Annotated in this window: 62 protein-coding genes (2 of these 62 cut by a window edge); 33 read left to right on the forward strand and 29 right to left on the reverse strand. The window is 59.6% G+C overall.

The genetic code is table 11. The annotated features are described in order from the left end of the window. Positions 1 to 95, reverse strand: partial view of an AzlD domain-containing protein gene (locus ACR0K4_RS09510; protein ID WP_480853774.1) — the 5' portion only. It extends 238 nt beyond the left edge of the window; the window shows 95 of its 333 coding nt (coding positions 1-95); the start codon lies at positions 93 to 95; the stop codon falls past the left edge of the window. Next, positions 92 to 802, reverse strand: a complete 711-nt coding sequence (locus tag ACR0K4_RS09515; protein WP_480518204.1) for an AzlC family ABC transporter permease — start codon at positions 800 to 802, stop codon at positions 92 to 94. The genes ACR0K4_RS09510 and ACR0K4_RS09515 overlap by 4 nt, the downstream gene beginning before the upstream one ends. Between ACR0K4_RS09515 and fdhD the strand changes: the two genes are divergently transcribed. Genes fdhD through ACR0K4_RS09540 form a run of 5 tightly spaced genes read left to right on the forward strand, consistent with a single transcriptional unit; the run spans position 801 to position 5,388 of the window. Next, complete coding sequence (gene fdhD / locus ACR0K4_RS09520; protein WP_480518206.1) at positions 801 to 1,742, forward strand: formate dehydrogenase accessory sulfurtransferase FdhD; 942 nt, start codon at positions 801 to 803, stop codon at positions 1,740 to 1,742. The two genes, ACR0K4_RS09515 and fdhD, sit on opposite strands and share 2 nt — an antisense overlap. Further along, the gene (locus ACR0K4_RS09525) at positions 1,739 to 2,176 is read left to right on the forward strand and encodes a hypothetical protein (protein ID WP_480518208.1); all 438 of its coding nucleotides are present in this window, start codon (positions 1,739 to 1,741) and stop codon (positions 2,174 to 2,176) included. Before fdhD ends, ACR0K4_RS09525 begins: the two co-directional genes overlap by 4 nt. A 1-nt stretch (position 2,177) precedes the next feature. Next, entirely contained in the window at positions 2,178 to 2,828 is a 651-nt protein-coding gene (gene mobA, locus ACR0K4_RS09530) for a molybdenum cofactor guanylyltransferase MobA (RefSeq protein WP_480853775.1), read from the forward strand. Then, complete coding sequence (gene mobB, locus ACR0K4_RS09535; protein WP_480518212.1) at positions 2,825 to 3,316, forward strand: molybdopterin-guanine dinucleotide biosynthesis protein B; 492 nt, start codon at positions 2,825 to 2,827, stop codon at positions 3,314 to 3,316. The genes mobA and mobB overlap by 4 nt, the downstream gene beginning before the upstream one ends. 2 nt (positions 3,317 to 3,318) lie before the next feature. Beyond that, positions 3,319 to 5,388, forward strand: coding sequence for a molybdopterin-binding protein (locus ACR0K4_RS09540; protein ID WP_480853776.1), 2,070 nt, complete (start codon positions 3,319 to 3,321; stop codon positions 5,386 to 5,388). Here the strand turns inward: ACR0K4_RS09540 and ACR0K4_RS09545 are convergent. From ACR0K4_RS09545 to ACR0K4_RS09555, 3 genes are all read right to left on the reverse strand, one after another. Next, the gene (locus ACR0K4_RS09545; RefSeq protein WP_480518216.1) at positions 5,385 to 6,377 is read right to left on the reverse strand and encodes a hypothetical protein; all 993 of its coding nucleotides are present in this window, start codon (positions 6,375 to 6,377) and stop codon (positions 5,385 to 5,387) included. The two genes, ACR0K4_RS09540 and ACR0K4_RS09545, sit on opposite strands and share 4 nt — an antisense overlap. A gap of 14 nt (positions 6,378 to 6,391) precedes the next feature. Then, on the reverse strand, positions 6,392 to 6,862 hold the full coding sequence (greA, locus tag ACR0K4_RS09550; protein WP_480853777.1) for a transcription elongation factor GreA: 471 nt from the start codon (positions 6,860 to 6,862) through the stop codon (positions 6,392 to 6,394). A gap of 237 nt (positions 6,863 to 7,099) precedes the next feature. Continuing rightward, positions 7,100 to 7,480 carry a VOC family protein gene (locus tag ACR0K4_RS09555; protein ID WP_480518220.1) on the reverse strand — a complete coding sequence of 127 codons (381 nt, stop codon included), beginning with the start codon at positions 7,478 to 7,480 and terminating at the stop codon, positions 7,100 to 7,102. Positions 7,481 to 7,567: 87 nt separating this feature from the next. On the opposite strand from ACR0K4_RS09555, the gene soxR reads away from it, so the two are divergent. The 4 genes from soxR (at position 7,568) to ACR0K4_RS09575 (ending at position 12,434) form a co-directional block, all read left to right on the forward strand. After that, positions 7,568 to 8,023 carry a redox-sensitive transcriptional activator SoxR gene (gene soxR / locus ACR0K4_RS09560; RefSeq protein WP_170712595.1) on the forward strand — a complete coding sequence of 152 codons (456 nt, stop codon included), beginning with the start codon at positions 7,568 to 7,570 and terminating at the stop codon, positions 8,021 to 8,023. 136 nt (positions 8,024 to 8,159) lie between these two features. Continuing rightward, entirely contained in the window at positions 8,160 to 9,806 is a 1,647-nt protein-coding gene (locus ACR0K4_RS09565; protein ID WP_480853778.1) for an electron transfer flavoprotein-ubiquinone oxidoreductase, read from the forward strand. 104 nt (positions 9,807 to 9,910) lie between these two features. Beyond that, positions 9,911 to 11,623, forward strand: a complete 1,713-nt coding sequence (locus ACR0K4_RS09570; protein WP_480853779.1) for a tetratricopeptide repeat protein — start codon at positions 9,911 to 9,913, stop codon at positions 11,621 to 11,623. Further along, positions 11,613 to 12,434, forward strand: a complete 822-nt coding sequence (locus tag ACR0K4_RS09575) for a 4-(cytidine 5'-diphospho)-2-C-methyl-D-erythritol kinase (RefSeq protein ID WP_480853780.1) — start codon at positions 11,613 to 11,615, stop codon at positions 12,432 to 12,434. Before ACR0K4_RS09570 ends, ACR0K4_RS09575 begins: the two co-directional genes overlap by 11 nt. Here the strand turns inward: ACR0K4_RS09575 and ACR0K4_RS09580 are convergent. Continuing rightward, positions 12,427 to 13,425 carry a polyprenyl synthetase family protein gene (locus tag ACR0K4_RS09580; protein ID WP_480853781.1) on the reverse strand — a complete coding sequence of 333 codons (999 nt, stop codon included), beginning with the start codon at positions 13,423 to 13,425 and terminating at the stop codon, positions 12,427 to 12,429. The two genes, ACR0K4_RS09575 and ACR0K4_RS09580, sit on opposite strands and share 8 nt — an antisense overlap. Positions 13,426 to 13,482: 57 nt before the next feature. Here ACR0K4_RS09580 and ACR0K4_RS09585 point away from each other — a divergent pair, with 57 nt between their 5' ends. The 3 genes from ACR0K4_RS09585 (at position 13,483) to ACR0K4_RS09595 (ending at position 14,753) form a co-directional block, all read left to right on the forward strand. Beyond that, the gene (locus tag ACR0K4_RS09585) at positions 13,483 to 13,698 is read left to right on the forward strand and encodes a putative signal transducing protein (protein WP_037316655.1); all 216 of its coding nucleotides are present in this window, start codon (positions 13,483 to 13,485) and stop codon (positions 13,696 to 13,698) included. Beyond that, complete coding sequence (locus ACR0K4_RS09590; protein WP_480853783.1) at positions 13,695 to 14,468, forward strand: tRNA1(Val) (adenine(37)-N6)-methyltransferase; 774 nt, start codon at positions 13,695 to 13,697, stop codon at positions 14,466 to 14,468. The genes ACR0K4_RS09585 and ACR0K4_RS09590 overlap by 4 nt, the downstream gene beginning before the upstream one ends. 120 nt (positions 14,469 to 14,588) lie before the next feature. Continuing rightward, positions 14,589 to 14,753: a YdcH family protein gene (locus ACR0K4_RS09595; RefSeq protein WP_480518234.1), complete on the forward strand. Its 165-nt coding sequence runs from the start codon at positions 14,589 to 14,591 to the stop codon at positions 14,751 to 14,753. On the opposite strand, the gene yddG is transcribed toward ACR0K4_RS09595, so the two are convergent. The 10 genes from yddG to ACR0K4_RS09645 all read right to left on the reverse strand — a co-directional run bounded on the left by yddG (position 14,750) and on the right by ACR0K4_RS09645 (position 22,808). Next, a complete protein-coding gene (gene yddG / locus ACR0K4_RS09600; protein ID WP_480853784.1) occupies positions 14,750 to 15,616 on the reverse strand; it encodes an aromatic amino acid exporter YddG in 867 nt (288 codons plus the stop codon). The genes ACR0K4_RS09595 and yddG overlap by 4 nt on opposite strands. Further along, the gene (locus tag ACR0K4_RS09605) at positions 15,613 to 16,560 is read right to left on the reverse strand and encodes a transcriptional regulator GcvA (protein ID WP_480518238.1); all 948 of its coding nucleotides are present in this window, start codon (positions 16,558 to 16,560) and stop codon (positions 15,613 to 15,615) included. The genes yddG and ACR0K4_RS09605 overlap by 4 nt, the downstream gene beginning before the upstream one ends. Before the next feature lie 307 nt (positions 16,561 to 16,867). After that, positions 16,868 to 17,590 carry an acetoacetyl-CoA reductase gene (phbB, locus tag ACR0K4_RS09610; protein ID WP_480518240.1) on the reverse strand — a complete coding sequence of 241 codons (723 nt, stop codon included), beginning with the start codon at positions 17,588 to 17,590 and terminating at the stop codon, positions 16,868 to 16,870. Positions 17,591 to 17,778: 188 nt separating this feature from the next. Next, positions 17,779 to 18,954: an acetyl-CoA C-acetyltransferase gene (locus tag ACR0K4_RS09615; protein WP_480518242.1), complete on the reverse strand. Its 1,176-nt coding sequence runs from the start codon at positions 18,952 to 18,954 to the stop codon at positions 17,779 to 17,781. Between the two features lie 182 nt (positions 18,955 to 19,136). After that, the gene (locus tag ACR0K4_RS09620; RefSeq protein WP_480853785.1) at positions 19,137 to 19,970 is read right to left on the reverse strand and encodes an EAL domain-containing protein; all 834 of its coding nucleotides are present in this window, start codon (positions 19,968 to 19,970) and stop codon (positions 19,137 to 19,139) included. A 93-nt stretch (positions 19,971 to 20,063) separates the two neighbouring features. Next, complete coding sequence (locus tag ACR0K4_RS09625; RefSeq protein ID WP_480518246.1) at positions 20,064 to 20,255, reverse strand: hypothetical protein; 192 nt, start codon at positions 20,253 to 20,255, stop codon at positions 20,064 to 20,066. 87 nt (positions 20,256 to 20,342) lie between these two features. Beyond that, positions 20,343 to 21,314, reverse strand: coding sequence for a sterol desaturase family protein (locus ACR0K4_RS09630; RefSeq protein ID WP_480853786.1), 972 nt, complete (start codon positions 21,312 to 21,314; stop codon positions 20,343 to 20,345). Further along, on the reverse strand, positions 21,311 to 21,697 hold the full coding sequence (locus ACR0K4_RS09635) for a hypothetical protein (protein ID WP_480853787.1): 387 nt from the start codon (positions 21,695 to 21,697) through the stop codon (positions 21,311 to 21,313). The genes ACR0K4_RS09630 and ACR0K4_RS09635 overlap by 4 nt, the downstream gene beginning before the upstream one ends. Before the next feature lie 118 nt (positions 21,698 to 21,815). Beyond that, positions 21,816 to 22,178, reverse strand: coding sequence for a hypothetical protein (locus ACR0K4_RS09640; protein WP_480853789.1), 363 nt, complete (start codon positions 22,176 to 22,178; stop codon positions 21,816 to 21,818). Between the two features lie 63 nt (positions 22,179 to 22,241). Continuing rightward, the gene (locus ACR0K4_RS09645; RefSeq protein WP_480518254.1) at positions 22,242 to 22,808 is read right to left on the reverse strand and encodes a TlpA disulfide reductase family protein; all 567 of its coding nucleotides are present in this window, start codon (positions 22,806 to 22,808) and stop codon (positions 22,242 to 22,244) included. 21 nt (positions 22,809 to 22,829) lie between these two features. Here ACR0K4_RS09645 and argH point away from each other — a divergent pair, with 21 nt between their 5' ends. From argH to ACR0K4_RS09670, 5 genes are read left to right on the forward strand one after another with little or no spacing between them, the layout of a single operon-like run. Further along, entirely contained in the window at positions 22,830 to 24,218 is a 1,389-nt protein-coding gene (gene argH, locus ACR0K4_RS09650) for an argininosuccinate lyase (RefSeq protein ID WP_480853790.1), read from the forward strand. Further along, positions 24,218 to 24,400, forward strand: a complete 183-nt coding sequence (locus ACR0K4_RS09655; RefSeq protein ID WP_480853791.1) for an argininosuccinate lyase — start codon at positions 24,218 to 24,220, stop codon at positions 24,398 to 24,400. Before argH ends, ACR0K4_RS09655 begins: the two co-directional genes overlap by 1 nt. Positions 24,401 to 24,455: 55 nt before the next feature. Next, positions 24,456 to 24,605, forward strand: a complete 150-nt coding sequence (locus ACR0K4_RS09660; RefSeq protein WP_480853792.1) for a hypothetical protein — start codon at positions 24,456 to 24,458, stop codon at positions 24,603 to 24,605. A gap of 58 nt (positions 24,606 to 24,663) precedes the next feature. Further along, positions 24,664 to 25,929, forward strand: coding sequence for a diaminopimelate decarboxylase (gene lysA / locus ACR0K4_RS09665; RefSeq protein ID WP_480853793.1), 1,266 nt, complete (start codon positions 24,664 to 24,666; stop codon positions 25,927 to 25,929). A gap of 37 nt (positions 25,930 to 25,966) precedes the next feature. Beyond that, positions 25,967 to 28,510 carry a TIGR02302 family protein gene (locus ACR0K4_RS09670; RefSeq protein ID WP_480853794.1) on the forward strand — a complete coding sequence of 848 codons (2,544 nt, stop codon included), beginning with the start codon at positions 25,967 to 25,969 and terminating at the stop codon, positions 28,508 to 28,510. A 17-nt stretch (positions 28,511 to 28,527) separates the two neighbouring features. Here the strand turns inward: ACR0K4_RS09670 and ACR0K4_RS09675 are convergent, their stop codons facing one another. Then, positions 28,528 to 29,217 carry a zinc-ribbon domain-containing protein gene (locus ACR0K4_RS09675; RefSeq protein WP_480853795.1) on the reverse strand — a complete coding sequence of 230 codons (690 nt, stop codon included), beginning with the start codon at positions 29,215 to 29,217 and terminating at the stop codon, positions 28,528 to 28,530. A 183-nt stretch (positions 29,218 to 29,400) separates the two neighbouring features. Here ACR0K4_RS09675 and ACR0K4_RS09680 point away from each other — a divergent pair, with 183 nt between their 5' ends. From ACR0K4_RS09680 to ACR0K4_RS09695, 4 genes are read left to right on the forward strand one after another with little or no spacing between them, the layout of a single operon-like run. Continuing rightward, positions 29,401 to 30,078 carry a cell division ATP-binding protein FtsE gene (locus ACR0K4_RS09680; protein ID WP_480518266.1) on the forward strand — a complete coding sequence of 226 codons (678 nt, stop codon included), beginning with the start codon at positions 29,401 to 29,403 and terminating at the stop codon, positions 30,076 to 30,078. Further along, a complete protein-coding gene (locus ACR0K4_RS09685) occupies positions 30,075 to 30,974 on the forward strand; it encodes a cell division protein FtsX (protein ID WP_480853796.1) in 900 nt (299 codons plus the stop codon). The genes ACR0K4_RS09680 and ACR0K4_RS09685 overlap by 4 nt, the downstream gene beginning before the upstream one ends. Then, positions 30,971 to 31,711 carry a lysophospholipid acyltransferase family protein gene (locus tag ACR0K4_RS09690; protein WP_480853797.1) on the forward strand — a complete coding sequence of 247 codons (741 nt, stop codon included), beginning with the start codon at positions 30,971 to 30,973 and terminating at the stop codon, positions 31,709 to 31,711. Before ACR0K4_RS09685 ends, ACR0K4_RS09690 begins: the two co-directional genes overlap by 4 nt. Further along, on the forward strand, positions 31,698 to 32,306 hold the full coding sequence (locus ACR0K4_RS09695; RefSeq protein ID WP_480518270.1) for a pyridoxamine 5'-phosphate oxidase family protein: 609 nt from the start codon (positions 31,698 to 31,700) through the stop codon (positions 32,304 to 32,306). The genes ACR0K4_RS09690 and ACR0K4_RS09695 overlap by 14 nt, the downstream gene beginning before the upstream one ends. A 151-nt stretch (positions 32,307 to 32,457) precedes the next feature. Here ACR0K4_RS09695 and lpdA read toward each other — a convergent pair whose 3' ends face one another. The 10 genes from lpdA to mdh all read right to left on the reverse strand — a co-directional run bounded on the left by lpdA (position 32,458) and on the right by mdh (position 44,313). Beyond that, a complete protein-coding gene (gene lpdA, locus ACR0K4_RS09700) occupies positions 32,458 to 33,846 on the reverse strand; it encodes a dihydrolipoyl dehydrogenase (protein ID WP_480853798.1) in 1,389 nt (462 codons plus the stop codon). Positions 33,847 to 33,895: 49 nt separating this feature from the next. After that, positions 33,896 to 34,288 carry an MAPEG family protein gene (locus tag ACR0K4_RS09705; RefSeq protein ID WP_480853800.1) on the reverse strand — a complete coding sequence of 131 codons (393 nt, stop codon included), beginning with the start codon at positions 34,286 to 34,288 and terminating at the stop codon, positions 33,896 to 33,898. Positions 34,289 to 34,419: 131 nt separating this feature from the next. After that, a complete protein-coding gene (locus ACR0K4_RS09710; RefSeq protein WP_480518274.1) occupies positions 34,420 to 34,689 on the reverse strand; it encodes a hypothetical protein in 270 nt (89 codons plus the stop codon). A 2-nt stretch (positions 34,690 to 34,691) separates the two neighbouring features. Then, positions 34,692 to 36,206 (reverse strand): 2-oxoglutarate dehydrogenase complex dihydrolipoyllysine-residue succinyltransferase, encoded by a 1,515-nt coding sequence (odhB, locus tag ACR0K4_RS09715; protein WP_480853801.1) that lies wholly within the window; start codon positions 36,204 to 36,206, stop codon positions 34,692 to 34,694. A gap of 3 nt (positions 36,207 to 36,209) precedes the next feature. Continuing rightward, positions 36,210 to 39,167, reverse strand: coding sequence for a 2-oxoglutarate dehydrogenase E1 component (locus tag ACR0K4_RS09720; protein ID WP_480853802.1), 2,958 nt, complete (start codon positions 39,165 to 39,167; stop codon positions 36,210 to 36,212). Then, positions 39,164 to 39,706, reverse strand: coding sequence for a DUF805 domain-containing protein (locus ACR0K4_RS09725; protein ID WP_480853803.1), 543 nt, complete (start codon positions 39,704 to 39,706; stop codon positions 39,164 to 39,166). Before ACR0K4_RS09725 ends, ACR0K4_RS09720 begins: the two co-directional genes overlap by 4 nt. A 491-nt stretch (positions 39,707 to 40,197) precedes the next feature. Next, entirely contained in the window at positions 40,198 to 41,079 is an 882-nt protein-coding gene (gene sucD, locus ACR0K4_RS09730; protein WP_480853804.1) for a succinate--CoA ligase subunit alpha, read from the reverse strand. A gap of 17 nt (positions 41,080 to 41,096) precedes the next feature. After that, positions 41,097 to 41,618, reverse strand: coding sequence for a hypothetical protein (locus ACR0K4_RS09735; RefSeq protein ID WP_480853805.1), 522 nt, complete (start codon positions 41,616 to 41,618; stop codon positions 41,097 to 41,099). After that, positions 41,615 to 42,808: an ADP-forming succinate--CoA ligase subunit beta gene (gene sucC / locus ACR0K4_RS09740; protein WP_170624023.1), complete on the reverse strand. Its 1,194-nt coding sequence runs from the start codon at positions 42,806 to 42,808 to the stop codon at positions 41,615 to 41,617. The genes ACR0K4_RS09735 and sucC overlap by 4 nt, the downstream gene beginning before the upstream one ends. A 542-nt stretch (positions 42,809 to 43,350) precedes the next feature. After that, on the reverse strand, positions 43,351 to 44,313 hold the full coding sequence (gene mdh / locus ACR0K4_RS09745) for a malate dehydrogenase (protein ID WP_480853806.1): 963 nt from the start codon (positions 44,311 to 44,313) through the stop codon (positions 43,351 to 43,353). A 161-nt stretch (positions 44,314 to 44,474) separates the two neighbouring features. Here mdh and ACR0K4_RS09750 point away from each other — a divergent pair, with 161 nt between their 5' ends. Next, positions 44,475 to 45,230: a sulfite exporter TauE/SafE family protein gene (locus ACR0K4_RS09750; protein ID WP_480853807.1), complete on the forward strand. Its 756-nt coding sequence runs from the start codon at positions 44,475 to 44,477 to the stop codon at positions 45,228 to 45,230. Here ACR0K4_RS09750 and ACR0K4_RS09755 read toward each other — a convergent pair. Further along, on the reverse strand, positions 45,227 to 45,526 hold the full coding sequence (locus ACR0K4_RS09755) for a hypothetical protein (RefSeq protein WP_480853809.1): 300 nt from the start codon (positions 45,524 to 45,526) through the stop codon (positions 45,227 to 45,229). The genes ACR0K4_RS09750 and ACR0K4_RS09755 overlap by 4 nt on opposite strands. A 169-nt stretch (positions 45,527 to 45,695) precedes the next feature. Here ACR0K4_RS09755 and ACR0K4_RS09760 point away from each other — a divergent pair, with 169 nt between their 5' ends. From ACR0K4_RS09760 to ACR0K4_RS09810, 11 genes are all read left to right on the forward strand, one after another. Next, positions 45,696 to 46,553, forward strand: coding sequence for an HpcH/HpaI aldolase/citrate lyase family protein (locus ACR0K4_RS09760; RefSeq protein WP_480853810.1), 858 nt, complete (start codon positions 45,696 to 45,698; stop codon positions 46,551 to 46,553). A 6-nt stretch (positions 46,554 to 46,559) separates the two neighbouring features. Next, on the forward strand, positions 46,560 to 47,120 hold the full coding sequence (locus ACR0K4_RS09765; RefSeq protein WP_480853811.1) for an NnrU family protein: 561 nt from the start codon (positions 46,560 to 46,562) through the stop codon (positions 47,118 to 47,120). Positions 47,121 to 47,130: 10 nt separating this feature from the next. Beyond that, positions 47,131 to 47,337, forward strand: a complete 207-nt coding sequence (locus ACR0K4_RS09770; RefSeq protein ID WP_480518295.1) for a DUF1737 domain-containing protein — start codon at positions 47,131 to 47,133, stop codon at positions 47,335 to 47,337. Then, complete coding sequence (locus ACR0K4_RS09775; RefSeq protein WP_480518297.1) at positions 47,337 to 48,365, forward strand: MaoC family dehydratase; 1,029 nt, start codon at positions 47,337 to 47,339, stop codon at positions 48,363 to 48,365. The genes ACR0K4_RS09770 and ACR0K4_RS09775 overlap by 1 nt, the downstream gene beginning before the upstream one ends. A 57-nt stretch (positions 48,366 to 48,422) precedes the next feature. Beyond that, the gene (locus ACR0K4_RS09780) at positions 48,423 to 49,091 is read left to right on the forward strand and encodes a DUF1194 domain-containing protein (protein WP_480853928.1); all 669 of its coding nucleotides are present in this window, start codon (positions 48,423 to 48,425) and stop codon (positions 49,089 to 49,091) included. A 207-nt stretch (positions 49,092 to 49,298) separates the two neighbouring features. Further along, positions 49,299 to 49,685 carry a succinate dehydrogenase, cytochrome b556 subunit gene (gene sdhC / locus ACR0K4_RS09785; protein ID WP_480518299.1) on the forward strand — a complete coding sequence of 129 codons (387 nt, stop codon included), beginning with the start codon at positions 49,299 to 49,301 and terminating at the stop codon, positions 49,683 to 49,685. 11 nt (positions 49,686 to 49,696) lie between these two features. Then, the gene (gene sdhD, locus ACR0K4_RS09790; RefSeq protein ID WP_480518301.1) at positions 49,697 to 50,068 is read left to right on the forward strand and encodes a succinate dehydrogenase, hydrophobic membrane anchor protein; all 372 of its coding nucleotides are present in this window, start codon (positions 49,697 to 49,699) and stop codon (positions 50,066 to 50,068) included. A 19-nt stretch (positions 50,069 to 50,087) separates the two neighbouring features. Next, on the forward strand, positions 50,088 to 51,893 hold the full coding sequence (gene sdhA, locus ACR0K4_RS09795) for a succinate dehydrogenase flavoprotein subunit (protein ID WP_480853812.1): 1,806 nt from the start codon (positions 50,088 to 50,090) through the stop codon (positions 51,891 to 51,893). Between the two features lie 12 nt (positions 51,894 to 51,905). Next, the gene (locus ACR0K4_RS09800; RefSeq protein ID WP_480853813.1) at positions 51,906 to 52,685 is read left to right on the forward strand and encodes a succinate dehydrogenase iron-sulfur subunit; all 780 of its coding nucleotides are present in this window, start codon (positions 51,906 to 51,908) and stop codon (positions 52,683 to 52,685) included. A 132-nt stretch (positions 52,686 to 52,817) separates the two neighbouring features. Further along, entirely contained in the window at positions 52,818 to 52,958 is a 141-nt protein-coding gene (locus ACR0K4_RS09805) for a hypothetical protein (RefSeq protein WP_480853814.1), read from the forward strand. 289 nt (positions 52,959 to 53,247) lie between these two features. Continuing rightward, on the forward strand, positions 53,248 to 54,111 hold the full coding sequence (locus ACR0K4_RS09810) for an urea carboxylase-associated family protein (RefSeq protein ID WP_480853815.1): 864 nt from the start codon (positions 53,248 to 53,250) through the stop codon (positions 54,109 to 54,111). Here the strand turns inward: ACR0K4_RS09810 and deoD are convergent, their stop codons facing one another. Continuing rightward, positions 54,112 to 54,558, reverse strand: partial view of a purine-nucleoside phosphorylase gene (gene deoD, locus ACR0K4_RS09815; protein ID WP_480853816.1) — the 3' portion only. It continues 267 nt past the right edge of the window; 447 of the gene's 714 nt are visible here — the last part of the coding sequence; the start codon falls outside the window, past its right edge; the stop codon is at positions 54,112 to 54,114.

Raw genomic sequence — 54,558 nt, forward strand, 5'->3', positions numbered from 1 at the left:
CCGACCAGACCAATAAAGGTAAAGCGCAGGGCATAGCTGCCGAGCGCAAGCCCCGCGATGACGATCCACAAAGTGATGGGGTCGATCTGCGTCATGGTTTTCTGCGCTCCATCATCAACTCCGCCTGCGCCCCTGCGATCATACCTGCCGCTCCGGCGATCAGCAGGCCGAGATTGAACGGGACGGCCACGGTCAGCAGCGCGACGCTGATGGCGACAAAGGCCGCGACCACATGCGCGAGCGTCCGCATCATCGGGCCGATCATGGCCAGAAATGTGATCGGCAGTGCAAAATCCAGCGCCCAGCTTTCCGGGATCTGCGCACCCAGCACCGCGCCGATATAGGTGGCAAGCATCCATGTCGGCGTAAGCGGGGTGATTGCACCAAAGAAATAGGCCATCCGCTGCGGAACTGTCATCTTCCGTTCTTTTTCGAACTGAACGATCGAGCAGGCGTAAGATTGATCCACGATCAAATACGCGGCACAAGCCCTCTGCCATAGCGGCGCGGCCCCAAGGTAAGGTGTCAGCGAGGCAGAATACATCGCCACGCGCAAATTAACGGCCAACGCCGAAACCAGCACAATGGCGGTCGGCGTGTTATCCTGCAGCAATTGCAACGCGGTAAATTGCGCAGCACCCGCAAAGACCGTGGCAGAAAAGGCGATGGTCTGGGCTACATTCAGCCCGGCCTCGGTGGCGAAGACGCCGAACAGCAGACCAAAAGGAACAGCGACAACGACAAAAGGCGTCCCGTCGCGAAAACCCTTCCAGAAGTATGACTTGGATGTGGTGTCTGCCATGTCTAGATCCTATGGTGTTGCCCGCAGCAGTAGCGGTCTTGGGAAAGGGTTGCAATTGGCCACGGAACTGAACCTTTCGGACTACATCATCGCTCCTGATCCGGGCGCAGTGCGTTTGACCCGCGCAGTTGAGGGCGTCGACCAGAATGGAGAGGTCAGCCAGATCTCGGTGGTCGAAGAGCGTCCGCTGACGATTTTCCTCAATTCTCAGGAGATCGTGACCGCGATGACCATCGGCGATTATCCTGAATATCTGGCGCTGGGGTTCCTGCGCAATCAGGGGATGTTGCTGGCGGATGACCAGATCACGCGTGTCGATTATGACGACGATCTTGAAACCGTTGTCGTGCGTACCGAACGCGAAACCTCCTACGAAGACAAGTTAAAGAAAAAGACCCGCACCAGCGGCTGCGCCGTGGGCACGGTGTTTGGTGACATGATGGAGGGTCTTGAGAATGTGCGCCTGCCGCAGGTGCAGGTACGGACTTCGTGGCTCTATGACCTTGCGGCCAAGATCAACCGGACGCCGTCGCTGTACCTTGAGGCAGGGGCCATCCACGGCACGGTACTGTGCCGCAAAAACCGACCGCTGGTTTATATGGAGGACGTGGGCCGCCACAACGCAGTCGACAAGATCGCAGGCTGGATGCTGTCCGAGGGTGAAAGGGCAGAGGACAAAATCCTTTACACCACCGGGCGGTTGACATCCGAGATGGTGATCAAGACAGCCATGATGGGTATTCCGGTGCTGGCGTCGCGGTCGGGTTTCACCGCCTGGGGCGTCGAGATCGCGCGTGAGGTCGGTCTGACTCTAATTGGCCGAATGCGTGGTCAACGGTTTGTTTGCCTGTCCGGCGAGGACCGTCTGCTGCGCGATATTGACCCGGACAGTGTGGCGGTTGAGGACAAGAAACATCGACGTAAGAGTGCCAAACATTGATTGACCCGTGGTGGATCGTGATTGCTGCTTTTACGTGGATTGGTTCAGGTTTCTTTTGTTTGTTGGTATTTTGGAAGGTTTGGAATGGGCTCAGTCAGTATCTTCAGCTTATGTATGCCAAACACATAATCGAGCTTCGAAATTATGACTTTCCAGCAGAAAACCCCATGCCTGTTCCAATGGGAGTCTCAAAGAGCTGCAGGCGTTCAAGACTATTTTTTCGCCTTCTGATCTGGGGAGCACCTCCAATTCCTGAAACGCCGAAAGACGCTTCTTCGGCAATCAGGTCAGCCCGTCTGTGGTGGTTTCTAAGCATGATCTTTGTTGGGCTGGGTATTGTTGGATTGAGTTTTTTAGCCGTCGAATTTCTTTATCTGTCCATTATCAGCGTCATGCTCTATCTGATAATTTTAAGACCCGTCCCATGGAGATGACATGCCCACGACCAATCCACTAGGAGTGATCCTCGCAGGCGGCTTGGCGACCCGGATGGGCGGCGGCGACAAAGGGCTGCTGCAAATCGGCGGGCAGAGCCTGATGGCACATGTAATCGACCGGCTCGCGCCTCAGGTGGGTGGGCTGGCGCTGAACGCCAATGGCGAACCTGCGCGGTTCTCTGACCTGAACCTGCCGATCCTGCCCGATACGATCGAAGGCTTCGCGGGCCCTTTGGCCGGAGTGCTGGCGGGTTTGGACTGGGCCGCCGAGAAGGGTGCGGACAGCATTGTCACTGCCGCCGCAGACACGCCGTTCTTTCCGCGCGATCTGGTGGTGCGATTGACCGATGCAGCAAAGGGGCAAGCCCATCCGTTGGTGCTGGCCACCACACCGCGCACTGGGGATGAGGCGCTGAAATCAGGGGGTGGCAAGCGGGTCAATCGGCATCCGACCTTTGGCCTCTGGCCCGTTGCGCTGCGCGATGATTTGCGGGCGGCTCTGAATGACGGGTTGCGCAAGGTGGTCCTGTGGACGGACCAACATGACGGGCGCGAGGCGTTGTTTTCGGCCGAGCCGTTTGATCCTTTCTTTAACGTCAACACGCCGGACGATCTGGCGCGCGCCGAAGACCTGTTGGAGCTGGCATGAGGCTTTACGGCGTCACGGGTTGGAAAAATGCGGGCAAAACCGGCCTGATGGAGCGGTTGGTGACCGAGATCGCTGGTCGTGGGCTAACAGTCTCAACCCTCAAACACGCGCATCATGGTGTCGACGTCGATCAGCCGGGCACAGACAGCTATCGCCATCGTATCGCCGGCGCGTCCGAGGTGCTTTTGGCCTCGGGCCAGCGGGTTGCCATCATGCAGGAGTTGCGCGGTGCGCCCGAGCCGTCTTTGGCCGCGCTGCTTGCTCGGTTATCTCCGGTTGATCTGGTGCTGATCGAAGGCTTCAAACGCGAGGCGCATCCAAAGATCGAAGCGTTTCGAGCCGAAACCGGCAATCCGTTGATCGCCACGGACAACGCCACCATCCGGGCGGTGGCCAGTGATACGCCGCTGCAGTTGGACCGCCCGGTGTTCGATCTGGACGACACAGCCGCCATCGCGGATTTCATTCTGCGCGAAACCGGCCTGTAAGGATGTTTGACACCTTTGCGATGGTCGACTGGTCCGGTGGAAATGACACGGGGATACGTCCGCGCAAGGATGCGATCTGGGGATGTGTCATGCGTCCCGGCGTCATGATCGGGCCCGAGTACCTGCGCAACCGGCAGGTCGCGGAACGCTGGCTGCAGGATCTGATTGAGGATGAGCTGGCTGCGGGCCGACGCCTTTGTCTGGGGTTCGACTTTCCGTTCGGTTATCCGAAAGGATTCGCACGTGCGCTGACCGGGTCGGACGATCCCCTGACCCTTTGGGATTGGTTCGAGGCACGGATCGAGGATAGTCCCGCAGCCAATAACCGCTTTGACCTGGCGGGTGAAATCAACCGGATGTTCGGTGGCAAGGGCCCGTTCTGGTTCAATGGTCTGCGCCGTGACATTGACGGTTTGCCTTCGACGAAAGCAGATTACGAAAACCCGTTTCCAGAGCGCCGGGAGGTCGAAACCCTGCCCGCTGCCAGGGGCAGTTTCACTTGCTGGCAGATGGGCGGGGCAGGCGCGGTCGGAGGTCAGGTCATGACCGGCATCGCAGTGCTGGCAAGACTGCGCCGCGCCTTTCCCGGTCAGGTCTCGGTCTGGCCGTTCGAGCCGCTGGAGACGCCGGTCTCCTTTGTCGAGATCTGGCCGTCACTCGATCTGGGTACAGCCCCGAAGGGGCAGATCAAAGATGCGTGGCAGGTTGAACAGGTGGCGGTGTCTCTGGCAAAGATGGCCAAGGCTGACCTGAACGCCTATCTGGATGTCAGCGCGCAGGAAGAAGGGTGGATATTTGGCGTGATGCAGAACAAGTCAGAGATTTCTCCGCCCCCGTTGCGCAATGACTGCTTTGCCCTGCCTGCGGGCGTGGACTGGACGCCCGTAGATGACGCATTGGCGTTGTTGCGGGATCGGTTGACGGCGGTAACTGTGGTTGAAACGGTTCCGGTTGCGCTTGCGGCAGATCGGATCTTGGCGCAGGATATCCATGCCAGGCGGTCCAACCCGCCGCAACCCAACACGGCTGTGGATGGATATGGCTTCGCCGGGCCTGTGCATGACGGGCCGCATCTGATGCCAGTGATGGATGGCCGCGCGGCGGCAGGTATCCCGTTCGAGGGCTTTGTGCCCGCCGGATTCGCGCTTCGCGTGCTTACTGGCGCAGCGCTGCCCGAAGGGGTCGATACGGTCATTCTGCAGGAAGATGTGACCGCTGAGGATGGGCAGATCGCCTTTAACGGCCCCCTAAAGAAAGGGGCCAATACGCGCCGCGCAGGCGAGGATGTGGCCGCTGATGCGCTTGCATTGCCTGCCGGGCGCAGGTTGACACCGCCCGATCTGGCTTTGCTGTCAGCCATTGGTGTTTCCGAGGTTCCGGTGCGCGAAACGTTGCGCGTGGCGGTGTTGTCGACCGGAGACGAACTGATAGAGCCGGGAGACAGTGCCGGGCCCGGTCAGATATACGATGCCAACCGCCCGATGTTGCTGTCACTGATCGGTCGCATGGGCTTTCAGCCGGTCGATCTGGGGCGTGTTCCGGATGATCGCGCCGCCCTGCGCGACCGGTTGGATCAGGCGGCGCAAAAGGCGGATGTGATCCTGACCAGCGGTGGCGCATCTGCAGGGGACGAAGACCATGTCTCAGCCCTGTTGCGCGCGGCGGGCGCGATGCAGGAATGGCGGATCGCCCTGAAACCCGGACGGCCTCTGGCGCTGGGCATGTGGCAAGGTAAGCCTGTGTTCGGTCTGCCGGGCAACCCGGTTGCCGCACTTGTCTGTACGCTCATTTTTGCCCGCCCGGCCTTGGGTCTTTTGGCTGGCGAAGGCTGGCAGGCACCACAAGGGTTTGATCTGCCCGCCGCCTTTGAAAAACGCAAGAAACCGGGGCGGCGCGAATACCTGCGCGCCCGCATGCGTGATGGCCGGGCCGAGGTGTTTGCCTCGGAAGGGTCGGGCCGGATCAGCGGGCTCAGCTGGGCCGAAGGTCTTGTCGAGATCGAAGATGGCGCGCGCCATATAGAACCGGGCGATATGGTCCGATTCATCCCATATGGAAGTTTCGGACTTTAGTCGAACGTACCCGCGACGCGACCGACCAGCATGAAAGCCCGCGCTGTGCGCGTCTCGCCCAATGCGGAAAGGTCGCTGTCGCTGGCCTCGGGTTCGAAATCCACGATCATGTGGTCGAACTGCCGCAAGAAATGATGCGCCGCGTCTTTGAAGATTGGATCCTGTTTCATGCGGGCCGCCGTCAGGGCCAGTGACGACCGGTCGCGAATTCCACCCAGGGCAGCCACAGCCCGGCCACGCTCGCCCTGGGCGAACTGACGCCAGATCTCGGGCCGGGCCATATCTGGACGCAGATCATCCATGTATATCCCCTCCTGGCTGAGCAGGGTCAGAACGTCCTGAGAGGCCTGCACCAGCTTGGCCGCCTTGCGGTCCTTTAGCGCCAGCCGCAGGGCGTCGAACCCTTCCGCATCATCCTGCGTCTCGGGGAAGTTGAGGGCGCGAATGAAGATATCGGTCGGCAGGGGCGGCGCGATATCTTCGGCCGGGGTTCCAAGTTCAAGTGACGGCTGAGCCCCGGTTCCGGTCGGTGCCGACGCGCGCGCGGGCTCGGTCCGGTTCGAGGAAAAGGTCGCCAGTGCGCTTTCGGTCTTTTTGGCCGATTTTGCGATTTCATCCAATTTTTTGCCCACAGCGGGTTCATAAGCACTGGCTGCGCGCTGTTGCTGGGTGACATATGTATGCCGGATCGCGTCGATGGCGGTCTGCAAGCGGGCGCTTTCCTCGCGCATGACCCTGCTGGTTCGCATCGCGATGGCTGCAACCCAGATCATGGCCACGGGCATGAACACGGCCAGAAATGTAACAATCAGCCCGCCGCCCTGCGTCTGGCCGGGAATGACCAGAAAAACCACCGAGACAAGCAGCCAGATCACGCTGAGCACAACGGCCACGATTTCGATCTCGGTCACAGCTTGCTTGTCCGGGCGATCATAGATGCCCAGCGAGGTCGGTTTTTCCGAGTCTGGTTCCGGAGTGGAATCCGACATGCCAAACGCTCCGATCAGGCGTATTCGATACTTAGAATTTCATAGGACCGCACGCCGCCGGGCGTGCGCACCTCGACACTGTCGCCTTCTTCCTTGCCGATGAGGGCGCGGGCGATGGGTGATTTGATGTTCAGAAGGCCCGCTTCGATATTGGCCTCATATTCACCCACAATCTGCCAGGTCTTTTCCTCGTCAGTGTCTTCATCGACCAGCGTGACCTTGGCCCCGAATTTGATCGCACCGGACAGTTTGGCGGGGTCGATCACATCCGCCAGCGACAGGATGCCCTCAAGCTCTTTGATGCGGCCTTCGATAAAGCCCTGCTTTTCGCGGGCCGAGTGATATTCGGCGTTTTCCTTCAGGTCGCCCAGTTCACGGGCCGAGGCGATGGCTTCGATAATCGCCGGGCGTTCGACCGATTTGAGGTTCTTCAGCTCTGCCGCAAGCGCGGCATTGCCCGCAGGCGTCATGGGGATTTTTTCCATAGTCTTGTCGTCCACGCATAAACTGTGTCGCCCCGCCGCCAGAAATCAGCGTCGGGGCGAATGATGGGTCGGCATTTACCTGACCCAAATGAGGCGTGAATTGCAAGGGGGCAGGCGCGTGTTGTGACGCAACCCGCAACTTAGCGCCGTTTCGGTGGTGGAGGTTCTCGCCTGTGGCGCGATCCCAGAAGGTTGCCGCGCCGCCAGCGATGGGCCTCGGACCCCAGCCAGAGCAGTTCAATCATACTGGACCACCTCGAACTCGATGCCATTGTCGTCGCGGAAATAGAACCGGCGGCCCGGCTCGTAATCGGCGTGATTATGCGGCTCGAACCCGGCCTCTTTGACCTTGGCCTCGGTGGCATCTAGATCTTCGACCAACACGCCGACATGATTCAACCCGCCGACAACGTCATAGCTGCTGTTGGTCAGCGGCTTGGGGTCGCCGGGGTTGTACAGCGCCAGATAGGTGTGCGGCCCGCCGACATGCACGGTATAGCCGCCCGCGATGGCCGGGCCTTCCCAGCGGGTTTTCCAGTCAAAGACCTTTTCCATCCACGCGGCCGAGGCTTTGGGGTCGCGGACGGTGAAATTGGTATGTTCAAGCGTCGCCATCATGGGAACTCCTTTGTGAATTGAGGCTTGTCCCGACTCACCGTAATTTCTAAACCTAACTTTAGGTCAAGGAATATTTGCGAGGGTCTCATGGCAGTTTCCGAAGGGCTTGCAATCGGCGCGCTGGCCCGGCGCACTGGGCTGGCGGTGTCGGCCATCCGGTATTACGAGGCGCAGGGTCTGATCGCGCCCTGGCGCAATGCGGGCGGGCAGCGGCGCTATCAGCGGGCGGACATCAGGCGGCTGAGCTTTGTCATGATCGCCCAGCAGTTTGGTCTGACCCTGCCGGAAATCCGCGAGGTTCTGTCCGGCCTGCCGGGCAACCGTACCCCCACGCCGCAGGACTGGAAAGCGATCAGCGTCAATCTGCGCGCGCATCTGGATCAGCGAATCGATACGCTGATGCGGCTGCGCGACAATCTGGATGGCTGCATCGGGTGCGGGTGCCTCAGCCTGCCCAAATGCCGACTTTACAACCCCGATGACCGGGCCAAATCCCATGGTAGCGGTCCCAGATACCTGATGGGTGATGCGCCAGAGGGCTGATGTGTCGAATAGCGGCATTGTTACGCCGTGTTTCGATTGACCAAGCTCTTTCAGACCATGTAATCAGCCGTGAAACAATATTGCGCCGACCACGCAGTGAAAGCGCCAATTCGGAAAGTTAGCTAAGGAGCCCGCGATGGCCGAGATTGAACGCGAAGCGATGGAATATGACGTGGTGATCGTGGGCGCTGGCCCTGCGGGCCTGTCAGCGGCCATCCGTCTGAAACAGCTGGATGCCGACCTGAATGTCGTGGTTCTGGAGAAGGGCTCGGAAGTGGGCGCGCATATCCTGTCGGGTGCGGTGCTGGACCCGTGCGGGCTGGACGCGCTGATCCCGGATTGGAAGGACAAGGGCGCGCCGCTGAACGTGCCGGTGCATGAAGACAATTTCTATATGCTGGGTGAGGCCGGTCAGATCCGCATCCCAAACTTCCCGATGCCGCCGCTAATGAACAACCACGGCAACTATATTGTGTCGATGGGCAATGTCTGCCGCTGGATGGCCGAGCAGGCCGAGGAACTGGGCGTGGAAATCTTCCCCGGCATGGCCTGTTCCGAGATGGTGTATGGCGAGAACGGCGAGGTCAAAGGGGTTGTTGCGGGCGTGTTCGGTCTGGAAGCGGACGGCTCCTACGGCCCCAACACAGAACCGGGCATGGAGTTGCACGGCAAATACGTCTTCCTGTCGGAAGGCGTGCGTGGCTCGCTGTCCAAGGAAGTCATCGCCAAATACGACCTGTCTGCTGGCAAAGAGCCGCAGAAATACGGCATCGGCATGAAAGAGATCTGGGAGATCGACCCGGCCAAGCACAAAGAGGGCTCGGTCACGCACACCATGGGCTGGCCTTTGGGCAGCAACGCAGGTGGCGGGTCGTTTATCTACCACCTTGAAAACAATCAGGTCTATGTCGGCTTCGTGGTTCACCTGAACTACAAGAACCCGCACCTGTATCCCTACATGGAATTCCAGCGCTTCAAGCACCATCCTATGGTGGCCGATCTGCTGAAAGGCGGCAAGCGCGTGGCGTATGGCGCGCGCGCGATTACCGAGGGCGGCTATCAGTCGATGCCCAAGCTGGTCGCGCCGGGCGTGGCTCTGCTGGGCTGCTCGGCGGGCATGGTCAACGTTCCGCGCATCAAGGGCAACCACAACGCCATGCTGTCGGGCAAAGCCGCGGCCGAAGCCGCCTTTGACGCGATCAAGGCCGACCGTTCGGGTGACGAACTGACCGATTATGAAACCGATGTGCGCAACGGCGCGATTGGTGCTGACCTGAAAAAGGTGCGCAACGTGAAACCGATCTGGTCGAAGTGGGGCCTGACAGCCTCGCTGATGCTGGGTGGTCTGGACATGTGGACCAACACGCTGGGCTTTTCTTTCTTTGGCACGGTTGGTCACGGCAAAAACGACGCTGAGTCGACTGAGGATGCCAGTAAGCATCAGCCCATCGACTACCCAAAACCCGATGGCGTACTGTCCTTCGACCGTCTGACCAACGTGTCCTTCGCAGCGACCAATCACGAAGAAAGTCAGCCTTGCCACCTGAAATTGGGCGACCCGGATATACCGGTCAAAGTGAACCTGCCCAAGTTTGACGAACCGGCGCAGCGGTACTGCCCGGCGGGCGTCTACGAGATGGTCGAGGATGAGAACGGGCCGCGATTCGTCATCAACTTCCAGAACTGCGTCCACTGCAAAACCTGCGATATCAAGGATCCCAGCCAGAACATCACCTGGACGACACCGCAGGGTGGTGACGGGCCGAACTATCCCAACATGTAAGCAAAAACCCGGGCAATGGCAGCGTCGTGAAGGCTCTGGCATTGCCTCTGACCCACCAAAGCCCTAGCTTGTCACAAAGATAACGACAGCAAGGCAGGATATCGGTGATTTCCCTGGTTCGTCGCGCGGCGCTGGCCGTGCTCATCAGCTCTTCATTTGCGCTTCCGCTGGCGGCGGATACCGGCGCGGGGTCCTATCTGGCCGGGCGTCAGGCGATTTATTCAAGCGATTACCCGGCGGCCGAGCGGTATTACACTCAGGCGCTAAGGGCGAATCCCGAAAATGCCAAATTGCTTGAAAGCGTCGTCGTGGCCCGCCTGGCGCTTGGCGATGTCGCGCGGGCGCTGCCGGTCGCCGAAGAGATCGAAGACCGCGGTTTGCCAAGCCAGGCTGCGCGCATGGTCATTGCGGCCTCGCTGGTTTCGGATGGTGATCTGGATGCACTTCTGGCCCGTGACCTGGAAACCCAGGGCGTCGGTCCTTTGGTCGATGGCTTGATGACTGCGTGGGCCCATATGGGGCAGGGCGCGGTCTCGAAGGCGATGGAGCAGTTTGACACGGTTTCCACGCAAGACGGGCTTAGGGATTTTGCGCTGTATCACAAGGCGATGGCGCTGGCATCGATTGGTGATTTCGAAGGGGCCGAGGCCATTCTGTCGGCCAACAACAACGCGGTAGGCCGGTTTTCACGCCGCGCGGCTCTGGCGCGGGTGGAAATCCTGTCACAGCTGGATCGCAACGCGGACGCGCAGCAATTCCTGGATGATGTCTTTGTCGCCGGTCGAGACCCGACGATCGAAAGCTATGTCGCACGCCTGTCCGAAGGCGCGACCTTGCCGTTCACACATGTCGGATCCGCGCAGGATGGTATGGCCGAGGTGTTCTTTTCGGTCGGCGAAGCGCTGCAGTCCGAAGCTGCGCAGGACTATGTCTTGCTGTATGCCCGTGCCACAACATTCCTTCGCCCGGATCATGTGGACGCGATCCTCATGAGTGCCGAACTGCTGGACGCGCTGGAACAGTTCGATCTGGCTGTCGAGGTTTACCGGCAGGTTCCCGCGGACAGCACCGATCACCACGCAGCCGAGCTGGGTCGGGCCGAGGTTCTGAACCGGTCTGGCAAGAAAGACGCCGCAGTCGAGGTTCTGCAAACGCTGGCCGCGCAAAGCCCTGATCTGCCGGGCGTTCATGTGGCGCTGGCCGATCTGCGTCGCCAGCAAGAGGATTACGCCGCTGCTGTCGCGTCTTATGACGCGGCGATAAACTTGTCCGAGGACGGGGTCGGCGGAAACTGGTTCCTGCATTATGCGCGCGGCATTTCTCATGAACGCCTGAAAAACTGGGATCAGGCCGAGGCCGATTTCCGGCGCGCGCTGGAACTGAACCCGGATCAGCCTCAGGTACTGAACTATCTTGGCTACTCGCTGGTCGAACGGAAAGAAAAGCTGGACGAGGCGCTTGATATGATCGAACGCGCCGTCGCGGCCCGCCCGGACAGTGGCTATATCGTCGACAGTCTGGGCTGGGTTCTGTTCCGTCTGGGCCGTTATGACGAGGCGGTCGAGCATATGGAGCGTGCGGTCGAGCTGATGCCGGTTGATCCGGTCGTCAACGACCATCTGGGTGATGTGTACTGGGCCGTCGGGCGTTGGCGCGAGGCCGAGTTTCAGTGGAAGCGCGCCCTGTCTTTCATAGACCCCGAAGATACCAATGGAGAGGCTGATCCCGATCGCATCCGCCGTAAGATCGAGGTCGGGCTGGATGCGGTTCTGGCGGAAGAAGGATCGGAACCTTTGAAGGTAGCCAATGAAGGTTAAGGGTTTTGCGCCCGCCAAGATCAACCTGACCCTTCATGTCACAGGCCGCCGGGATGACGGATATCATCTGTTGGATTCTCTGGTGGTGTTCGCGGACATTGGTGACACTCTGACCTTCCAAACAGGGTCTTGCCTGTCTATCTCGATTTCGGGCGAGCACGCCGAAGGTGTTCCGTCAGATCACCGAAATCTGGTTTGGAAAGCCGCCGAATTGGCAGGCTGGACCGGGCATATTGGTCTCGACAAACTGCTGCCGCATGGTGGCGGAATTGGCGGCGGCTCTTCCGACGCCGCCGCCACATTGCGCATGATCTCTGATAAAGGAACAAAGGTTTCGGCTGATGCTGCCCTGTCGCTTGGGGCAGACGTGCCCGTTTGCGTGGCCGCTCGGGCCACACGAATGCGCGGTATCGGAGATCGGTTGGACCCGGTCGCGTTGCCGCGCTTGCCCGCTCTGCTGGTCAATCCGGGTGTCGAAGTGCCGACCGGGGCGGTGTTTTCCGCCCTGCAGAACCGTGAAAACCCGCCCATGCCCGATACCGTCCCCGCCTTTGAGGATGCGCAGGATTGCGCTGCGTGGTTGCTGAACCAGCGCAATGACCTTGAGCCGCCAACGACCGCGCTTGCGCCGACTGTGGCGCGTGTGCTGGATGAGCTGGCAGAGACCAGGGACGTGCTGTTGACGCGCATGTCCGGGTCAGGCTCAACCTGTTTTGCGTTGTATCCGACCCTCAAGGCCGCACATTTTGCCGCGTATGAGATCGGCGCGGCATATCCCGATTGGTGGTGTCGCGCGACGCAGCTTAATTGAGCCGCGAGACGACGTAGTCGGCCAGATCGCGCAGCAGGGTGCGCACTTCGTGGTCGGGAAGGATATCCAGGGATGCTTTGGCCTTGTCGGCCCAGCCGAACGCATCCGCGCGGGTGGCGTCCAACGTTCCGTACTTGCCCATCAGGTTCAACGCATGATCCAGATCACCGTCTTCCTGACGGCCCCGACCAATCGTGCGCTCCCAAAACGCGTGTTCTTCGGGGTTGGCCTGCGCGACGGCCTTGATCACCGGCAAGGTCAGCTTGCGCTCGCGGAAATCATCACCGACGTTCTTACCGGTGGCGGCGCTGTCGCCTTGATAGTCCAGCAGATCGTCAGCGATCTGAAATGCAACGCCCAGCGCATCACCATAATCGAACAAGGCGCGAACCTGAGCATCAGAGGCGCCGGCGATCACACCACCCACTTCGGTTGCTGCTGAAAACAGCGCCGCTGTCTTGCCGCGCACAACCTGCAGATAGATCGCCTCGTTGGTGCCGAGATCTGTGGCAGCCGTCATCTGCAGCACCTCACCTTCGGCAATCGTGGCCGAGGCGTTTGCAAGGATGTCCAGCACACGAAGCGACCCCGTTTCAACCATCAATTGAAAGCTGCGCGAGAACAGATAGTCACCGACCAGAACACTGGATTTGTTGTCCCAAAGCAGATTGGCCGTGGGCCGCCCGCGTCGCTGACCGCTTTCATCGACCACGTCATCATGGAGTAAGGTCGCTGTGTGGATGAATTCAACGGTTGCGGCCAGCCTGACGTGATGATCGCCCGTATAGCCAAACAGTCGTGCCGCTGCCAATGTCAGCATCGGACGCAGGCGTTTGCCGCCTGCTTCAACCAGATGCGCTGTAACCTCGGGAATACGTGGCGCATGGTCCGAGGCCATGCGGGTTCGAATCAGCGCATTGACCGCATCCATCTCTGCGGCCAGCATTTCGGCCAGTCGCTCATGTGGTTTCGAGATCGTGTCGATGTTCATCACACTTCCTGATACAAGGCTCGACTTCTGCCTCACCTTGCCCTTACATCCATCCCCATGAAAGAACTATTGCGCAGCACCGATCCGACAATTCTGGCTTTCGCATCCGCTCTTCTTGAAGGCGAGGATATAGACTGCTTTCAGATGGACGTAAATATGAGCATCCTCGAAGGCGGCATCGGAATCTTCCCGCGCCGTCTGATGGTAAGGGCCGATGATCTGACACGCGCGGAACGCGTGATGCGCGACAATGAGATCCCGCTGGGGCGATGAAGCCGTTTGATGACGAGGACCTGACGTGCAATGCGTTTCTAGGTGGGCGTCTGACCCTGTGGCAGCCCGTTTCGGGCTACCGCGCTGGTGTAGACCCTGTTTTATTGGCCGCATCCGTTCCCGCCCGGCCCGGAGAAACGGTTCTGGAGCTTGGCTGCGGCGCAGGGGCAGCGGTGTTGTGTCTGGGGCGCCGGGTTGCGGAACTGCAGCTTTCCGGTGTCGAGCTGCAACCTGCCTATGCCGAACTGGCGCGCCGAAATGCGGCCGCGAACGACCTGATGCTTGAGGTGATTGTGGCCGATCTGAGCGATTTGCCGCAGGGCGTGCGTCAGCGACAGTTCGATCACGTTATCGCGAACCCGCCCTACTACAAGCCGGGGGCACACAGCGCGGCCAGCGATGATGGCCGCCGTATTGCCCTGGCAGAGGATACGCCCTTGGATAAATGGATTGCCGTCGCCGCAAAACGGCTGTCACATCGCGGATACCTTCATATGATCCAAAAAGCGGATCGTTTGCCCGATATGATCAATGCATGTGCAAACAAGCTTGGTTCGTTGGAAATATTGCCGCTGTCAGCGCGCCCGGGTCGCGCGGCGGAATTGGTGATTCTGCGCGCCCGCAAAGGTGGGCGGGCAGGTTTCCGTCTGCACGCGCCCCTGATCCTGCACAAAGGCGAGTGTCACAAAAAAGACGGCGAAAGCTACACACCAGAAGTGTCAGCAGCTTTGCGTGATGGTGCAGCCTTACCCGGTTTTTCCAGCCTGTAGGCAATGACCAGCCGAAATTGTCGGATTTATGACAGTTTTTGTGCGTCTGCGGCGTGACAGGGTTGAAACGATGTGCTCAAATTCTCAGGTAAAATACTCAACCCAAGAAGGAGGATCGCCATGAGCGTGAGCGCACATCTGACAGAGCTGAAGAAAAAGCATGAAAACCTCGGGATCGAGGTCGAAGAAGCTCAGCGCGCGCCCGGTATCGACGATCTCCATATTGCTCAGCTGAAAAAGCAGAAATTGAAGCTGAAAGAAGAGATCGAACGTCTGTCGACCTAACTCTTCAGGCTGGCGCGGGCCGCGATGACCGCACCGCCGGTGACAAACAAGGCCGCGATCGCCAGACCCCAGGACGGGGCGGCGATCCCGGCCAGCACAAGCACAAGCGTCGACAGCAAGGGGGCCGCGTATGAGGCGGTGCCCAAAATTTGGATATCTCCACGTTTGACCCCGATATCCCAAACATAAAAGGCCAACCCGACTGGCCCCAGCCCCAAAGCAAGGGTTGAGGCCCAACTGGAGGCGCCTTGTGGCCAGACAGTTTCTTCCACGGCGAAATGCAGCGTCCACGAGGCAATGGCCGTCGCTACACAAAACACAGCAACCGAACTTGTCGGTACATCACCTAGTCGCCGCGACAGAACCGAGTAGCCTGACCATGTCAGTGCACACAGCAACGCCAGCCCGTATCCGGGCAGATGCTGCGCTTGAAACCCTGCACTGCCGCCACCGGTGATGATCACAGCCGCCCCGGTAAAGCCAAGACACGCGCCGATCAGATGGCCCAGTTTCAGGCGTTCTCCGGGCAGCAGCCCGGAAAACAGGACGATCAGCAAGGGCCAGAGATAGGCGATCAGCCCGGCCTCGGCTGCAGGGGCCATGCGGAGGGCTGAAAAATACAGCGCATGATATCCAAAAAGGCCAATTGTCCCGAACAGATAGGTCGTCCAGGCGATTTGGCGCAACTGCCCCAGATTTCCCGAAGCAGTCGCCCAGATCAGACCCAACGTACCCCCGATGGTGAAGCAGATCGCATTCAACAGCAGCGGCGGCGTGGGGGCCGAGCCCACCGTGAACAAGGCCAGCAACGACCAGAGCAACACGGCGACAAAGCCGATCGCGGTTGCGCTCATTTTGCTCATTCGGTGGTCACTTCCTCGACGGGGATAATCTCGAACTCATCCGATATATGGGCGGTCTTTTCAATCTCGGTAATGAACCAGTCGCGGAACGCTGCGATCTGGGGCCGTTTTTCGGCCCCCTGCAAGCATAGGAACCGGAACCGCCCAGCGGTTTCCAGCGCTACCTTGTAGGGGGCGACCAGCCGCCCCTCGGTCAGGTCTTTCAAGATCATCGCGCGGCGTCCCAGCACGACGCCCACCCCGGCCACAGCGGCATCAATCGCGTGATCGGCATTGGAAAAATGCGCCCCGTGAGTCGGGGTGAACTCCAGCCCCACTGCGCGGAACCACGCGGGCCAGTCGCAGCGGGGTTTCAGAAAACTGATGGAATCGTCATGAATCAGCGGGGCCTCGCGCAGCGAGTCAGGCGTCGGGAATTGCGCAGCCAGTTCCGGCGTCATCACAGGCGTCAACCACTCCTTGCGGACGGGCACGGAATAGAGCCCTTCATCGGGGCCATAGCCGAACCGGATCGCCACATCCACATCATCGCGTTCAAGGTCCATGTTGCGCAACGTGGCCGAGAATTTCAGGTCGATCCCTGGATTGGCCCGCGCGAACTCATACAGACGCGGCGCCAGCCATTTCGCGGTTAGCGCAGGGCCTGCGGTGACGGTCAGGCTGGTTTCGTCCTGCAGCCGCCGCGTCGCCTGCCACGCGGCCTGCAGCGCGGCAAACCCGTCGGCGGTGCCGGGGGCCAGCGTGCGCCCGGCCTCGGTCAGTTCCACGGCGCGGTTGAGGCGGCGGAACAGGGGGTGGCCCAGATGCTCCTCCAGCGATTTGATCTGAAAGGACAGGGCGGCAGGGGTCACGTTCAGCTCATCCGCGGCACGGGCAAACGACATATGTCGCGCAGCGGCGTCGAAGGCGCGCAAAGCGGTCAAAGGGGGCAGACGGTCCGGCATTTCGATTAAGTTATTCTGAACTGAAGCGGTGAAAACTCTCGTTTGTACGCTTTGAAGATAACGGTCATGTTGAAGCCAAGGCAAGATTAACTTGATAGAAAGAGGTCCCGCCATGATCGAAGTGACGACCAACCCCGCCATCCAAAGCGCCATCCACCGCGCCCATCAGGAACGCGGCAAGGCCGTCGCCCGCATCTGGTCGTGGTTGTTCGGTTCCCGCTGACCGCAGCGCGCGCGGTCTTACGGGATACAAGAAGGGCCGGTCCTGCGCGGACCGGCCCGTTTTCGTTCAAAAAAGGGCGTCAGGTTACGAGAAGAACTGCGCGCCGTTGGCCGAAATGGTCGACCCGTTGATGAACTGAGAATCATCCGAGGCCAGGAAGGTCACGCAGCGCGCGATCTCTTCTGCCTCACCCAGACGGCCCGCAGGGATCTGAGCGATGATGGATTCGCGTACTTTTTCCGGAACGGCCATCACCATCTCGGTTCCGATGTAGCCGGGGCAGACTGCGTTGGCGGTGATGCCGGCGCGTGCGCCTTCCTGCGCCAGCGATTTCACGATGCCCAGATCGCCCGCCTTGGTCGCGGCATAATTGACCTGCGCGAACTGACCTTTCTGACCGTTCACCGAGCTGATGACGATCACACGGCCGAACTTTCGCTCGCGCATACCGGGCCAGATCGGGTGGACGGTGTTGAACACGCCGGTCAGGTTGGTGTCGATCACCTGCTGCCATTGTTCCGGGGTCATCTTGTGGAACGGCGCGTCGCGGGTGATGCCCGCATTGGCGACAACCACGTCGATGGGGCCAACCTCGGCTTCGACCTTTTCGATACCTGCTTTGGATTCACCGTAATCGGCAACGTTCCACTTGTAGGTCTTGATGCCGGTCTCTTCGCTGAATTTCGCCGCGGCTTCATCGTTGCCTGCATAGGTGGCGGCAACATTGTATCCTTCGGCTTTCAGCGCCTTGGAAATTGCTGCGCCGATGCCGCGGGAACCGCCGGTTACGAGTGCTGTACGTGCCATAATATATGTCCTCTGGTTTTCGTCGTCTTGATAACGCTGTTACTCTGAGAAAGAGTGCTGCGCAATATTATTTCGCGAGCAATTCAACCTGTGTTTCTGAAGGTATTGTCGCATCTGCGAGATATATTAGATTCGTAACAAAAAAGGGCGCCGGTGCGGCGCCCTTCGCTATGGTGTTTTCGGGGGCCTTAGTCACGCTCCACGCACAGTGCAACGCCCATGCCGCCGCCGATGCACAGGGTCGCCAGACCCTTCTTGGCGTCGCGGCGTTTCATTTCGAACAGCAGCGTGTTCAGAACCCGGCAGCCGGATGCGCCAATCGGGTGGCCGATGGCAATCGCGCCGCCATTGACGTTCACGATCGACGGATCCCAGCCCATGTCTTTGTTCACCGCGCAGGCTTGTGCGGCAAAGGCTTCGTTGGCCTCAACCAGATCCAGATCGTCAACCGACCAGCCCGCTTTCTCCAGCGCCTTGCGCGAGGCATAGATCGGACCGACGCCCATGATCGACGGATCCAGACCGGCAGTTGCATAAGAGGCGATGCGGGCCAGCGGCTCGATGCCGCGCTTTTCAGCATTCTCTGCCGACATCAGCAGAGTTGCTGCCGCGCCGTCATTCAGGCCCGAGGCGTTGGCAGCGGTGACCGAGCCATCCTTGGTGAAGGCGGGGCGCAGTTTGGCCATCGCCTCCATGGTCGCGCCGTGGCGGATGTACTCGTCCTTGTCCATCACGATGTCGCCCTTGCGGGTCTTGATGGTGAAAGGCACGATTTCGTCGGCGAATTTGCCCGCGTTCTGGGCTGCTTCGGCCTTGTTCTGCGACGCGACGGCAAATTCATCCTGCATGTCGCGGCTGATCTGCCATTTCTCGGCGACGTTTTCAGCGGTCTGACCCATGTGATAGCCGTTGAACGCATCCCACAGACCGTCGCGGATCATCGTGTCGATATACTTCATGTCGCCCATCTTTTGACCGGCGCGCAGGGCGGCGGCGTGGGGCGAGAGGGTCATGTTTTCCTGACCACCGGCCGCAACGATTTCAGCATCGCCCAACTGGATGTGCTGCGCGCCCAGTGCGACGGCCCGCAATCCCGAGCCGCAGACCTGGTTGATACCCCAGGCTGCACTTTCCTGTGGCAGACCGGCGTTGATATGCGCCTGACGCGCCGGGTTTTGTCCTTGGGCGGCAGTCAGGACCTGACCCATAATGGTTTCGCTGACTTCGCCTTTATCGATCCCGGCGCGTTCAACAACGGCCTCCAGTACGGTGGTGCCAAGGTCGTGTGCGGGTGTATTTGCGAATGATCCGCCAAAGCTGCCGACACCTGTGCGTGCTGCGGATGCAATTACTACGTTGGTCATTTAGATAATCCTATACCGTCATGGGCCAAAGGAAAAACAATGCAACGATATTTCAGAGGCTGCCCCCTGTCGAAATAAACGCCACATGATCCCTCGCTAAAGCTGATAATGACATAACGTAATGCTGCACGTGCAGCAACGGTCACCTTGTCTCAGGCAAAACTGCGATTGTGGCTGCGCTGTTAACTACCTGTTTGCTTGGATTTTTCCGCCCGCCACGGAGCTGAGACAGACGGTGCGCCGAAGAGGTAACCTTGCAGGCAATCCACACCGTTGGCGGCAAGGAATTCCGCGTCCGCCTGTGTTTCGACCGATTCGGCTGTGACCAGAATTTCAAACTCACGCGCGACGGCGATGAGCGCACGCACAAGGGCCTGATTGTCGGGATTTGCGCTGATACCTCGGACGAACTGTCCGTCAATTTTAGCGGCATCGAACAAAAACTCGCGGAAATGGCGAAAGCTGAAGTTGCTGGCCCCGAAGTCATCCAGGGCAAAAGCGATGCCGCGCGGTTGTAAGCGATCCATGAAATCGATTACCAGTTCGGGGATGGTCATCGCCGAGCTTTCCGATATCTCAAGAATCAAACGCTCTCCGACATCGGGATCCTTTTTCAAAAACCGCTCCAACACCCGTGACCACCGTGCGTACCCGATCGAACGGGCGGACATATTGATGGACAGTCGGATGTCACGGTTGTGGGCCAGCGTGCGCAGACCCATTTCAAGGGCAACGCAATCCAGTTCCCGGCCAATCGGCGTGTTCTCGACCTGAGGCATGAAATCGCGGGCAGGAATCACGCGCCCGGTTTCGTCCAGGACCCGAATAAACCCTTCGTAAAACGCCACGGAACGCGGAGCCCTGGCCTGAACAATGGGTTGAAAGGCCAATTTACATTGCTTGTGTTTCACCGCCTCGGTCGCCATCAGAACTGTCTCGCTGTCACGCGCGGTGACGGCCGCATTCAACGGACTTTCTGCGCCGTCCGGCAATTCGGCCAGTTTCTTGTTCCCCATGGCTTCGCCAAACCCTTGTTCGTCGCCGTATCCGGCTGAGTATCGGCGGGAAGGTATGAATCTGAAGTTAAGATCGACGGGGATTCAGGTAGATTATGACCGGGCCGTTTCCAACACATGTCCCAATCGTGCGACCGCACCGATCACAGCCCCCAGGAATCCAAAGACCATCGTGGCAAAACCAAAAACCAGCATACCTGGGGCTGCACCGCTCAGCGCGGCGAGGGTCGACAGGCACAGGCCCAAAAGGCCCAAAACAGTGGAAAAAGAAATAACTCGTGACAATTTTGCCTCCGGCGATGGGCTTTCAATGCCATCGGATATGGGCAGCGCCGACCAAGTTTCAACCATTGGCCATAGGGAAGGTCCGTCTCACGCCTGCTTTGCCTGCGATTTGAGCGGTTTGATGTCGAAATGCTCGAAACCGGGCGTTCCTCGATCCTCGGGGTGGCGGGCCAGGTGTTTTGCCTTGATCTGCTCTGAATTGTCCCGGCTGCCATCGTGGCTATAACCCGGCGGTGCGAAGCAATAGGCCAGCCGCTGTCCCAGCGTCAGCCCAGGCTGTGTTGCGTCGCGCCAGATGCCGACCCATTCGTGGAACGCCACACGCAGCGGGTTGAAGGTGCCTATATTATGTACCAGCCCGTAATCGACGCGGTCATCCTCTTGTTCAGGTACAAAGGTGCCGAACATCTTGTCCCAGATGATGAACACGCCCGCATAGTTGCAATCCAGATAGCGGGCATTGCGTCCGTGATGGGCGCGGTGGTGGCTGGGGGTGTTCATCACCGCCTCGAACCAGCGGGGCATTTTGTGGATGGCCTCGGTGTGAATCCAGAACTGATAGATCAGGTTCAGTCCGCCGACAAACAGCACCATTGCTGGGTGGAACCCCAGCAGGATCAGCGGAGCGCGCACCACCATCATGAAGGTGAACGTATAGGTCCATGTCTGCCGCAGCGCGGTGGTCAGGTTGTAGTGTTGCGAGCTGTGGTGGTTCACATGGCTGGCCCAGACCCAGCGGATACGGTGCCCGAACCGATGCACCCAGTAATAGCGCAGGTCGTCCAGCACGAAGCACAGGATAATGATCGGGATCGAGGTCCCCAGATTCAGCGGCGTGATCTGCCACAGCCACATAAAGAACGCATAAGCAATAAACCCCAGCATAAACCCGGATGCGATATTGCCCGCGCCCATGATTAACGAGGTCACCGCATCGCGCGTTTCATATCGCCCGCCCCTGCCCTTGACGGCAATCCACAGGAACTCTGCCAGAATGGCGGCGATGAAAAAGGGCACGGCCCATTGCACCGCGTCGGGAAAGGTAATCTGGTCAGTCATTGCGGGTCCATCAGGTGTTGCCAATGCCGGCGCTCGGTTTCGTCGAGGTGAATGAGGGCCCGCGGGGTGCTGAAATCGTGGAATTGGACCTCAAAGCCTTTGGCGGTTTCAAGCCAGTCAAAATCCAGCAGATGTCGGGCCACGGTGTCGGCGCCAAAGGACCAGAGCAGACCGGCTCCATTTTCGGTCTGTACAATGGCCGCGTGGCCGTCATGGGCAACGGTCACGTCGATCACGGTGTCATCGGGGAAATGGCGCAGCCACTGCATCGGCACCGTGTCACGCGTCAGAACATGCAGCCGGGACTTGCCCGTCAGATGCAGCAACAATGTGATCCCGGCAATACCACCGATCACCAGCATCAAGAGTATTTCCAGCGGCATGTTGCCCTCCCCACCGCACAGTGCAAAGAGTGGAGAGGGCTGTCAAAGGTGGCGTGGCGTAAGTTCCACAACAATTCTGCCGCGCACTTTCGAGTGTAATCTTATGATTTCAGGAAGTTTATTCGGAAATCGTATAGACGATAGCGTCGCCTTTGCCTTTGTTGCGGGCGAACGTGACTTGATTGCCGTCGACTGACACCTTTTGGCAATCTTGTGGGAGTTGGTTGCCGTTGACGACGACGTTTCGGCACCAGAACCTTTTATTCCAAGCCCACGCACCTACAATTTTAGCGTCGTCCCGACCCACGCCGGAAATTTTACCGTCGGACGAAACAATCACCCAAGTGTCCCCCGAGACCAACTTTTTGTCCCCAACAGCTTCGATGAACTGTTTCTCTTTCTTTATATCCTTTGCCTGAGCAATTTCAGCAGAACACAAAACCAAACAAGTCGCTGCAATTACGGTGAAAAACGTTTTCATAGTTACCCTCCAGTTAAACAACGGCCGGAGGGTAACATGATTCTCTGGATTCTTGATGACTTGTTAACTTTCGCCGCCCACCAAAGCGCTTACAATCGATTTCGCGCTGTCCGAGTTCCACTCGGCATCGCCGATCAGGCGGGCGATTTCCTGACCTTCTGTGTCCAGAATTACCGTAATCGGCAGCGCAATGACGCCAAATTCCCGCGCTGCGGCCGAACTGGCATCCTGATGACGCGGCAGGTTCTCGATCCCGTTTTCTTCAAAGAATTTCTTGATCCCGGCCGGGGAGTTGCGACCCGTGGCCAGGGTCAGAACCTGAAACTTGTCGCCACCGAACTCTTCCTGCAGCTCGGCAATCTGCGGCATTTCCTTGCGGCAAGGCGCACACCACGTGGCCCAGAAGTTTACCAGAACGTATTTGCCACGATAATCTTCAAGCGTGCCAACACCGCCTTCGTCTTCGAGCTGGAACTCGATCGTCTTGGCGGCCTTGGGTTCCTTGTGCAGGATCAGACGTTTCAGGGTGCCCTCGCGCAGGGGCTTCAGAGTTTCAACATCCGCGGCCAAAGCCGCGTTTGCACCCAGCGCAAGGGCCATATAAAGGGGGATCAGACGAAATAGGCGCATAGTAACTCCGGGTTTTGCAACATGACCGATCAATCCTCGAACCAGATGTGGGGCGGCCGCTTTGCCGCTGGTCCAGACGCGATCATGGAGGCAATCAACGCCTCGATCGGGTTCGATCAGCGGATGGCAGCCCAGGACATCGCAGGCTCTCGGGCCCATGCCGCCATGTTAGCGGCCACAGGCGTTATTACTGATAGTGATGCTGAGGCCATTCGGGAAGGGCTGCTCACAGTCTTGTCAGAAATCCAGAGCGGAGATTTTCAGTTCTCGACTGCGCTGGAAGACATTCACATGAATGTCGAGGCGCGCCTGAAAGAGGTGATCGGAGAGCCCGCAGGCCGTCTGCACACAGGCCGGTCGCGCAACGATCAGGTGGCGACTGACTTCAAACTGTGGGTCCGCGATCAGTTCGATGCGGCAGAAACCGGCCTGCTGGCCCTGATCCGCGCACTTTTGGCACAGGCCGAGGCCGGGGCGGATTGGGTCATGCCCGGCTTCACCCATCTGCAAACCGCGCAGCCGGTGACTTGGGGCCACCACATGATGGCCTATGTCGAGATGTTTGGCCGCGACCTGAGCCGCGTCCGCGATGCGCGCGCTCGGATGAACGAATCCCCGCTGGGCGCTGCTGCGCTGGCAGGCACGTCCTTCCCCATCGACCGCTCTATGACCGCTGAGGCACTGGGCTTTGACCGCCCCGCCGCCAACTCGCTGGACGCCGTCAGCGACCGCGACTTCGCGCTGGAGTTCCTGTCGACCGCCTCGATCTGCGCCGTCCACCTGTCGCGCTTTGCCGAGGAACTGGTGATCTGGTCCTCGGCCCAGTTCCGCTTTGTGACGCTGTCCGACCGTTTCTCGACCGGCTCGTCGATCATGCCGCAAAAGAAAAACCCCGACGCGGCGGAACTGATCCGGGCCAAGGTGGGCCGCATTTACGGGGCGAATACCGCGCTGATGATGGTGATGAAGGGCCTGCCGCTGGCCTATTCCAAGGACATGCAGGAAGACAAGGAACAGGTCTTTGACGCCGCCGACAACTGGATGTTGGCGCTGGCGGCGATGGAGGGCATGGTCAAGGACATGACCGCCAACCGCGAAAGCCTTGCGGCTGCTGCCGGGTCGGGTTTCTCAACCGCGACCGATCTGGCTGACTGGCTGGTGCGGGTGCTGGGCCTGCCATTCCGTGATGCGCACCATGTCACCGGATCGCTGGTGGCGATGGCCGAATCCAAGGGCTGTGACCTGCCCGATCTGACGCTGGAGGATATGCAATCCGTCCATGCCGACATCACGAATGATGTCTATTCTGTCCTAACGGTCGAAAACTCGGTAAACTCGCGCCAGTCCTACGGCGGCACAGCACCGGATCAGGTGCGGGCCCAAGTCAAGCGATGGAAGGCGCTGGTGTGATGCAGTTACTGCGCGTGGCGTTATTGATCTTATCCGGGGCGGTTTTGGCCGGATGTGGCGCGGATGGCGAACCCATTCAGCCCACGATGAGCGCCAGCGTCGGCGTCGGCAACAGCGGCACCTATGTTGGTGGCGGTGTGGGGCTGCGTCGGGGTGGTCTGGGCGTGTATCTGGGCATCTGACCCCGCTCCCTGTCACCGTTTGCCTTTGGCCACCTTGTGGAAATCGACCCCCCGCATGCGAACCTTCGCCTCGATCCTGTTCATCGCCTGCCTTGCCGCCTGCGACCCGTCCTATGAGCCGCCTTCCGAGCCTTCGACGTCAACCGGTGGGACGGCCATCACGCTGTCGGGTTCAGCGCGTGTGGGGGTATCGACAACCAGATAACTGCTGGTCGTTGCGAATCCATTGATCCAAGGGGCGTTTTTGGTCTAAGCGCGCTGTCATGGATCACTTTCTCTACCGCGACGGCGCGCTTTTCGCCGAGGATGTCCCCATTTCCGAAATCGCTGCTGCGGTCGGGACCCCGTTTTATGTCTATTCGACGGCGACCCTCCTGCGGCATTTCAAGCTGTTCGACGATGCGCTTGAGGGCACCGATCACCTGGTCTGTTATGCGATGAAAGCGGCCAGCAATCAGGCGATCCTGAAGACGCTGGCGCAGGCGGGCGCGGGGATGGATGTGGTCTCGGGCGGGGAATACCTGCGTGCCAAAGCTGCAGGAGTACCCGGCGACAAGATCGTGTTTTCGGGCGTCGGCAAGACGGCGGACGAGATTCGCACCGCCCTGACCGGCGGGATCCGCCAGTTCAACGTCGAATCCGAGCCCGAGATGCAGGTGATCAACGCGGTTGCACTGGAACTGGGCGTGATTGCGCCGATCACCGTGCGGGTGAACCCGGATGTGGACGCCAAGACCCATGCCAAGATCGCCACCGGCAAGTCCGAGAACAAGTTCGGCATCCCGATCTCGCGCGCTTCCGAGGTCTATGCGCTGGCCGCCAGCCTGCCGGGGTTGGAAGTGATCGGGATCGACGTCCATATCGGCTCGCAGCTGACCGAGCTTGAACCGTTCGAACTGGCCTACAACAAGGTTGCTGACCTGACAGAGCGCCTGCGCGCCGAGGGCCACAACATTCGCCGTCTCGATCTGGGCGGCGGTCTTGGCATTCCCTATACGCGGTCGAATGATGCGCCGCCCTTGCCGGTCGAATACGGTGCGATGATCAAGAAAACATTGGGTCATCTGGGGTGTGAGATCGAAATCGAGCCCGGCCGTTTGATCGCCGGAAATGCCGGGCTGATGATCAGCAAGGTCATCTATGTCAAATCCGGCGAAGGACGCGATTTCCTGATCCTTGATGGCGCGATGAATGATCTGATCCGTCCAGCGATGTATGAGGCGCACCATGATATTGTCGCGGTGCAAGAGCCTGCTGCGGGGGTTGAACAGCAGCCCTATGACATTGTTGGCCCGGTCTGCGAATCCGGGGACACATTTGCCAAACAGCGCAACATGCCGCCGTTGAAATCGGGCGATCTGATCGCGTTTCGCAGCGCCGGTGCCTATGGCGCGGTGATGTCCAGCGAATACAATACCCGGCCCCTGATCCCCGAGGTTCTGGTGAACGGGGATCAATTTGCCGTAATTCGTGAACGGCCAAGCTTTGACGAAATCATAAACCGCGATACCATACCGGGGTGGCTCTGACGCGATAGGCGCATCGGGCCGGATCAGGAGGCCCGCCTTGCGCGACAACCAGACGCTGCCGATACCAAAACGGTCCCTGTGGCTGACCCATGCAGGCATGCTGGCCGAGCAGGTTATGCGCGCGTTTTGGCCGTTCTTTTCGGTTGTTATGGCGGTTTTGGCCGCCTTGATGCTGGGATTGCAGGATCTTGTCCGGGTCGAAACTGTCTGGATTGCGGCGGCTATTGCCGGGGTATCGCTGATTGCGACACTGGTTTTGGGGATCAGGCGATTCCATCTGCCGACCCGGACCGAAGCGCTGGTGCGGCTGGATGAGACCCTGCCCGGACGTCCGATTCAGGCGGTGATGGACGAACAGGCCATCGGGGCGATGGATTCGGATTCGGTTGCCTTGTGGCAGGCGCATCAAAGCCGGATGGCGCAGCGTGTGGCGCAAGCCCCGGCGGTCAAACCTGATCTCAGGCTCGCGTCCCGCGATCCCTATGCCTTGCGCTACGCGGCGCTTTTGGCACTGGTGGTTGCGGCGCTGTTCGGCTCGTTCTGGCGCATTGGCTCTGTGGCGGACATGGCTCCGGGCGCGGCTGTGGCGGGGCAGGGACCCAGTTGGGAAGGATGGGTCGAACCGCCCAGATACACCGGATTGCCAACGCTTTACCTGGCAGATCAGTCTGATCCGGCCTTGTCCATCCCGCAAGGCAGCCGCATCACTTTGCGGTTCTACGGCGAGGTGGGCGCCCACAGCCTGACCGAAACTACCACGCCGCTGGGCACAGAGGCCTCTACTGAGATCGAACAGGATTTTGTGGTCACGCGCTCTGGCACTTTGAAGATCGAGGGTCCCTCGGGTCGGGAATGGGCCTTAAACACCATTGCGGACACTGCGCCGGTGATTGGCGTGGCCGACGTTGCCGAGGCTGAGGCGGGTGGGCAGATGAAACTGCCCTATGCGGCCAGCGATGACTATGGCGTGGTATCCGGCTCTGCTGTGATCGAGCTGGATCTGGCGTCTGTTGAACGTCGCTATGGTCTGACGGTCGATCCCGAACCGCGAGAGATCATCTCGGTGGAATTGCCGATGCCGATCACCGGGGATCGGGCGGATTTCACCGAAGATTTCATCGAAGATTTCTCGCAGCACCCCTGGGCGCATTTGCCGGTCAAAATCACCCTCAGTGCGACAGATGCCGCAGATCAGGAAGGGTTTTCGGAGCCCTATCTGACAGCCCTGCCGGCGCGCAGGTTCTTTGACCCGCTCGCGGCCGCGATCATCGAACAACGTCGTGATTTGCTCTGGTCTCGCGACAATGCAAAGCGCGTGGCGCAATTGTTGCGCGCGGTATCACACCTGCCCGAAGGGTTTTTCCGCTCGGACACAGCATATCTGCGTTTGCGGGTGACTCTGCGGCGGTTGGAGACCTTCACGGAATACGGGCTTAAAGCCAAGCAACAGGAAGAGATCGCGCAATCGCTATGGGAACTGGCGGTTCTGATCGAGGATGGCACGCTGGCTGATGCGTTGGAGCGGATGCGCCGCGCTCAGGAACGTTTGACCGAGGCGATGCAGAACGGTGCGAGTGATGAGGAAATTGCCGAACTGATGCAGGAACTGCGCGAGGCCACGCAAGATTATATGCGACAGCTTCAGCGTCTGGCGCAGGAAAATGGTGAAGGCGGTGAAAATCAGCAGGGTCAGAATGGCGAAACCTTGCAGATGACGCAGGATGATCTGCAACGCATGATGGACCGCATTCAGGAACTGATGGAACAGGGTCGTATGGCCGAGGCGCAGCAGGCGCTGGAAGAGTTCCAACAGATGATGGAGAACATGCGCGTCACGCAAGGGCAGGGGCAGGGTGGCCAGTCCGAAGGCCAGCAGGCCATGGAAGGTCTGGCCGAGACGTTGCGCGAACAGCAAGGCCTCAGCGATCAGGCTTTCCGCGATCTGCAGGAACAATTCAATCCCGGCGCCCAAACCGGTGAAAATCAAGGCAACGAAGGTCGCAATGGCGGGCAGGGCCGTGGTGAAAGCCACGAAGGTCAGGGCGGTCGCGGTCAAGGTTCGGATCAAGCGGGTGAGGGTCAGCAGGGCCAAGGCTCTCTGGCGGATCGCCAACAGGCGCTGCGGGACGAGCTGGGCCGCCAGCAACAGAACCTGCCCGGCGCGGGATCACCCGAGGGTGACGCGGCGCGCGAGGCGCTGGACCGGGCCGGGCGTGCAATGGAAGAAGCCGAAGGGGCCTTGCGTGGCGATGATCTGGCCGAAGCGATTGACCGGCAGTCCGAAGCCATGGAAGCACTGCGCGAAGGCATGCGGTCATTGGGCGAAGCGATGGCACAGAATCAGCAGAACCAACCCGGCCAGGGTACGCAGGAAGGCGATATGCAGGCCAATAGTCGCGACCCGCTTGGCCGTAATCCCGGTTCCGGTGGGTCGATTTCGACCGATGAAGACCTGCTGCAGGGCGAGGACGTGTATCGCCGGGCCCGCGAGTTGCTTGATGAAATCCGCCGCCGTACGGGCGAATCCGATCGCCCTCAGATCGAGCTGGAATACCTCAAGCGGCTGCTGGAGCGGTTCTGATCCGGCAAGCCGGGGCGCTAGTTTGACGTGCCGCCGGTCTGCGCTTCGAGCCAGACCCGCGCCTGATCAACCAGTGAGATATAGGATTGCAGCGCAGGTTCTGCTTGCGGCACGGCCTCGCTGATCTGGGTCGCGTTGCTGTAAACCAGAAACAACACCGCCCCGATAATCACCATCAGGACGAAACCACGCATAAAGCCGCCGGATTTGCGCGGAGCCTGAACCGGTGCTTCGGCTTCGACAACATTGCTGCGCAATCCCGAATTTATTGCATTTACGTCAGGCAGCTCTTCTTGCCGGTCTGTATCAGCGGCTGTTTCGCTCGTTTTGGGTCCTTTGGGTGCGACTTTGGGTTCAACTGGTGGGTCTAGCGCCAGATCCGGCTGGCTTTCCAGACTGCCGCCTTCCTTTGCCCTCAGATCTGCTTCGCGTGCGGCTTCTTCCTTGAGGATGCTGGCAACGGCCGGATCGACATTGCCTTTATCCGCCGTCTCGTCTGCAGGCGCAGGTGTGGGCGTTTCGGCAGCTGGCTCAGGGGGCGGGGGCTCGACAGCTGCGGGTTGAGGCGGTTCAAACACGGCTTCGGCATCCTTGGCCTGAAACCACGTTTGTTCGCAATTCGAACATTGCACGTCACGCCCGCCTGCGGGAATCACATCGTTCGGGACTTCGTATTGGGCACCGCAATTCGGACACGTTAAACGCATACTGCCTCCTGGCCTGAAAATTGGCCTGATCGTCGTTTTTTCAGGAATGATATTCCTTTAAGACCCAACATCAAAGCGGGTTTTCGGTTTCATGGGGCAAGTGTCGCCAATTGGACCCGCTTGAGGCATTGAAACCGCGGCCACGCTCGGGCAAGACAAGCTGCAGAAGAATTGGGGACAGGCGTGATCGAGCTGGAGAATATCAGCTACACCTATGGTGGCGGCGAATTGCTGAGCGATGTGTCGCTGCAGCTGCAACCCGGGTCCTTTCATTTCCTGACCGGTCCTTCAGGCGCAGGCAAGACCACATTGCTGAAACTGTGCTATGGCGCGCTGTTGCCGACCTCGGGAAGGTTGACCGTTTTCGGCGAAGATATTGCCCGTCTTGATCGGGATCAGATGGCCTTGCTGCGGCGTCGTATCGGTGTTGTCCATCAGGATTGCCGGTTTCTGGATCATATGACTCTGGCCGAGAATGTCGCCTTGCCGATGACGGTGTCGGGTCGGTCGAATGGTGGGGAAACGGGTGATCTGAAAGAGCTGTTGAATTGGGTCGGTCTGGGAACGCGGCTGGACGCGACGCCGCCCGAGCTCTCGGGCGGAGAACGCCAGCGCGCTGCCCTGGCGCGTGCCGTTATCTTGTCGCCCGATGTGGTTCTTGCTGACGAACCAACAGGCAATGTCGATTGGGAGATGTCGCAGCGCTTGCTGAAACTGCTGGTCGAGCTGAACCGGATGGGCAAGACCGTATTGATCGCCACCCACGACCTTTCTCTGATCCGCGCGGCCAAAAGTCAGGTTCAGGCGCGGGTGCTGCGGATTTCGCAGCGCCGGTTGCAGCTTGCGGGGGCTGATCTATGAGCAAGGGCGACATCCGCAACCTGCTGCGCCGCGACACCCGCGCTGACCGGGTGGTGCCGCCGACCGGATTCACCGCACAACTGACGTTGTTCGTGTCGGGCGCGATGGCTTTTTTGGCAGTGTTTGCGCTGGCCCTGTCACTGGCCTCGGGCCGCCTGGCAGATCGCTGGGCCTCGGAACTGGCCGGGGCCGCGACATTGCGGATCAACGCGCCTGCTGACCAGCGCGCTGCCCAGACCGAGGCTGCTCTGACCGTGTTGCGACAAACGCCCGGCATTGCGTCGGCGCGCGCGCTGACCAACGAGGAGCAGGCGGCACTGCTGGCGCCATGGTTTGGCCCCGACCTGCTGCTGGACAGCCTGCCCGTGCCGCAACTGATCGAGATCATCGAAGGCCCGCCCGGTCTGGACGCCGCCGGTTTGCGCCTGCGTCTGGGGGCCGAGGTGCCCGGTGCGGTTCTGGACGACCATACCCGCTGGCGCGAACCTCTGGTTGATGCAGCGATGTCGCTGCGACGTCTCGGCTGGATCTCGATCCTGCTGATCGGCGGGGCCACGGCGGCGATGATCACCCTTGCGGCCAACGCCTCGCTGGCGGCCAATGCTCAGATCATCGAAGTCTTGCGATTGGTCGGTGCCCGCGACCGTTTCATTGCCGGGGCCTTTGTGCGACGGTTTACATTCCGCGCGCTGTTGGGGGCTGCGGCGGGCACGTTGCTGGGGATGTCCGGTGTGCTTCTGTTGCCCGAGGCCTCGGATGCGGGCGGGTTTCTCACCGGGCTTGGGTTTCAGGGCACCGGATGGCTCCTGCCTGTTTTGATCCCCGGTCTAGGCGCGGCGGTCGCTTTTCTGGCCACATGGTCAGCGGCACGGCGCAAATTGAAGGAGCTTTCATGATGTTCATGCTGCAATGGATACGGTCGCTGATCTTCATGTTCACGATCTACGCGTGGATGCTGATCCTTGGGATCGTCTTTGCGCCCTACGCGCTGTTTGCCAAACGTGGCGCTGCGCGGGCTTGTATGACCTATGCCCGCACGACCATTTGGCTGGCGCGCTGGATGGTCGGCATTCGAAGCGAAATCCGTGGCACCCCTCCGACCGGCGAGGTGGTGATCGCTGCCAAGCACCAGTCTTTTCTTGATATCATCATGATCTTCAGTGCCATCCCCCACGGCAAATTCATCATGAAGAAAGAGCTGCTGTGGACCCCGGTCATCGGCATGTATGCCCGCCGCTTGGGTTGCGTTCCGGTTGATCGTGGTAAGAAGGGGGTGGCGGTGGCCAAGATGGTCAAGGATGTCGCCAAAGAGTTCAGCGACCCCGGTCAGCTGGTGATTTACCCCCAAGGGACCCGCGTCGCGCCCGGGGTTCCGAAACCTTACAAGGTGGGAACTGCGGTCTTGTACCAGGGCCTTGGGTACCCCTGCGTGCCGGTTGCCACAAACGCGGGCGTATTCTGGCCCAGAACCGGTATCCTGCGCAAACCCGGCACAGCAATCGTCGATTTCCTCGACCCGATCGAACCCGGCGTTGGCCGAGACGCCTTTCTGGAGCGGCTTGAGGACGTCATTGAGACTGGTTCAGATGCGTTGATGAGAGAAGCGGGATTTGATCCGGATGCAGTACATTGAAGACATAGCGACACTTGAGGGGCTTTATGGAACGCCCGGCGCACCCTCGCTGCGCAAGGTGGCACGACAACTGACCCCACTCTACCGCAAATGGATCATGGCCTCGCGTCTCTGCATCCTCAGCACCGTGGGTCCCGAAGGCGTCGACGGCAGCCCACGCGGCGATGATGGTCCGGTGGTGCTGGAACTGGATCCAGGCACGCTGGCCCTACCAGATTGGCGCGGCAACAACCGTTTGGACAGCCTGCGCAATATCGTGCGTGACCGACGCGTGGCGTTGATGTTCATGGTGCCCGACTCGAACACTGTGGTTCGCGTTAACGGCTCGGCGCGTCTGACCGCAGATGAAGTGCTACGCGACCGTTTTAAGAAACACGGAAAACGGCCCGCAACGGTGATTGTCATCGAGATCGGTGAGGTTTACACCCAGTGTGCTCGCGCGCTGATGCGGGCGCAAATATGGGCTGACGGCGGTCATGAAACTGAGAGACTGCCAACCGCAGGAGAGATTCTCGCCGAAATGACCGCCGGAGATGAAGGCGGCGCTCGCTATGACCAGGAATGGGGAGCGCGCGCGGCCAAGACAATGTGGTAGGCAAAGGGGGCTCTGCCCCCGCCGCGGCAAGCCGCGACTCCCCCGGGATATTTAAAGCCAGATGAACTGGGGATTCATTCTTCATCTGGCTCTAAATATCCCGGAGCGCGAGGCAGAGCCTCGCATCGGAGTGTTTGACGTTGCGCACCCTTCAGGAGTGGATCGGACCATCTCCACAGGCCAGCGCCGCCTCGCGCACGGCTTCCGAATAAGTCGGATGCGCGTGGCAGGTCAGGGCCAGATCCTCGGCGGAGGCACCGAATTCCATCGCCACGCAGATCTCGTGGATCAGATCTCCGGCTGCGGGGCCGATGATGTGTGCGCCCAGAATGCGGTCGGTGTCCTTGTCGGCAAGGATTTTGACAAACCCGTCGGCGGCGAAATTCGCCTTGGCGCGGCCGTTGCCCATGAACATGAACTTGCCGACCTTGTAGGCACGGCCCTGTTCTTTCAGCGTCGCCTCGGTTTCACCCACATTGGCGACCTCGGGCCAGGTGTAGATGACACCCGGAATGACGCCATAGTTCACGTGGCCGTGCTTGCCTGCAACCTGTTCCGCAGCGGCCATGCCCTCGTCTTCGGCTTTATGGGCCAGCATCGGGCCTTCGGTCACGTCTCCAATCGCGTAGATGCCCGGTACGTTGGTCTGCCAATCCGCACCCACCCTGATCTGGCCGCGCGGCGTCATCTCAACGCCCAGAGCCTCCAGCCCCAGACCATCCGAATAGGGTTTGCGCCCCGTGGCTACCAGAACGGTGTCGGCGTCAATCACATGCTCGCTGTCATCTTTCAGCAGCTTGTAAGTCACTTTGGCCTTGGTCTTTGTCGCTTCGGTCTTTTGCACCGCCGCGCCCATGACGAATTTCAGGCCTTGCTTCTTGAGGATGCGCTGGAAGGTCTTCTGCACCTCGGGGTCCATGCCCGGCGTGATTTCCTTGAGGAATTCGATCACCGTCACCTCGGCCCCAAGACGGCTGTAGGCCGAGCCCAGCTCCAGCCCGATCACACCGGCCCCGATCACCACCATCTTCTTCGGGATCTTGCCCAGCGACAGTGCCCCGGTCGAGGTTACAACCACCTTTTCGTCCACGGTCACACCGGGCAGCGCCGACGGTTCAGAGCCCGAGGCGATGATGATGTTCTTGGCCTCGTGCACCTCGTCGCCGACCTTGACCTGACCGGCGGCGGGGATCGATCCCCAGCCTTTCAGCCAGTCGATCTTGTTCTTCTTGAACAGGAACTCAATGCCCTTGGTGTTGCCCTCGATCACCTCGTCCTTATAGGCCTGCATCTGCTTCCAATCGACCGACGGAGATTTACCCTTAAGGCCCATCTTGGCAAAGTTATGCTCGGCCTCATGCAACTGGTGGCTGGCATGCAACAGCGCCTTGGACGGGATGCAGCCGACGTTCAGGCAGGTGCCGCCCAGCGTCTCGCGCCCCTCGACAACGGCTGTTTTTAGCCCCAACTGCGCGCAGCGGATGGCGCAGACATAGCCGCCGGGGCCGGCTCCGATTACGATGACGTCATAGCTGGACATTGGGGCACTCCTTGGTGTGTCTTGGCCGCATCTTTGGGCGGCATTCGTGCTATAGAGCTAACAGATAAAGATAAACCGTCGCAAGAAACCCAATCAGCCAAACGGTCGTGCGCAGGAAGGGAACGGGGACTGCGAAGGCGTAGATCGGCACAAACGCGATCCGCGCGATAAGAAAAAGCTGGGCTGCAAACAGGGTCCCGCCCGTAAAAGCATTCTTGGCTGAGAGGATCAGCACTGCAGGCGCAAACAGCGCCATCGCCACAACCGAATTGGTCAGCGTGCGTTCGACCCGCGCGGCAACGCCGGTCAGCGGCGGCATGTCATCGCGCGCGCCGCCCAGCGTCATCAGCCCGACCTGAGACATGGCGGTCAGGATGTTCAGCAGGATGACCACAACAACGACCAAGCCATAAAGCGCCAGAATGGAAAGTTCCGAAGACATGATCACATTTCCTTTTTCAATGAGTGTCCTGGTTGGGGACTAACATCTGCAAGGCTTATGGGCAGGCGGGGTTCACGCGTAAGTGCTGGGGCGTGTGCAGGGGTCACCCTGCACACAGGTTTTTGAGTGGATCAGACTGGCTCCAGCAGTTTGACCTGAATATGGGCCACGCCGCCACGTTCGTGATGCATGGCAAGTTCTTCCGAGTCGAAGAATCTGCGGGCCCGTTCAAGGTCTGCGACCTCGAACATCGCCACCGCATGGTCGCGCTGGTCGGGGTCCTTCCAGACATGCAGGTCACGGATACCCGAGGCCTCGCGCATCTTGCGGTCTTCGCGGAACACTTTCAGCCAGGCGCTGAAATCGGCCACATCGGCCTGCCAGAGTACATGCGTTGCCATGGTTACAGATCCATCAACAGGCGGCGCGGATCTTCCAGCGCCTCTTTCACGCGCACAAGGAAGGTCACCGCGCCTTTGCCATCAACGATCCGGTGATCATAGGACAGCGCCAGATACATCATCGGACGGATCTTGATCTCGCCATTGATGACCATCGGACGGTCCTGGATCTTGTGCATGCCCAGAATGCCCGATTGCGGCGGGTTCAGAATGGGCGAAGACATCAGCGAGCCATAGACACCGCCATTCGAGATGGTGAAGGTGCCACCCTGCATCTCGGCCATGGACAGCTTGCCATCGCGGGCGCGTTTGCCCTTTTCGGCGATGGCTTTCTCGATCGCGGCGAAGGACATCGAATCCGCGTCGCGAATGACCGGAACCACCAGACCCTGAGGCGTACCGGCGGCCACGCCCATATGCACAAAGTTCTTGTAGACGATGTCGGTACCGTCGATCTCGGCATTCACCTCGGGCACTTCTTTCAGCGCGTGGCAGCAGGCCTTGGTGAAGAAGGACATAAAGCCCAGACGCACGCCATGCTTCTTCTCGAACTGGTCCTTGTACTGGTTACGCAGGGCCATCACCTCGGTCATGTCCACCTCGTTATAGGTGGTCAGGATCGCGGCGGTGTTTTGCGCGTCCTTCAGGCGCTTGGCGATGGTCTGGCGCAGACGGGTCATGCGCACACGTTCCTCGCGGGCGGCATCATCGGCAGCGACAGGCGCGCGCGGGGCTTGGGCAGCGGGGGCGGGCACAGCCGCCGCAGGCGCTGGGGCCGTAGCCGCAGCAACGGCTTTCGCCACGTCCTCTTTCATGATGCGGCCATCGCGGCCCGTTCCGGTGACCTGATCGGCGGACAGGCCGGCCTCGGCCATGGCTTTCTCGGCCGATGGAGCATTGGCCACATCTTTGCCGCCAACATCGCTTCCGCCGGTCGCCGGGGCAGCCGCCGCCGGAGCCGCAGCAGCACCCGCCACCGCGCCCGAGATCACCGCCAGCTTGGCGCTTGCATCCACGGTCGCACCTTCTGGCGCTACGATTTCGGCCAGAACACCCGCAGCCGGGGCCGGAACCTCGACCGAGACCTTGTCGGTCTCCAGCTCACATAGCATCTCATCCTGTGCCACGGCATCGCCGACCTGCTTGAACCATGTCGAGACAGTCGCCTCGGTCACGGATTCACCCAGCGTGGGCACCATCACATCCACGCTGCCACCGGACGCTGCGGGGGCTGCCGCAGCCGGGGCCGGGGTCGCCGCCGGGGCAGGGGCCGCGCCTTCACCTGCCGCAATCGTGGCCAGCAGGGCATCAACGCCCACCGTCTCACCTTCGGCGGCAACGATCTCCCCCATCACGCCCGCGGCGGGCGAGGGGACTTCAACCGTGACCTTGTCGGTCTCCAGCTCACACAGCATTTCGTCCACGGCCACGGCGTCACCGGGTTTCTTGAACCACGTTGCAACCGTGGCTTCGGTGACAGATTCGCCAAGCGTGGGAACACGAACTTCAATCGTCATCGTTTACTTTCCTTTGAGGCTCAGCGCTTCGTTCACCAGCGCTTCTTGTTGGAATTTGTGTTGGCTGGCCAGACCCGTCGCGGGCGAGGCCGAGGTGGCGCGACCAGCATAAACCGGACGCTTGTGCTTTGCGCCGATGCGGGTCAGGACCCATTCGATATTGGGCTCGATAAAGCTCCAGGCCCCCTGGTTCTTGGGTTCTTCCTGACACCAGACCATCTCGGCCCCCTTGAACCGCTCAAGCTCGTTGATCAGCGAATGGGCGGGGAAGGGGTAGTACTGCTCGATCCGCAGCAGATAGATGTCGTCGATGCCGCGCGCGTCGCGTTCTTCCAGCAGGTCGAAATAGACCTTGCCCGAACACATGACGACCCGCTTGATTTTGTCATCCGCCACCAGCTTGGTGTCCGAATTGCCATGCTGCGCGTCGTCCCACAGAACCCGGTGAAAGCTGGACCCGGTGGTGAACTGGTCGGCGGTGCTGACCGCAAGCTTGTGGCGCAGCAGCGATTTCGGCGTCACCAGAATCAGCGGCTTGCGGAAGGTCCGGTGCAACTGACGGCGCAGGATGTGGAAATAGTTCGCAGGCGTCGTACAGTTGGCCACGATCCAGTTGTCCTGACCACACATCTGCAGGAACCGTTCAAGACGCGCGGACGAGTGCTCGGGGCCTTGCCCCTCAAACCCGTGCGGCAGCAGCGTGACCAGACCGGACATACGCAGCCATTTGCTTTCGCCGGAACTGATGAACTGGTCGAACATGATCTGTGCGCCGTTGGCGAAATCGCCGAATTGCGCTTCCCACAGAACCAGCGAATTTGGTTCAGCCAGCGAATAGCCATATTCGAACCCCAGAACCGCATATTCGGACAGCATCGAGTCGATCACCTCGTACTGCGACTGCCCCTTGCGGATATTGTTCAGCGGATAATACCGTTCCTCGGTCTCCTGATGCACAAAGCCCGAATGGCGCTGGCTGAAGGTGCCGCGCGTGGCGTCCTGACCGGCCAACCGGACCGGATATCCTTCGGTCAGCAGCGAGCCGAATGCCAGCGCCTCACCGGTCGCCCAGTCAAAGCCGTTACCGGTCTCGAACATCTGCTTCTTGTGATCCAGCAGGCGACCCACCGTCTTGTGCAGCGCAAAGTCATCCGGCGCCCGGGTCAGCGCGGTGCCGATCTCGGCCAGAGTGTCCGGCGTGATCGCGGTATCGCCGCGTACATATTCTTCTTTGTTTTTGTCCAGATGTGACCAGCGACCATCCAGCCAGTCGGCCTTGTTGGGTTTGTAGTCCTTACCCGTTTCGAACTCGTCGTTCAGATGCGCCTGAAAGGCGGCTTTCATATCCTCGATCTCGCCCTCGGGGATCAGGCCATCTTTGACCAGCCGCTCGGTGTAAAGGCTCAGAGTGGTCTTATGCGTCTTGATCTTCTTGTACATGATCGGGTTGGTGAACATGGGCTCGTCGCCCTCGTTGTGCCCAAACCGGCGATAGCAGAAGATATCCAGCACCACATCCTTGTGGAACTTCTGGCGGAACTCGGTCGCCACCTTGGCGGCATGCACTACCGCCTCGGGGTCGTCGCCATTGACGTGGAAAATCGGCGCTTCGACCATCAAGGCGATATCCGTGGGATACGGGCTGGAGCGGCTGAAATGTGGCGCTGTAGTAAAACCGATCTGGTTGTTCACCACGATATGCATCGTCCCGCCGGTCTTGTGTCCGCGCAGGCCGGACAGGCCAAAGCCCTCGGCCACCACGCCCTGACCGGCAAAGGCCGCATCACCATGCAGCAGGATCGCCATGACCTTGGTCCGGTCTGTGTCCTTCAGCTGGTCCTGCTTGGCACGCACTTTACCCAGCACCACGGGGTTTACCGCCTCAAGGTGGCTGGGGTTGGCGGTCAGCGACAGGTGCACGCTGTTGCCGTCAAACTCGCGGTCGCTGGAGGCACCAAGGTGATATTTTACATCGCCTGAGCCATCCACATCCTCAGGTTTGAAGCTGCCCCCCTGAAACTCGTTGAAGATCGCGCGATAGGGCTTGCCCATCACGTTGGCCAGAATGTTCAGACGGCCACGGTGCGGCATCCCGATCACGATGTCGCTCAGGCCCAAGGCGCCGCCGCGCTTGATGATCTGTTCCATAGCGGGGATCAGCGCTTCGCCACCGTCCAGACCGAACCGCTTGGTGCCCATGTATTTGACGTGCAGGAATTTCTCAAAGCCCTCGGCCTCGACCATCTTGTTCAGGATCGCCTTGCGGCCTTCCTTGGTGAACTGGATTTCCTTGCCAAAACCCTCGATCCGTTCCTTCAGCCACGCGGCCTCTTCGGGGTTCGAGATATGCATGTATTGCAGCGCGAACGTGCCGCAATAGGTCCGCTTCACGATCTCGACGATCTGGCGCATGGAGGCCATCTGCAAGCCCAGCACGTTGTCGATAAAGATCGGGCGATCCATGTCGGCATCGGTGAAGCCATAAGTCTTGGGGTCCAGCTCAGGATGCGTGCTGGCGGCGCGCATCCCCAGCGGGTCCAGATCGGCGGCCAGATGACCCCGGATCCGATAGGCGCGGATCAGCATCAGCGCCCGCAGGCTGTCCAGAACCGCGCGCTTGATCTGGTCTTCGCTGACCTCAACGCCCTTGTCTGCAGCCTTGTCCTTAATCTTCTTGCCCGCCGCCTTGGCGTCGATCTCGGCCCACTCACCCGTTAGCGCGCCGGTCAGATCATCGCTCGGCATCGGAGGCCAATCGGTGCGCGCCCACGAAGGCCCCTCGGCCTCGCGCTGCACATCCGGCGTGGCATCGCCCATGGCCTTGAAAAACTCGGCCCAGGCCGCATCCACCGCGCCTGGGTTCTTGGTGTACTGGGCGTATAACTGCTCCAGATATTCGGCATTGTGCCCTTGCATGAAGCTAGAGGCATGAAACTGGTCGTTGGGCGAGTGTTCGGTCATGGGATTACCTCTGTTGGGTTGGGACCGTATTGGTTGTTGCCGGGCTCGCTGGGGCGGGTCAGCCACCACAGAACCAGGAGGGGCGACACAAACAGGATCAGAAGTGTCGGAATGACGATGAGCAATGTGGCGCGGGTGAACAGGATATCCATCGTACCGCCATGCTGAAAGCTTGAGGCGATACCAATGCCAAAGACCAGCACCGCAAACGCGCCGAGGATCAGCAGGATCGGCAGCAGTGCATAAAGCCCGCTGCGCCCGGTATCATGCATCCGCCGGAACGCCACAGCCAGATGCGGGAAGAAGACGATCAGCGCCACGATGGACTGCACCGGCCCCGAGGATGTGGCGGAGACGGATTTCGAGGTCTCGGTCTCGGACACCGCGACCTGAGTGAAAAACTTCAGATCAATGAAGCCTGCGATCATGCTCCAGATCACAATGAAGAGGAAAAAGAACCAGTATTCAGGCCGCGAGGCGCGTCCCGAGAAGGTGAAGAATTTCGAGAAACAGGTGCGGATGGCGTCAGAGAAGGTCATGGATTTGTTTTTAACTCTCAAGCGGGGCACAAGAGAATAGAACTCTGTAACTTGTGCTAGAGCGAGGAAGCAGTTTCATAACACTTTCATTCCGCCCAATCTGCTTACACAGTGATCCGACGCGTTGAACTATGTCTTCTACTTTTGGGCTATGTGTCGCTTCAAAACGGAATTGGTACTTGCCCTTCCGTTTAAACACCTTTGACATGTTTTCCGCCGGTTCGACACGAATGTAATTGCAATCCTTGGTTCTGTGGAGTTGGCCTTCAGAGTCCCAAAGAAACAAGACTTCTTTGCACTCTTGAGCCATAACTGCAGTGGAATTCAGGGAGAGTAAAACGGCCACGACTGCTAGTTGGCACGGGCTTCTCTTCCGATCACCGAATTGTGACGCACTGGTCCCAGATGGTCGGGTTTTTGAAAGCGGGTGCTCTTCACCCGCCTTCAAGCAGAACACTGCGCTCAATTGAGAGATCAGCGCTCGCAGCATCTTACCCAATAGCTTCCAGCACAGCCTCACCCAGCGTCGCCGGGCTTTCGGCCACGACGATACCGGCACTGCGCATGGCTTCGATCTTGTCCTCGGCACCGCCCTTGCCGCCGGCGACAATCGCGCCCGCGTGGCCCATGCGGCGGCCCGGAGGGGCCGTGCGGCCTGCGATGAAACCGGCGGTGGGTTTCGAGCGGCCCTTCTTGGCCTCATCCGCCAGAAACTGCGCGGCTTCTTCCTCGGCCGAGCCACCGATCTCACCGATCATGATGATCGAGTGGGTCTCGTCATCCGCCAGGAACCATTCCAGCACGTCGATATGCTCGGTGCCTTTGATCGGGTCGCCGCCGATGCCCACGCAGGTGGACTGGCCCAGACCCACATCAGTGGTCTGCTTGACCGCCTCATAGGTCAGCGTGCCCGACCGCGATACAACGCCGACCGAGCCGCGCTTGTGGATATGGCCGGGCATGATGCCGATCTTGCAGGCATCGGGCGTGATAACGCCGGGGCAGTTCGGCCCGATCAGGCGCGAGCTTGAGCCTTCCAGCGCGCGTTTCACCTTCATCATGTCCAGAACCGGGATGCCTTCGGTGATGCAGACGATCACCTCCATCTCGGCATCAATCGCCTCAAGGATCGAGTCCGCCGCAAAGGGCGGCGGCACATAGATCACGCTGGCATTGGCCTCGGTCACATGCTTGGCCTCGTGGACCGAGTTGAACACGGGCAGATCAAGATGCGTCTGACCGCCTTTGCCGGGGGTCACGCCGCCGACCATCTTGGTGCCATAGGCGATGGCTTGTTCGCTGTGGAATGTGCCCTGCGAGCCGGTAAAGCCCTGACAGATCACTTTGGTATTTTCGTCGATGAGGACTGCCATTTTGTGGAGTCTCCTTGTCAGTTAGATGCGCTCAAGGACGCACGAAAGTATTGTTTGCCGTTGTTCACGATCGTGGGTGTGAAGTTCATAACCGAACCTCCGCGCGAGTTTGTTCGAGTCGCGTAGGTGTTCGGATCAACGTCGATTTTCGCATTACCGTCAGTTCCCTGCGTGCTTCCTACTGCAAGCAACAAGCCGAGTTCCTCCGGTTTCTCTTTCGATGAGAAAACCATGGAGCAAACTTTGCCGGACGAGCTACGCGTTAACTTAAACGACACATCTCGTTTGCCATCATAAAACGTTCCCGTTTTCGAATGAGCTTGAAACCCGTTTTGGACCAGCACTTTCTTAGCCTTACGAAAGTTCGGATAAGTTTTAGCGCAGACACCGACAAACAAGTTCGCAGTGTCCTCCAAGCCCAGGCCCTTGGTGCCTGGTTCGAGATCTTGAGCTGAGGCTGAAGAACCGAAGAAACCTGACATCAAAACTAGGCAAGCAGTTGCAAGGGAATGGCGAAAACCTTCGGTCACTTGCTTCAACCCTTAACCGCCTTCACGATCTTCTCGGCACCGTCTTTCAGGTTGTCCGCCGCGATCACGTCCAGGCCAGAGGTGTTGATGATCTCTTTGCCTTTCTCGACATTCGTGCCTTCCAGACGCACGACCAGCGGAACCTGCAGGCCGACCTCTTTCACCGCGGCAACGACGCCCTCGGCGATGACATCACAGCGCATGATGCCGCCGAAGATGTTGACCAGAATGCCTTTGACCTGCGGGTCCGAGGTGATGATCTTGAACGCCTCGGTCACTTTCTCTTTGGTCGCACCACCGCCCACATCGAGGAAGTTGGCGGGCTCAGCTCCGTAAAGCTTGATGATGTCCATCGTGGCCATCGCCAGACCGGCACCGTTGACCATGCACCCGATCTCACCATCCAGCGCGATGTAGTTCAGGTCGTATTTCGAGGCTTCCAGTTCCTTGGGGTCTTCCTCGGTCGTGTCGCGCAGTTCGGCGATATCGGGGTGGCGGTAGACCGCGTTGCCGTCAAAGCCGACCTTGGCGTCCAGCACTTTCAGGTCGCCCTTGTCCGAGATGATCAGCGGGTTGATCTCCAGCATCTCCATGTCCTTCTCGACGAAGGCGTTATAGAGCTGGTTCATCAGCTTGACGCATTGCTTGACCTGCGCGCCTTCCAGACCCAGCGAAAAGGCGATGCGGCGGCCGTGATAGGCCTGATAGCCGGTGGCAGGGTCGACCGAGAAGGATAGGATTTTCTCGGGCGTCGCTGCCGCCACCTCTTCGATGTCCATGCCGCCTTCGGTCGAGCAGACAAAGGAAATCCGGCTGGTCTGGCGATCCACCAGCAGGGCCAGGTACAGTTCACGTTCGATGCCGGACCCGGCTTCGATATAGATGCGGTTGACCTGTTTGCCGGCCGGGCCGGTCTGATGCGTGACCAGCGTGCGGCCCAGCATCTTCTTTGCTTCTTCGGCGGCTTCTTCCACCGATTTGGTCAGACGGACACCGCCTTTTTCACCGGCATCGGCCTCTTTGAACGAGCCCTTACCGCGCCCCCCCGCGTGGATCTGCGCCTTGACGACCCAAAGGGGCCCGTCCAGTTCACCGGCTGCGGTTTTGGCTTCCTCGGCGCGCAGAACTGCGCGACCGTCGGAGACCGGAGCGCCATAGCTGCGAAGAAGCGCCTTGGCCTGGTATTCGTGAATGTTCATCGAAATATGTCCCGTCTGACTACGATTAACCGTTATAGGGGTGTCTAAGGGTCAAGTTTAAAGAGTTTTTTGACGTATCACGGGAATTTGGTGAAGATTTTCAATATTTGTGATCACAGTATTTTTGGGTGTGATCACAAAAAAACATGCAGAGTGAGTCCATTGAGCAGGTCAAGGCCAGTTTCGATTCTGCACTATCCAAATTACTAGCGTTATTGCGCTGGCCAGAAAGATAGGACCAGTTGTCTCCAAGGCCATAGACAGTAGCTCGACCCAACCTAAGCTGACCTGCAAGGCCGTCACGATCGCGAACATCATGAAGATAGTTCCCATTATTCCGACGGGAACGCAAAGTATGAGATAGCTTTTCAGGACTGAACGAGCCCATTTGAGCGTGTTCATGGATTGGGTTGTGCCAATCAAACCCACACAAAGAACAGGTATTGCAAGCAGAAATATCGTAGATCTAAAGAACTCAAACATTGAACGGAAATGCGCGCCCGAAGACGCGCATTCAACCCTTTGGTCTGGAATTCCAGACCTTATGCCAGCGAGCTGTCGATGCCCTTGCAGGCTTCGATCAGGCCTTTCACAGCGTTGACCGAGTTGTCGAAACCAGCTTGCTCTTCTTCGTTGAGCTTGATGTTGACGATGCGCTCGATGCCGCCCGCACCGATCACGGTGGGCACGCCGACATACATGCCTTCAACACCCAGCTCACCATCGCAATAAGCCGCACAGGGCAGAACGCGCTTCTGGTCTTTCAGATAGGCTTCGGCCATTTCGATCGCCGAAGTGGCAGGCGCATAGAAGGCCGAGCCGGTTTTCAGCAGGCCGACGATCTCGGCACCGCCGTCGCGGGTGCGCTGCACGATGGCGTCCAGCTTGTCCTGCGTGGTCCAGCCCATCTCAACCAGATCGGGCAGCGGGATACCGGCGACGGTCGAATACCGCACCGACGGCACCATCGTGTCGCCGTGGCCGCCCAGAACAAAGGCGGTGACGTCGCGCATCGAGACGTTGAACTCTTCCGACAGGAAATGTGCGAACCGGCCCGAGTCCAGAACGCCCGCCATGCCGCAGACCTTGTTATGCGGCAGGCCCGAGAATTCGCGCAGGGCCCAGACCATCGCGTCCAGCGGGTTGGTGATGCAGATGACGAATGCATCCGGAGCATTGGCGGCGATGCCTTCGCCGACCGACTTCATGACCTTCAGGTTGATGCCCAGCAAGTCGTCGCGGCTCATGCCCGGCTTGCGGGGCACACCGGCGGTGACGATGCAGACATCGGCACCGGCGATATCCGCGTAGGACTGGGTGCCTTTCAGCTTGGCGTCAAACCCTTCCGAGGGGCCGGATTCCGCGATGTCCAAGGCCTTGCCTTCGGGGGTGCCTTCGGCGATGTCAAACAGGACAACGTCGCCCAGTTCTTTCATTGCTGCGAGGTGGGCGAGCGTGCCGCCGATCTGACCTGCGCCGATCAGCGCGATCTTGGGTCTGGCCATTTGGAATATCTCCGATGGGTTTTGAAATCGCGGATGTGCTAGTCGCAAAAGCGTCGCTGTGCAAGTCTCACGCGACGTGGCATACAACCGCATACCGTTTGCGCGGCCCCAGCCGATTGCGCTAAACCGCCTGCGAGACACGCGTATTTGAGGGATGCCGCATGTTCGAACTGAACCTGATGTTTTTTGCTGTGGCGATCCCCGCGGTGATCTTTGCGGGGATTTCCAAGGGCGGGTTCGGCTCGGGCGTGGCCTTTGCGTCGTCATCGATTCTGGCGCTGATCCTGACACCGGGGCAGGCCTTGGCGTTGATGTTGCCGATCCTGATGGTGATTGATGTGGCCACTCTGAAACCCTATTGGAAACGGTGGAGCTGGCCGGATTCGCGCCTGCTGATGCTGGGCGCGGTGCCCGGCGTTGCATTGGGCGCGTGGCTCTATCGAGTGACCAATGACGACCTGTTGCGGCTGCTGATCGGCGGCATATCCGTCGGCTTCGTGATCTGGCACTCCGCCCGGTCAAAGGGCTGGATTCGCGGATTCGCCAATCGGCTGCCCCCGTCCGCCGGGTTGTTTGCCGGGCTGGTCGCGGGGTTCACCAGCTTCGTCAGCCACGCAGGCGGCCCGCCGGCCGCCGTTTATCTGTTGTCGCAGCGCCTGTCGAAAACCGAGTTTCAGGCCACAACTGTCTTGGTGTTCTGGGTGATCAACTTCGCCAAGTTTGTCCCCTATGCCTATCTGGGCCTGTTTACATGGCACACGGCGCTGGCGGACCTGTTGCTGGCCCCTTTCGCGGTTCTGGGGGCCTGGCTGGGCGTTCGGGCGCATTTCATGCTGTCCGAGCGCCTGTTTTTTGGCATCGCCTATGTCTTGCTGACTCTGACCGGCAGCAAACTGATCTGGGATGCGCTGACTTAGGTATTGGGCGGCAGCGCCTCGGCCAATGCTTCAAAGGCCTGACCGGTGGCCACCAGACAAGTCATCCCGTCGGGCAGCGTTACGGTGATGGTCCAGCTGCCGCTTTGATCCGAGGCAAAGATCTCCAACACCGCACCCTGTCGGGCAATGCCAAGGCCACGACGCGTTTCGCCATAGGTCTCGGCCAATCGATCGATGATGTCCTGACGCGGTGCGCAGGTTCGGGCGTTGACCTGCTGCGCGGCCAGAACCATGATACCCAGCCCGATTGTCATCTTCAAAATCGTCTTCCTCATCGGTGATCCTTTCCATTCCCTCTGACGCAAAGCCTGCCTGCTGGTGCCCGAGATTCGGTTAAGGGGCAGGGCGTTGCGCGCGCTATGCTGCAATGCGGCAAATTTGCTCTTGAACTTTCCGGCAAAAAATGCCCCATTCTGCGCAACTTTATTTCCTGCGGAGAAGCCAATGGACCACCGTCAGCGCCCCTTTCGTTCTGTACTGTATATCCCCGGCTCGCGCGACCGGGCGCTGGACAAGGCGCGAAATTTGCCGGTGGATGCGATCATCTTTGACCTTGAGGATGCGGTTGCAGCGGAGGAAAAGGACAACGCGCGCGCAACGCTGAAAGCGGCTTTGGCCGCGGGCGGGTACGGCTCGCGGTTCAAAATTGTCCGCATCAACGGTCTGGACACCGCATGGGGCCGTGCCGATGCCGAGGCGGTGCGCGAGATGGGCGCTGATGCGGTGCTTCTGCCCAAGGTAAACTCGGCCGCTGATGTCGATGCGTTGGCCGCGGTTACCGGAGATTTGCCGATCTGGGCGATGATGGAAACCCCGCGCGGGATGTTAAACGCGGCTGAAATTGCTGCCCACCCGCAGATGGCAGGGTTTGTGATGGGCACCAATGATCTGGCTAAAGAGCTTCAGACCCGCTTTCGCCCGGATCGCCTGCCGATGATGACCTCTCTAGGTCTGTGCCTGCTGGCCGCAAAGGCCGAAGGGCTGATCATCGTGGATGGGGTTTATAACGCTTTCAAAGATACGGATGGTCTGTCCGCCGAATGTGCGCAGGGCCGGGATATGGGCTTTGACGGCAAAACGCTGATCCATCCGGCGCAAGTCGAAATTGCCAATGCGGCCTTTGCTCCGTCCGAGATCGAGATTGATCTGGCGCGCCGTCAGATCGCCGCCTTTGAAGAAACCGAAGCGCAGGGGCAGGGCGTTGCCGTGGTCGATGGCAAGATTGTGGAAAACCTGCACGTTGCATCTGCCCGGGAAACTCTGGCAAAAGCCGAAGCAATTTCAGCATTGCAAGCGGGGTAGGCCAGCATGGGCTTTGTTCTTCTGATCCTAGGGGTGGCGCTGTGGGCGGCCGCCCATCTGTTCAAACGTCTGATGCCAGCGCAGCGCGCGGCGATGGGCGACGGCGGCAAGGGCGCGGTGGCGGTGGCGCTGGCGCTGGTTGCGGCAATTCTATTGATGATCTTCGGCTATCGCATGACCGATTTCATCTATGTCTGGGCGCCGCCGACCTTTCTGATTCACGTCAACAACCTTCTGGTCCTGATCGCCATCTTCCTGATGAGCCCGGCTGGCACAAAAGGTCGGCTGTTGAACAAGCTGCGCCATCCGATGCTGGGCGGGTTCAAGCTGTGGGCGTTTGCGCATCTGCTGGTGAATGGCGACCTGGCCTCGATCATCCTGTTCGGCGGCCTGCTGGCCTGGGCGGTTGTCGAGGTCATCGTGATCAACAAATCCGAACCCGACTGGACACCCGCGGAACCCGGAACCTATGGCAAGGACGCGATGTTCTTTGTGGCGTCAATCGTGCTGCTGGGCGTGATTGGCTATATTCACGGGTTGGTCGGCCCGTCTCCGTTCGGATCTTGAGGAACGCGAAATGGCAAAACTCTACCGTATCCTGACCGAGGAAGACACATCCGCCTTTTGCCACAAGGTCTCGGACGCATTGGCCAAAGGGTGGGAGCTGTATGGCGATCCGTCCTACGCTTTTGACGCAGCCAACAACGTTATGCGTTGTGCGCAGGCCGTAACCAAAGAGGTTGAGGCTGACTATTCCCCCGACATGAAATTGGGACAGCAATAATGGTCAAAACCAATCCGGGTAACTTTTTTGAGGATTATTCCGTCGGGCAGGTCCTGCATCACGCGGTCCCCCGCACGGTGACGGATGGGGAACGCGCGCTGTATCATGCGCTCTATCCCGCACGCCATGCGCTGTATTCCTCGGACGAGTTCGCCCGGAACTGCGGCCTGCCGAAAAGCCCGCTGGATGATCTGGCGGCGTTTCATGTGGTGTTTGGCAAAACGGTCCCCGATATCTCACTGAACGCGGTTGCCAATCTGGGCTATGCCGAGGGGCGCTGGCTGCAACCGGTCTATCCCGGCGACACCTTGCGGTCGGAATCTCAGGTGATCGGCCTCAAGCAGAATTCAAACGGCAAGACTGGCGTGGTCTGGGTCCGCACCCGCGGCCTGAACCAGCGCGATGAGGTGGTTATCGAATATGTGCGCTGGGTGATGGTGCGCAAAGCCAACCTTGATGCACCTGCGCCCGAGACGGTGGTGCCCACGCTTAAACAGGCACTGGATGCTGGCGATCTGGCAGTGCCGCAGGGCCTGGATTTCTCCAAATATGATTTCACACAGGCTGGCGAACCGCATCGCTGGGGCGACTATGCGATTGGTGAAACCATCGACCATGTCGATGGCGTAACGGTGGAAGAAGCCGAGCATATGCTGGCCACGCGCCTCTGGCAGAACACCGCGAAAGTGCATTTCGACCTGACCTTCCGTCCCGAGGGGCGGCTGATCTATGGCGGCCACGTGATCTCAATGGCTCGGGCCTTGTCGTTCAATGGTCTGGCGAATGCGCAGATGATCGTTGGCCTGAACGGTGGCGCTCATGCCAATCCCTGTTTCGCAGGCGACACGATCAAGGCCTGGTCCGAGGTTCTGGACAAGGCCGAAACAGCCGTTCCGGGAGTGGGCGCCATCCGATTGCGGCTGGTGGCGACAAAGGGTGGAGCCCCTTTTGATCTGCGCAACGAAGACGGTAAATATCTGCCGGGTGTTTTTCTGGATCTGGATTACTGGGCTTTGATGCCGATGTAACGGCGCTGACATTGAAGTGATCGCACGCCGGAAAATCCGTGCTACCTTCGCCTCATGATGAAATTGAGCGCGCTCCTTGCCGGTCTCGGTCTGGCCTCGCAGGCTTATGCCTGTGATCTGGCCTTGGCTTTGGCAGTGGATGTGTCCGGCTCGGTGGATTCCGAAGAATACCGTATTCAGATGGATGGCCTTGCTGCCGGGTTGCGCGATCCGATCGTATCAGAAGCACTTGTGCGCGGGCAGGCGCGTCTGATGCTGGTGCAATGGACCGGCAGTTCCCGCCAGAGGGTGACCATCCCCTGGACCCGGATCGACAGTTTCGCCGCCCTGGACGGATTTGCCGAACAGGTGACCGCCGACCCGCGCGTCTGGCGCAATTTTTCGACGGCAATAGGCGAGGCGCTTGAGATGACCATCGCCCATTTCGACGCGGTGGCCGGCTGCAAACGGCACCTGATTGATCTGTCGGGCGACGGGATTTCAAACGAAGGGGTCGAACCGGTTGAGCTGCACCCCAAGCTGCGCGACCGCGGTGTGACAGTGAACGCAATCGCCATTGAGGAAAGCGAACCCGATCTGACCGCCTATTTCTTTGAAAATGTCATCGTGGGCGAAGGGGCCTTTGTCGTCTCTGCCGCCGGATTCGCGGATTACCCCGAGCGTATCCGCAAAAAACTGCTGCGCGAAGTGACGCAGGAGACGGCGGGGGTGAATCAAGGCCGCTGAAAGATTCGTGATCACATAGCTTCGGCATTGAAAACGCTAACATTGACTGGGCTGAATTCATTTTGTGATCACGAGATTATTTTGTGTGATCACGAAGCGGTTTTATCCGCCTTTTTCCACCGGATTTAACGCTTTTTGCACTTGCAGCGCGTGACAGTGTCGCAAAAACCAGTAAAACGTTCGGTAGCCAACCGAAAAGGAGCCGCCATGGCCGATGTAAATCGGGGCAACCGCCCGCTTTCGCCGCATTTGTCGATTTATCGACCTCAGCTGACGTCGGTCACATCCATCCTGACACGCATCACCGGGAATGCCATGATCGTGGCGGCCCTGCTGATCGTCTGGTGGTTCCTGGCGGCAGCGACGTCGCCCGAAGCGTTCGAGCGCGCAAACTGGTGGCTGACCTCGGTTCTGGGTGATTTGGTGATGGCACTGTCGCTTTGGGGGCTTTGGTATCACACGCTGGCCGGCGTCCGGCACCTGATCTGGGACAACGCGGTTGGACTGGACCTGCCCACAGCGATGAAGCTGGGTTGGGCGGTTGTCATCGGCTCGGTCGTGCTGACCCTGCTTACTTTGCTGATCGTCGCGTAAGGGGGCCTGATATGCGTTATCTGACAGACCGCAAACGGGCCACTGGCCTTGGATCGGCCAAGGCGGGGACGGCCCATTTCTGGCGGATGAAGGTCAGCTCGGTGGCTTTGCTGATCCTTGTTCCTCTGTTTATCTTCACATTTGGCCCGGTCCTGGGGCAACCCTATGACGTGGTTCTGGACTATTACGCGCGTCCCTTCCCGGCCATCGTGGCTGCGCTGACATTGGTCGTCAGCATGAAACACTTCGCCGAAGGCGCGCAGGTGATGCTTGAGGATTATGCCCATGGCACGACCGAAAAAGTGCTGATTATCCTCACCACCTGCCTGTCCTACGGTGCGGCTGCCGCTGGCCTGTTCGCCATCGCGCGCATTGCCCTTTAATTCCCGGAGCTGAAAAGAAATGGCTGCATACGAATACGAAACGCATGAATATGACGTGGTCGTTGTCGGAGCCGGTGGGGCCGGCCTGCGCGCCACGCTGGGTATGGCGGAACAAGGCCTGCGCACGGCCTGTGTGACCAAGGTGTTCCCGACCCGATCTCATACCGTGGCGGCGCAGGGCGGGATCGCCGCGTCGCTGTCGAATATGGGCCCCGACCATTGGCAGTGGCATATGTATGACACCGTCAAGGGCTCAGACTGGTTGGGCGACACGGACGCGATGGAGTATCTGGCGCGCGAGGCTCCCAAGGCCGTGTATGAGCTGGAGCATTACGGCGTTCCGTTCAGCCGAACCGAAGAAGGTAAAATCTATCAGCGCCCCTTTGGGGGCCACACCACCGAATTTGGAGAAGGCCCTGCGGTACAGCGGACCTGCGCTGCCGCAGACCGGACCGGGCACGCGATCCTGCACACGCTTTATGGCCAAAGCCTCAAGAACAACGCCGAATTCTATATCGAATACTTCGCCATCGACCTGATCATGTCCGACGATGGGCAATGTCAGGGTGTCGTCTGCTGGAAGCTGGACGACGGCACCATGCATGTGTTCAACGCCAAGATGGTGGTGCTGGCGACCGGCGGTTATGGCCGCGCCTATTTCAGCGCCACATCGGCCCATACCTGCACCGGCGATGGCGGCGGCATGGTGGCCCGCGCGGGTCTGGCGCTGCAGGATATGGAGTTTGTTCAGTTCCACCCCACCGGCATTTACGGATCAGGCTGCCTGATCACAGAAGGCGCACGCGGTGAGGGCGGGTACCTGACCAACTCGGAAGGTGAGCGCTTCATGGAGCGGTATGCGCCTCAGTACAAGGATCTCGCGCCGCGCGACTATGTCTCGCGCTCGATGACCATGGAAATTCGCGAGGGTCGCGGCCACGGCGAAAACGGCGACCATATCCACCTGAACCTCAGCCACCTGCCTGCCGAGGCGCTGGCAGAACGTCTGCCGGGGATTTCGGAATCGGCCCGCGTGTTTGCAGGTGTGGATGTCACCAAGGAACCGATCCCGGTTCTGCCGACGGTTCACTACAACATGGGCGGCATTCCGACCAACTATTGGGGTGAGGTTCTGAACCCGACCGCCGACAACCCGACCGCTGTTGTGCCCGGCCTGATGGCCGTGGGTGAAGCCGGTTGCGCCTCGGTCCACGGGGCGAACCGGTTGGGTTCGAACTCGCTGATCGACCTTGTGGTCTTTGGCCGTGCGGCGGCGATCCGGGCCGGCAAGGTAGTCGATGCAGAGTCACCAAACCCGGTGCTGAACCAGACGTCGGTCGACAAGGCGTTTGATCGGTTTGACGACGTGCGCAACGCCAGCGGCGCGGTCCCGACCGCCGATCTGCGGCTGGAAATGCAGCGCACCATGCAGGAGGACGCCGCCGTCTTCCGCACCGCCAAGACGATGGCGGAAGGGGTCGAGAAAATGACGGCAATCGCAGCCAAGATGGATGACCTGAAAGTGTCAGACCGCAGTTTGGTCTGGAACAGCGACCTGATGGAAACGCTGGAGTTGACTAACCTGATGCCAAGCGCTCTGGCCACCATTGTCGGGGCCGAGGCGCGCAAGGAATCGCGCGGCGCGCATGCGCATGAGGATTTCAGTGAACGCGATGACGAAAACTGGCGTGTCCACACCGTCAGCCGGGTCGAGGGCAACAAGGTCGAGCTCAGCTATCGCCCGGTCATCATTGATCCGCTGACCACCGAAGACGAAGGCGGCATCAGCCTGAAAAAAATCGCGCCCAAGGCGCGGACGTTCTAAGGAGAGGAACTTATGGTACAACTGACCCTCCCCAAGAATTCGCGCATCACGACGGGCAAGACATGGCCCAAGCCCGGAGGCGCGACCAATGTGCGGAAATTCCAGATCTACCGCTGGAACCCGGATGACGGGCAGAACCCGCGTGTCGATACGTATTTCGTCGATATGGACAGCTGCGGCCCGATGGTTCTGGACGCGCTGATCAAGATCAAGAACGAGATCGACCCGACCCTGACTTTCCGCCGGTCCTGCCGCGAGGGCATCTGCGGCTCCTGCGCGATGAATATCGACGGGATCAACACGCTGGCCTGTATCTATGGCATGGATGAGATCAAGGGCGACGTGAAAATCTATCCGCTGCCGCATATGCCGGTGGTCAAGGACCTGATCCCCGACCTGACCCATTTCTATGCGCAACACGCCAGCATCATGCCGTGGCTGGAAACCAAGACCAACCGCCCGGCAAAAGAATGGAAGCAGTCGATCGAAGACCGCCGCAAGCTGGATGGTCTCTATGAATGCGTGATGTGCGCCAGCTGTTCGACCTCGTGCCCTAGCTATTGGTGGAACGGCGACCGCTATCTGGGCCCTGCCGCGCTGCTGCACGCCTATCGCTGGATCATCGACAGCCGGGATGAGGCGACGGGTGAGCGGTTGGATGAGCTTGAAGATCCGTTCAAACTCTATCGGTGCCACACCATCATGAACTGCGCCAAGACCTGTCCAAAGGGTCTGAACCCGGCCAAGGCAATTGCCGAAATCAAGAAGATGATGGTCGAGCGCGCCGTATAAGACGGATTAAGTAGCACTTGCCGAATTGCGGCAAGTGCATGACACATCTGCAAAATCAGGGGATGCCCGTACGCCTCCCAGGAGATATGGTTCAGGCAGGGAGGAGTGATGAGATCGTGAAGGATCACTCCGATGAGAACGGACACTAAGAAAACCGACGCAAAAAAAGCGTTGGAACTGCTGGAACAGGCCTGGGCCTACTACGCGCCGGAGCCGATTGAACTGGTATGTGACCGCACCCCTGAGCTGTTTGAATATGCAAATGCGGCGTGATCTACCCCTTGCCAAGAGCTGAGTGTTGCGCAAAGCAGAGGGATGCCTGTCCTTCTACTTTTACTTGCTGCCGGGGTCTTCGCCTATCTGTTCTGGCGCTCCCGCACGTCTTCTTTGACGCGGGATTGTCGGTGGCGGCAGCACCGCAAGGAAGGCCAGTGGCAGTGTAATTTCTGCGGTGCTGTTGTGACATCTGAGGCGCAGCCACAACATTGTCAGAGGGGGCAAAGCTGACACCTCTGACGATCAGGGGTTTCCTAGCGCCAGTTTCTGCGCCAGTTTCACACGCATGACAGACTTTGATCGTGCCGCCATACCGCCCAAAGATGCCGATGATCGCCGCGCTATCACGCCGGTCATCTGCTATCCAAACGATGCTTTGCCCAAGCCCGATTTAAAATGGCTCGGGTCCGTGCGCGACGGCGCGAACAAAACTGACGAAGTGCTGGTTCCGCCGCGCGACGCGCGGTGTTTCGAAGTGCCCGCAGGGCATTTCTTTCGGATCACGTCGGTCGAGGGGCCGCAAGTGGGCGATCTGAACCTCTGGAACCTTCACGATTTGTCTGAACGGTTCTATTCCGGCAAATCCCGCGCCCTGCACGGCACGCACCTGTCCAAGGGCGAGCATATGTGGTCCAGCTTTCCGCATTTGCGCCCAATGGCCACCATTGTTGCCGACACTCTGGGGTGGTACGGGATTGATGACTTCGGGGGTTCGGTCCACGATGTGATCGGGACGCGGTGCGATCCCTATACCGGTAACCTGCTGTCAGGGACACAGTATCATCATTGCTGCCATTCCAACCTGACGCGTGCGCTTTCGGATCATCTGGGTATCTCAATGACCGAGGCCGAGCCAGCCGTGCATGACGTCCTGAACGTCTTCATGTGCACGGGCTTCACCCGGGATACCGGGCAGTATTTCATGAAAGCCTCGCCCGTGCGCCCGGGGGATTACCTTGAATTCTTTGCCGAAATCGACTTGCTCGGCAATCTGAGTGCCTGTCCGGGTGGGGATTGTTCCGCTGAACATTCTTCCGATACTGCAGCTTGCTATCCGCTGTTGGTCGAGGTTTTTGCCCCGGCCGAGGCGGCATTGAAGGGCTGGGAGAGCCCTCCGCGCAATGGTTATGACCGAACGCATGGGCGCTGATCAGTCGGTCTTTGTAAACGCGGCTTCCAGTGCGATCTCAACCATGTCGCCAAAGCTCTGCTCGCGGTCAGACGAGGGCAGAGCCTCGCCGGTCAGCAAGTGATCAGATACCGTCAGAACGGCCAGAGCCCGGCATTGGTGCCGCGCGGCGAGGATGTAAAGCTCGGCCGCTTCCATCTCGACGCCGAGGATGCCGTGGCGCACCATCTGTTCGTTCAGATCAGGGCGTTCGTCATAAAACACGTCCGAGGAATAGATGCCGCCGACATGTGTCACCGTTCCCTTTGTCCGAGCCGCGTTAGCGGCGGCTTGCAGAAGGCCCCAATCCGCACAGGGCGCGAAATTGAGCTCTTTCATGATGCCACGTGATGGCGTGCTGAGTGTGGTCGATGTCATCGCCAGAATGACATCGCGCAGGTTCACGCTGTGCTGCATGCCGCCGCAAGA

It is taken from the genome of Ruegeria sp. K11 (assembly GCF_056531905.1).

Coding starts and splice junctions, on each gene's coding strand:
- ACR0K4_RS09655 (WP_480853791.1), top strand. CDS start 24,218: ATGCAGTTACTGCGCGTGGCGTTATTGATCTTATCCGGGGCGGTTTTG.
- ACR0K4_RS09690 (WP_480853797.1), top strand. CDS start 30,971: ATGATGTTCATGCTGCAATGGATACGGTCGCTGATCTTCATGTTCACG.
- ACR0K4_RS09565 (WP_480853778.1), top strand. CDS start 8,160: ATGGCCGAGATTGAACGCGAAGCGATGGAATATGACGTGGTGATCGTG.
- odhB (WP_480853801.1), bottom strand. CDS start 36,206: ATGACGATTGAAGTTCGTGTTCCCACGCTTGGCGAATCTGTCACCGAA.
- ACR0K4_RS09640 (WP_480853789.1), bottom strand. CDS start 22,178: ATGAAAACGTTTTTCACCGTAATTGCAGCGACTTGTTTGGTTTTGTGT.
- ACR0K4_RS09620 (WP_480853785.1), bottom strand. CDS start 19,970: ATGGGGAACAAGAAACTGGCCGAATTGCCGGACGGCGCAGAAAGTCCG.
- sdhD (WP_480518301.1), top strand. CDS start 49,697: ATGCGTTATCTGACAGACCGCAAACGGGCCACTGGCCTTGGATCGGCC.
- ACR0K4_RS09755 (WP_480853809.1), bottom strand. CDS start 45,526: ATGAGGAAGACGATTTTGAAGATGACAATCGGGCTGGGTATCATGGTT.
- fdhD (WP_480518206.1), top strand. CDS start 801: ATGTCTAGATCCTATGGTGTTGCCCGCAGCAGTAGCGGTCTTGGGAAA.
- ACR0K4_RS09545 (WP_480518216.1), bottom strand. CDS start 6,377: ATGTCGGATTCCACTCCGGAACCAGACTCGGAAAAACCGACCTCGCTG.
- argH (WP_480853790.1), top strand. CDS start 22,830: ATGACCGATCAATCCTCGAACCAGATGTGGGGCGGCCGCTTTGCCGCT.
- lpdA (WP_480853798.1), bottom strand. CDS start 33,846: ATGTCCAGCTATGACGTCATCGTAATCGGAGCCGGCCCCGGCGGCTAT.
- mdh (WP_480853806.1), bottom strand. CDS start 44,313: ATGGCCAGACCCAAGATCGCGCTGATCGGCGCAGGTCAGATCGGCGGC.
- greA (WP_480853777.1), bottom strand. CDS start 6,862: ATGGAAAAAATCCCCATGACGCCTGCGGGCAATGCCGCGCTTGCGGCA.
- ACR0K4_RS09725 (WP_480853803.1), bottom strand. CDS start 39,706: ATGACCTTCTCTGACGCCATCCGCACCTGTTTCTCGAAATTCTTCACC.
- sdhC (WP_480518299.1), top strand. CDS start 49,299: ATGGCCGATGTAAATCGGGGCAACCGCCCGCTTTCGCCGCATTTGTCG.
- ACR0K4_RS09770 (WP_480518295.1), top strand. CDS start 47,131: ATGGCAAAACTCTACCGTATCCTGACCGAGGAAGACACATCCGCCTTT.
- mobB (WP_480518212.1), top strand. CDS start 2,825: ATGAGGCTTTACGGCGTCACGGGTTGGAAAAATGCGGGCAAAACCGGC.
- ACR0K4_RS09780 (WP_480853928.1), top strand. CDS start 48,423: ATGAAATTGAGCGCGCTCCTTGCCGGTCTCGGTCTGGCCTCGCAGGCT.
- ACR0K4_RS09710 (WP_480518274.1), bottom strand. CDS start 34,689: ATGGCAACGCATGTACTCTGGCAGGCCGATGTGGCCGATTTCAGCGCC.
- ACR0K4_RS09705 (WP_480853800.1), bottom strand. CDS start 34,288: ATGTCTTCGGAACTTTCCATTCTGGCGCTTTATGGCTTGGTCGTTGTT.
- ACR0K4_RS09585 (WP_037316655.1), top strand. CDS start 13,483: ATGAAAGAACTATTGCGCAGCACCGATCCGACAATTCTGGCTTTCGCA.
- yddG (WP_480853784.1), bottom strand. CDS start 15,616: ATGAGCAAAATGAGCGCAACCGCGATCGGCTTTGTCGCCGTGTTGCTC.
- soxR (WP_170712595.1), top strand. CDS start 7,568: ATGGCAGTTTCCGAAGGGCTTGCAATCGGCGCGCTGGCCCGGCGCACT.
- ACR0K4_RS09615 (WP_480518242.1), bottom strand. CDS start 18,954: ATGACCAACGTAGTAATTGCATCCGCAGCACGCACAGGTGTCGGCAGC.
- ACR0K4_RS09775 (WP_480518297.1), top strand. CDS start 47,337: ATGGTCAAAACCAATCCGGGTAACTTTTTTGAGGATTATTCCGTCGGG.
- ACR0K4_RS09685 (WP_480853796.1), top strand. CDS start 30,075: ATGAGCAAGGGCGACATCCGCAACCTGCTGCGCCGCGACACCCGCGCT.
- ACR0K4_RS09580 (WP_480853781.1), bottom strand. CDS start 13,425: ATGAACATCGACACGATCTCGAAACCACATGAGCGACTGGCCGAAATG.
- ACR0K4_RS09765 (WP_480853811.1), top strand. CDS start 46,560: ATGGGCTTTGTTCTTCTGATCCTAGGGGTGGCGCTGTGGGCGGCCGCC.
- sucD (WP_480853804.1), bottom strand. CDS start 41,079: ATGGCAGTCCTCATCGACGAAAATACCAAAGTGATCTGTCAGGGCTTT.
- ACR0K4_RS09575 (WP_480853780.1), top strand. CDS start 11,613: ATGAAGGTTAAGGGTTTTGCGCCCGCCAAGATCAACCTGACCCTTCAT.
- ACR0K4_RS09760 (WP_480853810.1), top strand. CDS start 45,696: ATGGACCACCGTCAGCGCCCCTTTCGTTCTGTACTGTATATCCCCGGC.
- ACR0K4_RS09605 (WP_480518238.1), bottom strand. CDS start 16,560: ATGCCGGACCGTCTGCCCCCTTTGACCGCTTTGCGCGCCTTCGACGCC.
- lysA (WP_480853793.1), top strand. CDS start 24,664: ATGGATCACTTTCTCTACCGCGACGGCGCGCTTTTCGCCGAGGATGTC.
- ACR0K4_RS09805 (WP_480853814.1), top strand. CDS start 52,818: ATGAGAACGGACACTAAGAAAACCGACGCAAAAAAAGCGTTGGAACTG.
- ACR0K4_RS09515 (WP_480518204.1), bottom strand. CDS start 802: ATGGCAGACACCACATCCAAGTCATACTTCTGGAAGGGTTTTCGCGAC.
- ACR0K4_RS09590 (WP_480853783.1), top strand. CDS start 13,695: ATGAAGCCGTTTGATGACGAGGACCTGACGTGCAATGCGTTTCTAGGT.
- ACR0K4_RS09750 (WP_480853807.1), top strand. CDS start 44,475: ATGTTCGAACTGAACCTGATGTTTTTTGCTGTGGCGATCCCCGCGGTG.
- ACR0K4_RS09645 (WP_480518254.1), bottom strand. CDS start 22,808: ATGCGCCTATTTCGTCTGATCCCCCTTTATATGGCCCTTGCGCTGGGT.
- ACR0K4_RS09720 (WP_480853802.1), bottom strand. CDS start 39,167: ATGACCGAACACTCGCCCAACGACCAGTTTCATGCCTCTAGCTTCATG.
- phbB (WP_480518240.1), bottom strand. CDS start 17,590: ATGGCACGTACAGCACTCGTAACCGGCGGTTCCCGCGGCATCGGCGCA.
- ACR0K4_RS09660 (WP_480853792.1), top strand. CDS start 24,456: ATGCGAACCTTCGCCTCGATCCTGTTCATCGCCTGCCTTGCCGCCTGC.
- ACR0K4_RS09810 (WP_480853815.1), top strand. CDS start 53,248: ATGACAGACTTTGATCGTGCCGCCATACCGCCCAAAGATGCCGATGAT.
- mobA (WP_480853775.1), top strand. CDS start 2,178: ATGCCCACGACCAATCCACTAGGAGTGATCCTCGCAGGCGGCTTGGCG.
- ACR0K4_RS09695 (WP_480518270.1), top strand. CDS start 31,698: ATGCAGTACATTGAAGACATAGCGACACTTGAGGGGCTTTATGGAACG.
- sdhA (WP_480853812.1), top strand. CDS start 50,088: ATGGCTGCATACGAATACGAAACGCATGAATATGACGTGGTCGTTGTC.
- ACR0K4_RS09635 (WP_480853787.1), bottom strand. CDS start 21,697: ATGCCGCTGGAAATACTCTTGATGCTGGTGATCGGTGGTATTGCCGGG.
- sucC (WP_170624023.1), bottom strand. CDS start 42,808: ATGAACATTCACGAATACCAGGCCAAGGCGCTTCTTCGCAGCTATGGC.
- ACR0K4_RS09555 (WP_480518220.1), bottom strand. CDS start 7,480: ATGATGGCGACGCTTGAACATACCAATTTCACCGTCCGCGACCCCAAA.
- ACR0K4_RS09540 (WP_480853776.1), top strand. CDS start 3,319: ATGTTTGACACCTTTGCGATGGTCGACTGGTCCGGTGGAAATGACACG.
- ACR0K4_RS09630 (WP_480853786.1), bottom strand. CDS start 21,314: ATGACTGACCAGATTACCTTTCCCGACGCGGTGCAATGGGCCGTGCCC.
- ACR0K4_RS09800 (WP_480853813.1), top strand. CDS start 51,906: ATGGTACAACTGACCCTCCCCAAGAATTCGCGCATCACGACGGGCAAG.
- ACR0K4_RS09675 (WP_480853795.1), bottom strand. CDS start 29,217: ATGCGTTTAACGTGTCCGAATTGCGGTGCCCAATACGAAGTCCCGAAC.
- ACR0K4_RS09595 (WP_480518234.1), top strand. CDS start 14,589: ATGAGCGTGAGCGCACATCTGACAGAGCTGAAGAAAAAGCATGAAAAC.